Here is a 43328-nt window from a genome sequence, read left to right on the forward strand (position 1 = left end):
GCCCATGTGAGAGTAGGTCATCGTCAGCTCTCTATTCCTAGATAACCCCCAACGTTAATTCGTTGGGGGTTTTCTTTCGTGTGACGTTTTATGTCGTCGTTTATTTTTATTATTATTTTCTCTACCTGAATGGAAATATCTATTAAAGTGGTTTTGTGCATTATATCTATATTGTTGATTGGTACTAACAGTGTTAGATTTACAGGATATTTAACGATTATATCTGATAGGAAATGTATTACTATCCGTCATGGAAGTTTGCACTGCGTCAGGCAATTAAGGTAAGGAAGGAAAACAAGTGAAAGCTAAATTTGCAGGTATTCAATATTTAGGCGAAAGCAGTATTACGCAAACATGTAAAAAGGCAGTAATACAGCTCATATATTCTGGTGAAAATATACAAGACGTAAAAATACTTACCTTTGAAGATACGTATTCAAAAGCTCATGCATTGTTGTTAACCATTGAATATGATATTCAAATAATAATTAAAGGTGGTTTTGCCTCTGGTTATAACGGAGAGGGACCAAAAGGATATGCATGTGTCTTAAATTTGTTGAGGCAGTATACAGATAATATAAACGAATATATCATTCCTAAATCAATTTTTGAACGTATATCTAGCTCAAGTCTAACAGTGAAAGATTTAGAATATATCGATAATATTGAACGAGTTCGTCCTGCTAGGTGGTATGATTCTGCTTACCTTTACAAGGAATGCGAGCACAATGTTTTTAGTGAGTTTCCTCTCACTATTCCTATGGCTTTGCTGGATACACGCCTTATTGAACTGGCGTTGAATTTTAATACAAGTCCAGACAATGCGATCATGAGTGCATACCGAAAGATTGAAACTATAGTCAGAGAGCGAACTGGCTTAGAACACGAAAGTAGCACGAAGCTGTTTGCAAAAGCCTTTCAAGGTGATGATTCAGTTTTGTACTGGGAGAACTTAGATTCAGGTGAATCTAAAGGGAGAGCTTCTTTGTTTGCTAGTGTATTCATGGCTTATCGTAACAATCGAGCACATCAAGAACCTCGCCATAATTTGAGCGATGATATTCGAGAATTCATGCTAATAAATCAGTTATTCATTTTAGAAAGTGAATCAGTAGTTAGGCAAGATTAAAAGAATGAAGTCGTAATATACTGTATTTGAGTAGAGTTCTTATCGCTTAATAGCTCTGCCACCTAGTAAAATATTGTATGGAATTATTAGAGAGTCTACCTATGAATTGGATTGCAGAAAATAAAGAGTGGCTTTTTAGCGGAGTAGCGATTGCTCTACCTTTGGGTTTAATTGGGTTGTTTGTTGCAGTTTTAGGACTATTCGTCTCGAGTAAAAAAAATAAGCAAGTACAAAAAAGTGGCGATAACTCAAATAATATACAGGTTGGAGGAAACATAAATATAGGAGATAAGAAAAATGATGGATAAGCAAAGCCAAAAAGCAGGTAATAATTCTAGTAACTTCCAAGCTGAAAATATGACACTTGTGATGGGTATAGATGAAAAACGTGCTCGTGAGGTTTTTCAAGAAATGAATTTACGGTTGAAAGAGAACTACTCTGAAGAGGCAATGAAAATCGCTCAAATTAGAATTGATGAGTTTGAGAGTAGACTAATGCCTAAGATGGAAAGTTTAGAAGGTGCTTTAGAAGCATTTGCAGATCCAAGCTTTCAATTATTACTTGTTGAGGCTCAAAAAACCGCGGCTGCTACTGAAAGACCCGTTGACTATGAACTTCTTTCCGAATTGTTAGTACATAGATTCCAAAAAAGAGAAAATAGAGTAGCACGTGCAGGAATCAATCGTGCTGTAAAAATCGTAGATGAAATAGACGATGATGCCTTACTTGGATTAACGGTGTTCCATACAATAAATAGTTTTTTTCCAGTAACAGGAGATATATTTCAAGGATTAGACGTTTTAAATGAATTATTCGAGAAAATTTTATATGGAAGTTTGCCTTTGGGTAGAGATTGGCTAGATCACTTAGATATATTAGACGCTGTGCGTTTGAGTTCAATTGGTACCCTAAGGAAAATAGAGGAGTATTACCCTGAACAATTATATGGATATGTAGATGTAGGAATAAAGAAAAATTCTGAAAATTTTGATAGAGCAATGAGTATTATTGAAGCAAATGAGTTACCTAAAAGCATTATAACTGAGCATGCTTTGAACTCTGAATTTGTAAGAGTACCTATTTCAAATAGACAGCAGATTGAATCTCTTGTCTTAACAAAACAGCTTTTTCAGCAAGGGTTTCTTGTTCCTAAGTCTGTAGCTTTATCAAATAGTCAGAAAAAAGCAGTCAACATGATATATGATCTTTATTCGCAAGATATAAATATTAAGAATGAAAATATTCGATTATTTATAGAACACTGGGATGACAGAGCTAGTTTAAATACTCTTAAGAAGTGGTGGAATAGTATAAATATAGGTGCTGAAGTTACTTCTGTAGGAAGAGTATTGGCTCATTCCAATGCACAAAGATGCGATAAAAACCTTCCATCGCTTGATTAAAATATATTTTTGAACAGTAATATTCATACTGTTTTATAGTTTATAAAGGGCACGATATGACAACCTCAAAAGTCACCTACCAAGGCGACCTACGCACTACCGCCATCCACCTACAGTCGAATAATCAAATCATTACCGATGCACCAATAGATAATCAGGGTAAGGGTGAAGCCTTTTCACCGACTGATTTATTGGCAACCAGCTTAGCCAGTTGTATGTTGACCATTATTGGTATCAAAGCTCGTGATATGGAGATTGATATCGCAGGTACTACCGCTGAAGTAACGAAAGTAATGGCAGCTGACCCCAGACGTGTCAGCGAAGTACATGTTGCCATTACTTTTAATCAAAATCTAGATGATAAAACGCAAAAAATATTCTATAACACTGCGCTTACTTGCCCAGTTGCGAAAAGTATTCATCCTGATATCATTCAAAAAGTGACTATTAATTCTAAGAGCTATTGATTCCAAGAACTACTGATTCCAAGAACTACTAATTCCAAAAACTAGTAACCTCTATAATGGTGATTAATATGGCTACCAAAACCTTGCTTATCGTTGCTCATGCACCATCGCCTAATACCAAAAAATTAGCACAAGCGGCTTATGATGGTGCCAATCATCCCGATATAGATATCAATGTCATATTGAAGTCGCCACAAGATACCCAGCCTGCAGATGTGTTGGCTGCTGATGCGCTACTCCTAGGTACTACTGAGAACTTGGCTTATATGGCTGGAATGACCAAGGACTTCTTTGATCGCTGTTACTATCCGGTGTTAGAGAAGAAGCAGGGCATGCCGTTCGCGTTATATATTCGAGCAGGGCATGATGGTACGGGCACTAAACTTGCTATGAAGACGATTACCACTGGACTGCGTTGGGAATGGATTCAAGAAGCTCTGATTTTACAAGGTGATTGGCAAGAGGCATTTACTGAGCAAGTCGAAGAGCTTGCTATGACACTAGCAGCTGGGGTAGAAGCGGGTATTTATTAGTTTTTTTAATGCTTTGCTTGTAGTCATTATTCCTATCAAAGCTGTGATAACGAAGGCATATAAGGATATTAGCAGTGTTTAATAATGATTTAGATAATAGCCAATCTATTGCTCCTACCGGAATACCATTTTCTCAAGCATGTGAAAATAATAAACAGCCAATTTTGGATGTTTTACAGCAAGAGTTGAAAGACTCTACCCATGTATTAGAAGTAGGATCAGGGACGGGTCAGCATAGCGTTTATTTTGCGCCAAGATTGACCCATTTAACATGGCAGACCAGTGATGTGTTAGCCCATCATGCGACTATTAATGCTTGGCATGCTGCTTATCCTGCGCCCAATTTATATGCACCACTGGCTTTTGATTTGGCAGTGGATTCATTACCGATGAGTCTTGCTAGCAATCAGCCCTATGATGCGGTATTTACTGCTAACACTCTGCATATCATCTCATGGTTGCTGGTTGAGCAATTATTTAAGTTAGTAGGTGAGGCTTTACCTATAAATGGAAAGTTAATCGTATATGGACCATTTAATGAAAACGGACATTATACCAGCGCGGGTAATCAGCAGTTTGATAGTAGTCTCAGGCAACGCGACGCAAAGAGCGGCATTCGTCATTTAGAAGACATAATAGCTTTGGCAAAAACACATCATCTAAACCTATCTGATAAATATGCGATGCCAGCCAATAACCAGCTATTGGTATTTCAAAAAATTAGATAATGAAGCTTTGGCATAAAAAGACCTCTTAATTACGATTGATTGAGAGGTCTTTTTATTTAGAGCTACTTATGTTGTTTACATACAGTCAAATTACTTATAGGCTTCTGCTAAAAAATCTAAATAACGTTTCCAAGAACGCTCATCAGCACGGGCATCATATCTATCGCTTCCGAACACACTAAATGCATGTGGCGCACCACTATAGGTTAGCATCTCATGTGGCACTTTTGCCGCTTCTAACGTCTTACCCAAAGTGGCAAAGCTTTCAAGGGAAACGGATTCATCCGCAGAGCCATGAAATACCAATATCTCGCCAGTCGTCTTATCATAACTTTGACCTATTGGGGTGTCAAAGGCACCATGGAAAGGGACAAACGCTTTTTGTGGGAATCCTGAGCGTGCTAACTCTAAAGCAACCGTACCGCCAAAACAATAGCCCATCGTTACACCTGTGCGTGCATCATTGCCTTGCGCTTGACCAGCGTTCAATGCGCCTTGAAGTAAGCGGCGCATTTTGCTGCGATCGTCATATAGTGCACCGGTTAGGCGTTTATTATCTTCAATAGTTGTCGGGCGGATACCTTTCCCGAACATATCAGCAGCCAGTACGTTATAGCCCTCACTTGCCAACATATCAGCGCGCTTGCGCTCATAATCGGTGAGCCCATCCCAATCATGAATCAGTAATATAAATGGCGCATTGGGTTTATCGGCTTTGGCGTAATAGCCCTCATAGGGTTGATTATCTACCGTATAAGTGACATTTTTAGTGGTAATCGCTGCCGCTGTTTGGCTAAGTAGTAGTGCTGTTAAGCCTACAGAGGCGCTGTACAATAGTTTTTCGCCGTAGCGCTTAGATGATTTAATAGAAGTGGATGTGAATGTCATGGGTAGCCTCATTATGTTAGTTAAAAAATGTCAGTGAAAAATAGCCTATTTCAAAACCGATCCACCCTTTTAACCCTAATGAGCAGACACCTTTTACAGGATAGCGTAAAGAATAACAACATAACAACGCTATATTGTTAAAAATAATAAGTGTTTCTATCGTTTATAAATTTAACTAATGCCTGATTTTCTTAACCAAATATCAACACGCTTAACCATATAGTTGACATACCTGAGCAAAATTTTTGAGTAAGATAATTGTTGAGCTCAGCATTGCTATCTCAAGAGTGCTTGAATCAGTTTTTATCTTTAACCGTGCTACAACACAGAAAATAAACGGACATTTGAAGTAGCCACTATCGCTACGGATATAAAAACTGTGTTAGTGCTTATTAAATGGTCTAGTTATAGTCCATTTTTACTCATCAGCTAGCTAGGATATTTTATGAATAAGAATATTGATCATACTGACCCCGCTAAAGACATGAATATGGAACGTGGCAATGGTGGTGAAACCCATCAACGTGCAGGTGATGACACCAAAGTATTGACTACCCAACAGGGTGTGCCAATCTCGGACAATCAAAACTCACTCAAAGCCGGACCGCGCGGTCCAACGCTATTGGAGGATTTTGTCTTACGTGAGAAAATACATCACTTTGACCATGAGCGTATTCCTGAGCGTATTGTGCATGCGCGTGGTAGTGCCGCACACGGTTATTTTGAGCTGACCGAGTCATTAGAAGAATATACCACGGCTAAAATTTTGACTGAGATTGGAAAACAAACGCCACTATTTACGCGTTTTTCAACTGTTGCAGGTAGTAAAGGCTCAAAAGATACACCGCGTGATGTACGTGGCTTTTCAGTCAAAGTTTATACCGAAGAAGGCAACTGGGATTTGGTCGGTAATGACATGCCGATTTTCTTTATCCAAGATGCAATGAAATTTCCAGACCTTGTCCATGCAGTCAAACCTGAACCGGATCGTGGTTTTCCGCAAGCGGCGTCCGCTCATGATACGTTTTGGGATTTTGTCTCATTAAGTCCTGAAACCATGCACAACGTCATTTGGTTGATGAGTGATCGCGGGATACCACGTAGCTTACGCATGATTGAAGGTTTTGGTATTCATAGTTATCGCCTAATTAATAAAGAAGGCAAAAGTACCTTTATGCGTTTCCATTGGAAACCAGTGCTCGGCGTGCAATCAACGACATGGGATGAAGCGGTAAAAATCTCTGGTGCCGATCCTGATTATCATCGCCGCGATTTGTTTGAATCGATTAATAACGGTGATTTCCCTGAATGGGAGTTTGGTGTGCAATTATTCACGGAAGAAGAAGCCAATGACTTTCCGTTCGATCATTTAGATGCGACCAAGCTGATTCCAGAAGAAATGGTGCCCGTCAAAATCGTCGGTAAAATGGTACTAAATCGTTATCCTGATAATTTCTTTGCTGAAACAGAGCAAGTAGCTTTCTGTCCATCGCATGTACCGCCGGGTATTGATTTTAGTAATGATCCCTTATTACAAGGTCGTCTGTTCAGCTACTTGGACACTCAGTTATCGCGCTTAGGCTCACCAAATTTTGCACAAATTCCAATCAATGCACCAAAATGTCCATTTGCTAATAATCAGCAAGATGGTCATATGCAGATGCAAGTGCCAAAAACGCGTGTGCTTTATGAGCCACAAAGTCTTGATCCTACCAGACCACGTGAGAGTGTGAAGAAAGGCTTTGGATCTTTTGCTGAGACGCTAGATGATGGTGTTAAAGGTCGCGTGCGCGCTGAGAGCTTCGCGGATCATTATAGTCAGCCACGTATGTTCTATCGCAGCCAAACGACAGTTGAACAAGCACACATTGCCTCAGCCTATGCTTTTGAGCTAGGTAAAGTAGATACAGCGCATGTCCGTAGTCGTACGCTTAGTCATCTACGTAATATCGATGAAGATTTGGCAAGTCGCGTAGCAAAAGCGTTGGGTATGGAGCTGCCGGAAGCTGCTGAATCTGCCGCACCTATTCAAGATATGGAAATCTCTCCAGCCGTAAGAACGATTGGTCTGTCACCTAAGAGCTTAAAGGGTCGCATGATTGGTATTTTGGTAGCGGAAGGCTCAAAGCATAGTGAAATAGAGAAGTATGAGAAGGCAGCGCAAGCGCAAGGTGCCAGTGTCAAAATTATTGCACCGAATAAAGAAGTCAAATTGGACGATGATACCATCATACAAGCTGATGAGCGCGTAGCAGGGGGTCCATCCGTGATGTTTGATGCCGTGGTTAGTATCATCATGCCTGACCAAGCTAAGAAGTTGGCTAAAGACAGTGCTACGTTAGATTGGTTCACAGATGCTTATGTGCACTGTAAAGCGATTTCTTATTGCGGGGCAACGGACGAGTTTATCTTAAGTAAACTACCGATTGAAAAAGATGCCTTTGTCACGCCACTATCTGATGTGGACGTCTTTATTGAAAATGCCAAATCGCGCCTATGGGAACGTGAGCCAAAGGTTCGTGACTTAGCTTAATTTAGCTTAATATATTCGTATTTAAATCTCCAACAATGAACTCAGCCACTGTGCTGGGTTTTTTTATAAGAATTTTTTAGTCTTCAGCCTAAATAATTTTTAGTCACAAGCGTTCACTGAATATCACTTATAAACCGTTATTGAACGTTATAATGACCAATCATATTGCTTAATAACATCAAGAATACGGCAATGAGTAAGCTGGTTAAATATAGCCTTTGCTTTCATATATGGATATTTAAATGGCTAATATAAGCGTTATATTAGATAAAGGGATATTATGAGTTTAGTAGATATCGTTGCGATAGAGGGATATATTCAGACAACGTATATGGCGGTTTATCCTGACAAGTTATTATTATTAGATTCAGGGTGTCGATGTGATGTCGATAAGATTTTAGCGTATATCACCGACACTCTAAAACGTCCAGTTGAGCAACTTAAGACAGTCATGGTCACTCACATGCATCCCGATCATGCGGGCGGCGCTAAGCTGTTGCAGCAAAAAACTGGCTGTCAGATAGTTACCGCAATGTCCGACAAGCCTTGGTATCATGGTGTTTTGGGTAGAATTGCCCATCTGAATGATTTGGGATTGACTTATTATGTCGCCAGTCGCCAAAATAAGTCTATGACCAACGTCTGGTATCACCCCATTTTAAAAGCGGATATCACTGTTAAAGATGGTGACCGTGTGCCAAGTTTTGACGATTGGATCGTCTTGGAGACGCCAGGGCATACCGATCGAGACTTGTCTTTATGGCATCCGCAAAGCAAGCAGGCGTATACCGCCGATCTCATATTAATCATCAAAAATAGATTTGTCTCGCCTTATTTAATTACCTTACCTGACGCTTACCGTACGTCATTGGACAAGGTAAAAGCCCTGCAACCAGATACTTTATTACTGGCACATGATAAAAGAGTTAAGCTTAGCGATAAAGACTTCGAAAAATTGATAGAACGGGCACCGAATGAACCACGCAAAACAACGTTACAAAATGGTTTTAAGCTCATGCTTGCACAAGTTAAATTTGCTCGTAAAAGAGTAGATACCCCTTAATCAAATAATACAAACAAAAAAAAGCCCAATCATTAAATGATTGGGCTTTCCTAAATATGGTGGGCCGACCGCGACTCGAACGCGGGACCAATTGATTAAAAGTCAACTGCTCTACCAACTGAGCTATCGGCCCTGAGCGAGGATAAAACGAAGCACTGCTTCGTCTGAGCGCAAGAGAATTTACATTTTCGTAAATTCTAAAAACTCAGCATCCAAGCTAGGTTTGCATTTACTGCAAGATAAATTTCCTTAAAGAGAAATTTATTAAAACTAGACATCAAAAAGGATGTCTTTAAACTTATTACATCACTACCGGATAGAGTAGCATACATAACAAGCGTAATACTAAAGATGGTGGGCCGACCGCGACTCGAACGCGGGACCAATTGATTAAAAGTCAACTGCTCTACCAACTGAGCTATCGGCCCTGAAGAGTATAAAAAAAGCACTGCTTTTTTGACTCTACAAGTGAAAATTCTTTTAAGGGAATTTTCGGTAAGTTTAAGGTCTTTATTTATCGACTGCTCAATATCAAAAGAGGCATCAAACTCGTTTCACATTTAGATAATTTGTATCTCTAAACGTGAGAGCACATTATATATATAATTAAGACAAATACAACCCCGAATCAGCAAAAAAGTTAAAAATCTTAGATAATAATGAATGTTTTTTAACTTTGACTCTTATTTGGCTATCGAGTCACCTATTATCGCGGATAGTTTGTTATTTTAAAAATGATGTTTGAAAATTTTTGCTTAAAATCTTACTAATCTCTAGAGAGCGCTTCAACAGGATCCAATTTGGCGGCATTACGGGCAGGCAAGAATCCAAATACCACGCCAATAAGTGTCGAACAAACAAAGGCGGCAATAATGGAGGTCGAAGAATAAATGACTTTAAAGCTATCACCACCAACACGGTTAATCAGTTCGCCAATAGCAAACGCCATACCAATGCCTAATAAACCACCTAATATACAGACTAAAATAGCTTCAATCAAAAACTGCTGCATGATATCGCTTTGACGAGCACCGACTGCCATACGTACGCCAATCTCATTGGTGCGCTCGGTCACGGATACCAACATGATATTCATGACGCCAATACCGCCGACAATCAGCGAGATAATGGCGATAGAGGATATCAGCAAGGTCAATGCTGCCGTTGTAGACTCAATGGTTTGACGGATAGAGTCGGAGTTACGTATGCGAAAATCATCGGTACCGTGACGGCTTGTCATCAGATCTGAGATGGCAGACTCAGCGGCAGAAGAGGAGATGTTATTATCAATCAGCGCAATAAAACTCTCGATATAGGCGCTGCCTATGAGCCGTGACATCATGGTGGTATAGGGCATATATAAAGTAGGGGTGTCGACGCTTCTACTAAACCCGCCTTCGTTTGGCTCCAGTACTCCAATCACGCGTCCAGGAACACTTCCTATTAATAGTACCTCACCAATAGGGTTTGCTATAGTAGGAAAGAAAGTTTTATGTGCATTGCTGTCGATAATAATATCTTGGGTGCGGCGTAAGATACTTTGTTCATCAAAGCCTTGACCCATTGCCAATGTTTCACCGCTGACATCGAGATAATCTTTACCTACTCCGCTGATACTGGCGGCTTCTTGGATGTTACGATAGCGGACGCTCATATTGCTATTCAGCTGTGGACTGACACTAAGCACATAAGGCTGATCTGCGACCGCTTGGGCATCCTGAGGGGTCAAGTTATCATCATTATACTGACGTCTAGGATCGCCGTAAGGGTAGCCGTCGGTGACGGTGATGGTATTGGTACCTAGTGAGCTAATATTGGACAAAATCTGCTCTTGTGAGCCTTTACCGAGTCCAACGACCGATACCACAGAGGCGATACCAATGATGATACCTAGCATTGTCAGCAGAGTACGCATTTTGTGCGCACGCATAGCAAGTAAAGACATTTTAAACGATTCAAGCAAGCGGTCGATAAAGCTGCCAAAAGCACTTTTACGGTGTTTGTCTATTATCGACGCAGGTTGTGCTGCTGGACGCTGATAGTCTTCGTTTTTATAATCGGCAATGATATAACCGTCTTTGATTTCAATCACGCGTTCAGCTTGAGCAGCAAGACTGGGGTCATGCGTTACCATAATAATGGTATGACCTTGCGCATTTAAGTCTTTTAAAATTTGTACGACATCTTTGCCTGACTTGCTATCTAGCGCGCCTGTCGGCTCATCCGCTAGGATAATATCACCGCCGTTCATCAATGCCCTTGCGATGGACACACGCTGCTGCTGACCACCCGATAACTGGCTTGGGCGATTATTGACTTTGTCCGCCAGTCCCAAGTCTGATAAGAGCTTTTCGGCACGTTCATTGCGCGCTTGCCCGTCCATCCCTGCATAGACGGCAGGCACAGAGACATTGTCACGGGCACTGATGTCACCCAATAGATGGTAACGCTGAAAAATAAAACCAAAGTGTTCACGGCGCAGTTTTGCCAGTTCATCAGGAGCTAAACGATTCACGTATTGACCAAATACTTGATAATCGCCGGCAGTCGCTTGATCCAAGCAGCCCAAAATATTCATCAAGGTTGATTTGCCTGAGCCTGATTGTCCAATAATAGCCACCATCTCGCCTTGATGGATGGTTAGATTGATATCGTGCAATACACGAATGGTCTGCTCGCCCGCTTTAAACTCTCTAATCAAGCCTTTGACTTGCATCAAAGGCTTATCAGTGTCGGCGTTAGCATAAAGATCTTGGCTGCTCATTTACTATCCTGCTTATCTTAATCAATATCAAAGCTGATTTGTCGCTCGTTTGAATGTCTTTTAAATCTTGTTATGTTTGAGTCTAGAGTTCGGACTAAAATGGTCGGCCGCCTCTGCCACCACCGCCTTTACTGCCACTATCTGGTCCTTCCTCGCTTAAGATAACCTCGTCACCTTTTTTAAGACCGCTCAATATCTCCGCATTGACGCGGTTATTGATACCAACTGTGACAGCTTGTTCAACCACTGTGCCATCAGCTTTAAGAACGCGTACATTTGCCATAGTCGCCGTAGAATCACTGTCAACATTCGTCACAGTATTCTTAGTACTAACATTTTTTGAATTTTTAGATTTTCCAGTTTTACCGGCAGGTTGCAGTGCGGCAGAAGGGATAAGTAGCGCATCTTTGGCTTGGTTAATGACAATATAAACTTGCGCGGTCATATCGATACGAAAGCGGCGCTCGGTATTGGGCACTTCGATATAACCAACGTAATAAATGGCGGCATCGGTCGAGCTGGTATCACTGATTTTTTCAGGAGCCGGTTCAATAGCTTTAAGGATCGAATCATATTTTTGGTCGGGATTACCGATGATATTAAAATAAACAGGTAAGCCTGCTTTGACATTAATGACGTCAGCTTCAGAGATTTGAGCATTGATGCGTACGGTAGATAAATCAGCTAAGGTAACAATGGTCGGTGCACTTTGATTGGCATTGACCGTCGTCCCTTGCTCAGTCGTTACCGATACTACAGTACCTGACATCGGCGCGCGAATGGTGGTGTAGCTTAAATCTTCTTGCGCGGTGCTGACGTTGGTTTGAGATTTACGTAATGCTGCCTGCTGGCTGTTAATATTCGCTGCAGTAGTGGCAATAGCGGCTTTAGCAGTATCGATAGAGGCACGCGCATTGGCGACTGCTGCCTGCGCAGTTTGTACCTTTGTCCCTTGAGTATCATAATCCTGCTGTGATATCGCGTCGATAGCGAGTAAGCCTTGCAAGCGTGAAAAATCTGCTTGCGCTTGTCTTAACTCAGCTTGGCGGCTGGCAAGATCTGCCTGCGCACTTTTTAAACCTGCTTGACGACTTAACGACTCAGCTCGTGCACTTTGTAGCGCCGCTTCACTTTGCTCAAGGCTTGCTTGCTCATTGCTCAGGCTGTTCTTCTGCGTTACTTGGTCAATCTGCGCAATCAAATCGCCTTTTTGCACTTCATCACCGACTTCAACGAATAGTCGCGTCACTTCACCAGATACTTGCGCACCAACATCGACGGTATTTAAAGCCTTAACTTTACCCGATGCCATAACGTTATTTTCGATATCGCCAATCTCAGCAGTCGCCGTTAGATAGTTGGGTGTTACTTCTTTTGGTTTTAAGGTTTTGTAGGCTAAAACCCCTAAAGCGATAATGACGAGGGCAATAATGCCCCATTTAATAGCAGAGTTTTTGCTAATTTTGCGCATGACGACAATCCAATAACAAGAAAATCAAATGTAACTATAATAGAGGCTCGATGGACAAAAGGGAATGGGAGTTAGTTTGCGAAAGGTTAAGAAGAAATATTGAGGCAGGTTTTGCAGAGGAGATTTGGATTTGTGCAGGAAGTTTATCGTTGAAAAAGCAGGTTAAGAAATAATATCGTTATTAGAGGTACTATTGGTTACTGACTGATAAATAACTAAGAATTCATCACTTTGGTTATTTAGTAGGGAACAAACGTTTTCCTGATAATTCTAACGCAGCTTGTAGTAATAGCTCCCATGCTGGCTGGATGATAAGACCTTTGATTGCCTGATCACAGCGATAAAGCAGAGCAGGCCACGCAGCTGTTTGCGCTTTTGCCTGACGACGACAGGCTTGCTGATATAAGCCTTGTTTACTGCGCCAAATACCTAAGGCTTGCGGATCTTGTCCATCCATCAGTTGCATGATTTGCCGCATGTCTTTACTGATTGCCCATAACACCAGTGTCGTTGGCTCATCCGTGGCTTTGAGCTGAAATATGATTTTAGCGACTTGGGCACTATTGCCAGCAAGCATCGCATCGGACAAATCAAACACGCTAAACTGCGCATCGCTGACCAATGCCGCTTGTAAGTCATTAATACCTAGTGCGACCTGTGATAGGTGCGGGCTAGAGTTTGTAGTTTCTTGAATGGCAGCATCATTATTTGCCATGAGTTGTGGGGCAAACAAATAAGATAAGCGCCATAAGGTTTGATAGGCACTGAGCAAATGATGTTCAGTATGTGACATGAGTAGCTGCCACGCTTCTTGCGATAGCTTTAAGCCAAACTGCTGCGCTTGTATCTGCAATAACTGCTGACGCTGCTGCTCATTATACAAATTACAGTCGATGACGTGACCATATTGCGCAAATGGCGTAAACCACTTGCTGCTCTGAGCGCGTTTGTCTTGTTTTGGGGTCAACCATAATAAGCTATGACTGTGGCTACCTGCTTGAGCGTCCTGTGCAAAGCGTTCAAGTTCTATAATGACTGCCTTATCAGGTTTATGGTTGCCTGTGACAATCAAGGCACTAGCATCATCAAATAAAGACTGGCTGCCAAGCTCTGACAATACTTCTTGCCAGCTCTTAACCGATATAAGCTCAATACGCTTAATGGCGTAATTCTGCGCGCGCCAATGTGGACGCAGCGCATCGATGAGCCATTGACTTAATAATGGCTCGTCACCATGTGCTAGCCACAAGCCTGCTACAGCAACTGAGGATCGCTGTAGCTTTGGATAAGCTTGTATAAAAGTATCTTGCATAAAATACTGACGCACACAAAGTTGTGAATAAAAAAGCAAAGCCAAAAAATTGCTAAGCTACATTTGAGCCATATTAAGGTTTGGGTACAAGAATCGCCGTAACGCCTGTACCTTTACCGATTTGCGCAGAAGTAGTGGCGCTGGCAGGTGTTACCTTTGGCAGGGCAATCGCGACATATTGATCGGTGATACGTCTTGCTAAACTGTCATAGAGCCATTCACGAATTTGATCACCTTGCTGATCGTCGGTGCTCACTGACGCTTCGTTATACTGATAGCTACGTTCAACTTGAATCGGATTACTGAGCGTTACAGGCTTACCATTATCTATGCTTTGATAGCTAACATCGGCTGATATCACCAAGCGAATTTCTGTTAATACGCCGACCAATTCATAACGCTTAAAACGTACGTTATTGACGGTAATCGCAGCGATGGTTTCAGCGCCTACGTTTTGATTGTTACTAGCGACATCCGTCAATGTCATGTTAGTAATGACATTAACGCCCAATGCCTCAAGGCGTTTTGTGAGAGGCAGCTTTAGTGGGAATGCGGTGCGATTATCTTCGATAATTACCGCGGTCTTCGCCACATCAAACAGCATGGGCGCATCATAACCGCGTAGTTGAAAGCCGCAGCCACTAAGACTGGCAGTCGCCCCGACGATGGCAAGCATTGGCAAAGATGCAAGTAATGCGGTCGCTAGTTTCTGTCTATTCGACTTATTAGGCATGTGCTTTTTCCCTTACATGTTGTTTGATATGACGGCATAGCATGGTGCTTATCCGTCATAATCGCTATTCTTATTATGATAAGAAAACCTAAAATATCCGCGTTTAATTATCTCTAGCCAGCAACCACGATATTAACCAGTTTATTAGGTACGACGATCTCTTTTTTGATATCACCGGTCAGGAACTTTGCCACACCTTCAATCGCGCGTGCCTGTGCTTTTAGCTGCTCAGGGTCGCTATTAGGTGCCACATCCATTTTGCCGCGCATTTTTCCATTGACCTGAATCACCATGGTAATCATATCTTGTACCAATGCACTTTCATCGACCATAGGGTAATTTAAGGTGACGGTATCAAGCCCTAATTGCTCAAGTAAATGCTCACCAATGTGTGGCGCATATACCGATAGCATAATCAATAAATCAGTCAAGGCTTCGTGCTGTACTTGCAGCTCTTGCTCGCTATTAGCTTTAAAGTTGCTCAGCTCATTAGCAAGTTCCATCAAGCTAGAGACAGGGGTATTTAGTGCTAGGCGTTTACCCAAGTCACTATCAATCTTGCCAATGGTTTCATGCGTCTTACGGCGCAAGGCTTTAGCTTCTTTGCTTAAGCTATCCGTATTTAAGGTATCACTATTGAGCGATTCAAGACTTAAGTTGGCATCAGTTAACGCTTGGATATGCTCAGAAGCAATGCGCCATACTTTTTTAACAAAGTTATAAGGACCTTTGAGCGCGTCATCTGACCATTCAAGCGTTTGATCCGCAGGGGCTGTAAACAAAGTATATAGACGAACGGTATCAGCGCCATATTTATCAATGGTAAGCTGCGGGTCGACACCATTATTTTTTGACTTTGACATTTTTTCGATTTTGCCAATCGTTACCGGCTGTCCATCTGATTTTAGGATGGCTTTAATCGGCTGACCGCGCTCGTTAAAGTCAATATCGATGTCTTCGGTAAAGTAATAAGTGGTACTGCCATCGCTATTCACGCGGTAGAAAGTACCTGCAAGTACCATTCCTTGAGTCATCAAATTGGCAAATGGCTCATCGCCTGATACCAAGTTTTCATCACGCATGAGCTTGTGGAAGAAGCGCGCATAAAGCAGATGCATCACCGCATGCTCGACACCACCGATATATTGGTCAACTGGCAACCATTTATTGGCGGCAGATTTATTGACCATATTGGTTGTATCGTGTGGGCTGGCAAAGCGCGCATAGTACCAGCTTGATTCTACAAAGGTATCAAAGGTATCGGTTTCGCGCTCAGCAGGATTGCCACATTTAGGGCAAGTGGTATTCACAAATTCTGGGATATTTTTTAGTGGATTGCCACGACCGTCAGGGACGACATCAGTCGGTAAGACAACTGGCAAATCTTGTTCTTCAACTGGCACGGTGCCGCAATGCTCGCAGTTGACCATTGGGATAGGGCAGCCCCAATAACGCTGGCGTGAAACACCCCAATCACGGAGACGGTATTGAATTTTTTTCTTGGCAAGCTCCTGAGGCTCAAGCTTAGCAAGCATGGCTTCAAACGCTTGCTCAAAGTCCATGCCATCAAATTCGCCTGAATTGACTAGAGTATTGCGCTCGGTATAAGCACGATTGCTCTCAGTATTATTCGCTTCGGCGTCAGCTTCTACCTTATCAAAATACCCTGCAGGAATGTCAATGACTTGCTTAATCGGTAAGTTATATTTGGTTGCAAACTCATAGTCGCGTTCATCGTGAGCAGGTACTGCCATTACCGCACCTGAGCCATAGCTCATAAGTACATAATTGGCAACCCAAACAGGCACTTCTTCGCCAGTCAATGGATGGGTCACAGTTAGGCCAGTATCCATACCAATTTTTTCGGCTTTAGCAAGGTCTGCCTCAGCGACTGAGCCTTTCTTGCAAAGGGCACAAAACTCTGCAATCGCTTTATTATTCTCGGAGGCATATTGGGCTAGCGGGTGCTCTGCGGCCACTGCCACATAAGTGACACCCATCAAGGTATCAGGACGAGTGGTAAAGACGTCTAAGCTATTGCTTTGACCAGCCAGCTCATAAGGGAAATGGACTTCCATACCGGCACTACGACCAATCCAGTTACGCTGCATGGTTAGCACTTCAGACGGCCAATGACCTTCTAACTGGTCTAAATCATCAAGCAGCTCATCAGCATAATCGGTGATGTTAAAGTAATACATTGGGATATCGCGCTTCTCGACCATTGCACCACTACGCCAGCCTTTACCATCGATGACTTGCTCATTGGCTAATACAGTATTGTCGATTGGATCCCAGTTGACGGTTGCAAGCTTTTTATAGACCAAGCCTTTTTTATATAACTGCAAAAACAACCACTGCTCCCACTGATAATATTCAGGGCTACAAGTGGCAAATTCACGTGACCAGTCAATAGACAAGCCAAGCAATTTTAGCTGGGCGCGCATACTGTCGATATTCTCAAACGTCCACTTGGCAGGCGGCGTCTGATTGGCAATCGCGGCGTTTTCTGCTGGCAAGCCAAAACCATCCCAGCCCATTGGCTGCATGACTTCATAACCTTTAAGGCGATAATAACGGCTTAATACATCAGAAATAGTATAGTTGCGCACGTGACCCATATGCAGCTTACCACTTGGGTACGGAAACATAGACAGCATATAACGGCTTGGCTTATCGCTTGGCTCATTGCTGACTTCAAAACGCTTATCTGTTGCCCATTTGGCTTGCTGCTGCGCTTCGATAAGTTGCGGCTGATATTGGGTCTTGTCGCTAGAAGTATTATTAGTATGGTTAGTATTAGCAGTTTCTGCTGTTACGGCATTGGTCATAGTTGGCTCGGAATCGGTTATTACAGATAAATGGGGTGAAATTTTATAATGCCATAGCATAGCTTAATTTGGCGAAAATTGCGACGATAGGATGTCGCCTTTCATTGATTACCTAGTGGCTTTTCAGCTTATATTCGGCGCTTGCCGATATCTACATTTGCCATGTGCCAGCTTCAAGCATTATTTGAGTATAATAAACAGTAACGTTCATTGACAAGGAGACATTATGACCATCACTATTTACGGTATCAAATCTTGTAGCACCATGAAAAAAGCCTTTACCAAGCTTGATGAGTTGGGCGTTAGCTATAACTTTCATGATTATAAAAAACAAGATATTGATAAAGAAACGATACAGCGCTGGGTGGATAGCCTAGGTATTGATAAAGTATTAAACAAACGCGGAACGACATGGCGTAAGCTAGAAGATGCTCAAAAGCAAGCGGCGGATAGCGATGTGGATAAATCCATTGATTTACTCATTGAAAATACCAGTATGATTAAGCGTCCGATAGTTGAAGGTGAGCTGACTGATAAAAATAAGCCGATATTATTATGTGGCTTTGATGAAGCCGAGTTTGATAAAGTTTTTTCGTAAAAGACTACTGCTACCATCAATAAAGCCCGAGCTAAGAACCTCTTAGCTCGGGCTTTGTAACACCTAAAATAAACCAAATCACACTTGCGAGCCATATAAGCAAGACGTAAAAGCGAATTTGTTCGGCATTCCAATCTAGTGCAAACCACTCAATGAGGAAAAATGACTTCCACCCTTCTATCCATTTTGCGCCACCATAGCCAATAATCCACCAGCAGTACAGGCTTTCTAAGATAAAAAGTAGACACCAAAGCCACAATGCCATGATTTACTCCTGCTATTCTGCCAATGATTAGCCTAGATCTCGACTGATTAATGTACCAACACCTTCGTTGGTAAAAATCTCTAACAGCGTCGCATGCGGTACGCGGCCATCGACGATAACAGCACTTTTTACGCCGCTACGAACGGCATCAAGCGCACATTGAATTTTAGGAATCATGCCGCCTGAAATCGTACCATCTTCAATTAGGCTGTCCACAGTCTTAGGCGTCAAACCAGTGACGACTTCGCCATCACGACCCAATACCCCTTTGATATTGGTTAATAGCATGAGTTTCTCTGCCTGCAAGAATTCGGCGACTTTACCAGCAACCAAATCGGCATTGATATTATAAGTATTGCCTTCTTCATCGACGCCAAGAGGGGCGATAACAGGAATAAAGTCAGAAGCAATCAGCATGTTAATCACGTCTTTATTGACGCTGACCACGTCCCCGACAAAGCCCAAATCTACCGGTACAGCAACACCATCTGTGCCGATTTTTTCCATCATCAATTTTTTAGCCAAGATTAAGTTGGCATCTTTACCCGTCAAGCCGATAGCGCAGCCGCCATGTTTATTGATCAAGCTCACAATCGATTTATTAACATTGCCGCCAAGTACCATCTCGACGATATCCATGGTGTCCTTGTCAGTAACGCGCATCCCATCGATACGGTCTGAGTGCCGCCCAAGCTCTTTTAATAAATTATCCACTTGTGGACCGCCACCATGTACGACCACAGGATGCATACCAACAGTTTTGAGTAGGACGATATCTCGGGCAAATGAGCTTTCAAGCGCAGGATCGGTCATGGCATTGCCGCCGTATTTGACCACAATGATTTTATCGACGAAGCGTTGAATATAGGGCAGGGCGGTGGTCAAGACTTCAGCAGTAATTTTGGCTTCATCTAAATTCAAGGTCATTATAAACTCCTAAAATACGGTGTTAAGCGATTGGTTGTTGTTATAAAAAGTCATAAATAACAAAGTTACATTTGTGATAAAAAATAGTTTTGATAACTGACTACTGAGGGGAAATAGCTACAATCTGCGCAGCTAGATTTTCATCAAAAGGCAAACATAGCGCGGCAAATTTTGCTTGAATATCTTGTAGGTGTGCCATGCTGTCTCCTGCAAAGCGCGCGGTTAAATTGTGACTGGTATTTGATTGACGCAGTACGCCAAAACCATGGGCGAAATCTAGACGCACGCCATCAATACAACTCAGAGTTGTACCTATTGGCAATAAGTCTTTGGCTTGCTCTATGCTGATAGTGAGGCTTTTTATAGAGCAACTACAAAGCGTCCGCTGACAGGTACTGAGTACTTGATATTCAGCCTGAACAGGCAGTGGAGCGGTTACTTTTATGAGTTGTTGTAAATACACGCATAGTCGAGTTAGCTGCTCAATGATTGAGCAATCGGTTGACGTACTTACTGGCAGCGGTAAATAATGATCGGCAGTACTGACAATGTTTGGTAATTGATAGATGATATTAGCAAGATTTGTTGTAGGATTTAGACTATTTGAGTTACCAGCTGCCAGCCAATGCAACAGTCTTAAAGCTGCATACATGGCATCATCATAGACAATAAAGCGACTGTCGTTAAAGATAAAATGCCCCGATAACTCTCCAGAAAATACGATTTGCCCAGCAGAGTCCTGCATCTGTTGGCGCATTAGACTACTGCCAGTTTTGCTGATGATAGGTTCTGCGCCAAGTTTAGTCAGTAGCTTCGGCAAATGATGCGAACATTTAATATCAAAGAGAATTTGCGGTGGAGATTGCAACTGGGTACAAGCGACTGGACGCTCAGTCAATATCACCTTTGCTAATAAGTAGAGCAAGTGATCGGGTGTGACTACCTTGCCTATATTATCGACGATCATTAGTCGGTCGCCATCACCGTCAAAGGCGATACCTATATCTGCCTGATGATTAACGACGCTTTGCTGCAACTGTGTGAGCCGATTTGGCTCGGTAGGATCGGGATTGCCAGCAGGAAAATCTCCGTTTGGGACGTTATTAAGCATGATGACATTTTGGCAATATCGCTCAAATAATTGCTGAGCGATATGACTGGTCGCACCATGCATACAATCGATAACAACCACCAAATCTAGCTTGGTAAGAAATGATTGGTTATCATGCGGATAGAGCGCTTTAAACACTTGCACAATAGCATCGATATAATGCGCTGCTACTTGCTCAGGCGATAAAGACATTTGCTGATTGCTAATAGGGTTATCCACTACATGTCGTGGAGTGCTTGACGCTTTATAGCCTTTTTGATTGTCTTTTTTAACGATTACTTTTTGAAAATCAGTGATTTCAAAACCAGTTTCTTGCAGACCATCTTTAGGCAAACCACTTTTTTCAAGCATGCTGTTATCTAAAGAACGTAGAGCTAGTTGCTGCTGAGTCACTTGCTGGTAAAGCATTTGAATTTCTTCAACGCTAGGGGATTGATGATTGACCAACCACTTAATACCTAAAACATCTCTCGCAGAATGACTGGCAGTTACGATAATGCCATGTCCCTGATATTGCTCTGCCCAAAATACCATCATAGGCGTGGTAATCAGTCCCAATTGGATAACTTGTAGACCGCATTCGCTCAATGTATTAGCAAGTCTGTAAGCAATGACATCGCTATCACGACGTACATCATAGCCAATCACGACGATATTTTTTTTGTTATCACTGTCTTGTTGAACGTGATAAAGATGCGCAAAAGCGTACCCTAAGGCTTGTATAAAGTCATCAGTAAAGTGCTGGCGCGAACCGCGAATATCATAAGCACGAAATAAGGAGTGCTGCGCAGCAAAAAACGGCATCTTTTACTTCCTTATTATCGTGATAAATATGAATGATAAATAAATCGTCTAAGAGTATTAGGCGTATAGCTGATCGTTATTTTAGAATAGCTACTACTGACGACCGGAGTGTCCAAAACCACCAGCACCGCGCGCACTGGTATCACTAAATTCTGTCACGACTTCAAATTCAGGGCGGGCAACAGGGACAACCACATATTGTGCCATGCGTTCTGCAGGACTTAATACAAAGTCTTCCTGACTACGATTCCAAATACTGACCATCAGCTCACCTTGATAATCAGCATCGATAAGTCCAACTAAGTTACCCAAAACAATACCATGCTTATGTCCAAGACCTGAACGCGGTAAAATCATGCCTGCAAAGTTTGGATCTTGTATATAAACCGCCAAACCAGTACCAATCAAATGGGTAGCACCCGCTTTAATCGTTAAAGGCTCATCAATACAAGCGCGCAAATCAATACCTGCGCTGCCGTCAGTGGCACGAGTAGGCAAAGAAAACGCTTTATCTTCAGTGATTTTAGGGTTTAAGACTTTAACTTGTACAGCTTGCATAACGCACTCACTTAACGATTTAATGGTTTTATAAACAGAATGAATTTAGGGCGTGCCCTAATTTTTAAATTTAATTGCTTAACAACAACTATTTTTATAAATAGCTGCTGATTTTTAACTTTTAGTTTCTAAATTTTAATAAGCGATTGATTAAAGAATCAGTATACTTGCCAAGCCCAAAAACGACATAAAGCCAACAATATCCGTTACCGTGGTTAGGATAACAGAGGCAGATAATGCCGGATCAATATTCATGCGCTTTAGCATCAGTGGAATACTAATGCCCGAGACATTGGCAGCGGTCATATTAATCGCAATCGCTAGACCGATGACCGCGCTGATTTTAATGTTATGAAACCACAATTGCGCAATAAACGCCATAATTATCGCCCATATGATACCGTTTATCGCCCCAACCCACAGCTCTTTATTTAATAGCCATACGCGGTTAGAGCCACCAATTTGTCCCATTGCCATACCGCGAATGACGACAGTAAGCGTCTGCGAGCCTGCAATACCGCCCATACTGGCAACTACGGGCATAAGAATCGCTAGAGCCACCACTTTTGCTAATACGGCTTCAAACTGTCCAATTACAGCAGCGGCTAATAGTGCCGTACATAAATTGATACCAAGCCAAATACTACGGCTTTTTGCACTGGTCAAAATAGGCGCAAACAGCTCTTCGTCTTGACTGACACCAGCAAGGTTTTTCATGGTGCTATCGACATCATCTTGGATAATTTCCATGATGTCCTCACCGTTTAGTTGGCCAACCAGTTCGCCATGACTGTTAATCACTGGGGCAAAACGAATGTCTTCTGAGCGAAAAATCGCCGCCGCATCTTGAATGTCCAAGCGATCATTGATGGTAATAGCGCTATCAATCAAATCAGCAACTAAGGTACTTTGGTCATGCTTAATCAAATCAGCCAGACTTAATAAGCCAAGCAGTTGCTGGCTTTGATCGACAACCAATAGCTCTTGGCTTTCATCATCAAGCAGCTCAATATCTTCTCGCAGCCAGTTTTGAACATCAGCCAGCGTCATGTCTTCTTGGACTTGAATAAGCTCAGGATCCATATAGCTGCCAACTTCCCAGTCGGCATAGGTATCGAGTTTATTGACCTGAATGCGTATTTCTTCATCCAAAGTTGCCATCACTGAAGTACGCACGCTTTCGGTAACGGTGTCTAAAATCTCTGAGATGTCTTGTGCATCAAGATCTTGAGTAAACAGCGATATCTCTTTTGACGAGATATTTTCCATCAATGGCTGGCGTGTATCAAACTCTAGCTCAGCTAATACTTCACCTTTGATGTTTTCTGGTACTTGTGCCCAAATCAGTAGTCGGCTCTGAGTCGGGAACGATTCTAGTAAGTTGGCAATCTCATATTCTGACTGCTTCCCTAAAAACTCAGTAATCGCTTCAAAAGCCTTGTCCGCAACCAACTCTTGCAAATAGAGTAGTTTATACTCAGCGTTAGATTCAGCCGGATTATAATCTCCCTGTCGTGTCGATGGTCGTGCAGAATTTGGCGTAGGAGCGGGCATAAAAGTTCCAAGTTTTTCAAAATATATAAATAACAATGACTAAGAGCTAAGCTTAATGAATGAGTTATATTTGTTAGCTTTTTTAATTGTTAAACATTATCGATTGCCCAATAAAGCCCGAATATTAGCCAAGTATTCATCAGCAACTGCTGCGGGGTCTTTGGTGGCTTTTTGTTTTTTTGCTTTGGCAGGCCAATCGATATGATCCTCTGGCAACTCATCTAGAAATCGTGATTCAGACGTGACGCGCATTTGACCACCAGCGCGGCGCTGAGTGGCTAGTGTCAAAGTTAGCTCGCGACGCGCGCGAGTAATGCCCACATACATCAAGCGCCGTTCCTCTTCGACCGTCTCGCTTAGGATAGAGTTGCGATGTGGTAGCATCTCTTCCTCAAGCCCCATGATATAAACAAAATCAAACTCCAAGCCTTTTGCCGCATGTAAGGTCATTAGATTAACTTTATTGGTGTTTTCTTCTTCCTGCTGCTGCTCCAGCATATCAAGCAATACCAGCTTGCGAATGATGGTATCAATGGTACGGTCTTCGTCTTCTTCGGCGCGATTAATCAGCGATTGAATACTGGTGTAAAGCATATCGATATTATCGATACGGTTTTTTTCTTGTTGCGGCGTTTTTGAGTCGCTACGGACAAAGTCAATATAACCGGTCTCATCAATCATTTGACGGACAATTGGCACAGGGTCAGGATGTTGATCAAGCTCGCGAGTATAGTGCTCAATAAAGTTGCCAAACTCCTTTAACGTACTATAAGATTTCGACGGTAAAACGTGGGCAAGACCGGCATGCGTACAAGAAGCCAGTAGCGAGATGCTATGTTCTTGTGAAAATAAGCCAAGCTTTTCAAGCGTCGCTGGTCCCATACCGCGCTTGGGCGTATTAATCACGCGCAAAAATGCACTGTCGTCTTCTGGATTTAAAATCAGACGTAAGTAGCTCATAACGTCTTTAATTTCACTACGAGCAAAGAACGACTGACCACCCGATAATTTATAAGGCACTTGCAGTTGACGCAACTGCGCCTCTAGCATCCGCGCCTGAAAGTTACTGCGATAAAGAACGGCATATTGTTCCCACTCATTGCCAAAGCGCAATTTGTGAGTGACGATTTCTTTGGCGACGCGCTCAGATTCATCGTCATCATTACGACAGTTAATAATACGAATTTTTTCGCCTTGACCTTTATCTGACCAGAGTTTCTTTTCAAATAAATGCTCATTGTTGGTAATAACCGCATTAGCAGAGGTCAAAATACGGGTAGTCGAGCGATAGTTTTGCTCAAGCATGACGATTTTTAATTTTGGGAAATCCTCTTTAAGTAAACCCATATTTTCAGGTTTAGCACCGCGCCATGCATAAATAGATTGGTCATCATCACCAACGACGGTAAAACGCCCTTGTGGTCCGACCAAATATTTGATCATCTCGTACTGCGCCGTATTGGTATCTTGATATTCATCGACCAGCAAATAGCGAATACGATTTTGCCATTTATCACGTAGCTCTCTATTTTCACGCAGTATTTTGGTCGGTAATACAATTAAATCATCAAAATCAACCGCGTTATAAGCCCGTAGATTGCGCTCATATAAAGCATAAAGCGTCGCAAAAATCATATCTTCTGGATCGTCTAAGGTTTCCATCGCCTTATCCGGCTCAATCAAATCATTTTTCCAATCAGAAATCATCTTGATTGCTTTACCAACCAACTCACGACTTTCAGCGCCGCTTAAGTTATCACGCATCATAAGCTCCATTAGCAAACGCTTGCTATCGTCGCTGTCCATAATGGAGAAATTGCCTTTCAATGGCGTATGAAGCAGCTCATATCGCAGAAACTGCAGCCCAAATTGGTGAAAGGTTGAAACCGTTAGACCACGGGTCTTTTCACTCGGTAGTAGCTTACTGACTCGAGCTTTCATTTCACGCGCCGCTTTATTGGTAAAGGTCACCGCCGTGATCCGCTCAGCAGGCATATTGCATTCTTCGATCAGATAAGCAATCTTGCGGGTAATCACTGACGTCTTACCGGAGCCGGCACCTGCTAACACCAGTAGCGGACCAGATACGTAGAGCATGGCTTCTTGTTGTTTGGGATTAAGTTGACTCATAACGTGACCTGTAAGACAAAAGCAAAAAGAGGGTAGCAGTAAATCGTAAAATGCCACTAGCTGCCATCAAGCGAAAAATACGTTCGTTAAAATAGAGGGCATATTGGCATTTTAAATAGAGTAACTCACAGAATAATTTTAAAGTTTTAGGCAATCTGCGAGCAAAATTAGGTGAGTTATTATAAAGCAAAACCAAGGCTTTTGGGCAGGAGTTAGTAGCGTGGAATATATAAGATTATGAGGTATATATAAGGTACGTCTTGAAAAATGACATAGAGAAATATTTTGTTTCAATGAAAACCGTCGAAAATTTGGCCAATACAAGCTCATTTCCCATGAATAAAAATAAGGAGTCAGACTTAAGTATTATCCATTATGGAAGTGAAAGTGAAATAATTACAAGCTGTGACTAACTGCGCGTTTTATATAGATTTTTCATCTTAGTTAGCAGTCAATTAATAATATATTCCTTAAACTTTTAGAAAGTTTTTAGAGCAGGATGATGAATAATCTATAGCATAGTTTGCGGATAAAAAAACCTATTTTTTTTGCCGATAAAGTGACCGCTCAATGCAGTTAAAAACTAGCTTTTGATTGCCGATATGCGTATAGTACGTAAATAATTTATGCCAGTTGTCACGTCATTGTTGACCACGTGTAATGAGCTATTAAATCAATTAAATAAACTATCGAATATGACATTGATTTAATACGTTGATCTTACGTTGTTAGAAGATGCGTTGGGCGACCAGCCTTTATCCGCATATAGAGCGGACACTCTACAGTTGGTCAGATCTGACATCGTCGTCAATAAGCTTGATAATTGGTTGTTACCAGTACAGAACCTAACATGTGACTCAATGACAGTTACTTAAATACAGTGACAGTTGCTTTGTGTTTTCGTCTGCGTTATGCCTGTCGCTTGACGACCTTAATATGTAGGTCGATGCTTGCGCGGCGTGTAACACTCGATTGGGTGAGGAGCACGTATTATCATGTCTGCTTTTAATTGGTCAGCCATTGCTTTTATTTTAGCCGCCATTGGGCTAGTTGTTTTTATGCTGGTCGTCCCGCGTCTACTTGGCGGTCGCTCACATGGCTCACAAAAAGAAGAGATATTTGAAGCGGGTGTTGTCGGATCTGGCAACGCCCGTATTCGTTTGTCTGCCAAATTCTATTTGGTGGCGATTTTCTTTGTTATTTTTGATCTAGAAGCCCTTTACTTATATGCTTATGCAGTCTCAGTTCGTGAAGCTGGCTGGCTTGGTTTTGCTGCGGCCGCCATATTTATCACCATCTTGATCATTGGCTTGGTATACGAGTTGAGCTTGGGTGCGATGAATTGGGCACCGGCTGATAAGCTACGCAAAAAAGCCCGCCTATATGCTGCACCCGCAGGCTTTAGTTTAGCTGACATCACCAAGTTCGATGGTGTTGATGAACTCATGGTCGATCCTACGGGCAAGATACCTGCGCAGTCCTCCGGTCAGATTAATGTCTCAAACAATATTGAGACCAATCGTCGTCACTTACAAAACATTGATCATATTAATACCACGGGTAATGTCACTTCTGTGGACTTTGCGACGTCTGCACAAACAGATAAAATGACGCGTTAATGAATAACAGTGCGTGTTAATTAGTGAATAACAAAATTATTTAATAATGAAGTTAAGGCAGTAGTGAGGGCAAATCATTGCCGCACTTTGTTTAACATAAAGGTTGTATGTTATGAAATACACATTAACAAAAGCCAACCCTGATGCAGATGTCTATCCTGCTCAGACAAGCCAAACTGTCAACGATCCAATGGAAGATGAAGTCAATAAAAACGTCTTTATGGGTCGTCTAGAAGATCTTGTGCATTCAACAGCAAACTGGGGGCGCAAGCACTCACTGTGGCCATTTAACTTTGGTACCTCATGTTGTTATGTCGAATATGCGACTACTTTAACGGCGGTTCACGATTTGTCACGCTTTGGTGCCGAAGTTATTCGCGCCTCGCCACGTCAGGCAGATGTGATGATTGTTGCTGGTACTTGCTTTGTTAAAATGGCACCCGTTATTCAACGTCTATACGAGCAAATGCTTGAGCCAAAATGGGTCATCTCGATGGGGGCTTGTGCCAACTCGGGCGGTATGTATGACATCTATTCAGTCGTGCAAGGCGTGGATAAAATTATCCCCGTCGACGTCTATGTGCCTGGTTGTCCGCCACGTCCAGAAGCATTGATTCAAGGCTTGATGTTATTACAAGAATCTATTACTAAAGAACGTCGTCCGCTGGGTATCCATGTCAATGATCAGGGTGTCTATCAGCCGCAGATGACGCCTGAGCGTGACCGTAAGCAAGCAGATCGTATCGCTGTGAAAAACTTACGTAGCCCAGATAGTATTTAGTTAAGCAGTTTGGCGTAGTTATTAATAATTGTTAGAAGTGCGCGTACGCTCATCATAGTTTGGTTATGATTATCATCTTTTATTATGGTTGTCATGGTTCAGTTATGATTAATGAAGGAAGACATCATTCATGGTCACGGTAGTCGAAAACACAGATCCTAAGATCAAGCCTGTCCCAGCAGTTATCAAAGAGCTGGAAGAAAAATATGCTGGTAAGTTCGTTGTGCAGCACACGGTTGACGACATTCCAACGGTTTGGGTGGCACGCGCTGATTTATTAGACGTTCTCTTATTCTTACGCAAATTGCCAAAACCTTATGTCATGTTATTTGACTTGTCAGCGATAGATGAGCGTCTACGTCAGCATCGTCAAGGTTTACCTGACAGTGATTTTACGGTGTTTTATCACTTGATGTCGCTTGAGCGTAATAGTGATGTGCGTATCAAAGTGGCGCTCAGTGAAGAAGATTTAAACGTCCCAAGTGCGACACAGATTTGGCCCAATGCCAACTGGTATGAGCGCGAAGTGTGGGACATGTTCGGTATTGTCTTTACTGGTCATCCGCATTTAACGCGTATCTTATTGCCAAAATACTGGGAAGGTCATCCACTGCGCAAAGAATATCATGCGCGGGCAACTGAATTTACCCCGTATTTCTTGAATACCGCCAAACAACAATACGAGCAAGAAAACCTGCGCTTTGTCCCAGAAGAATGGGGCATGAAACGCTCGGGTCGTGATGAAGACTTTATGTTCTTGAACATCGGTCCTAACCATCCATCGGCTCATGGTGCTTTCCGTTTGGTACTACAGCTTGATGGGGAAGAAGTTGTCGATTGTATCCCTGATATTGGATATCACCATCGCGGCGCCGAAAAGATGGCTGAGCGTCAAACGTGGCACTCATTTATTCCTTATACCGACCGTATCGACTATCTTGGCGGCGTAATGAATGAGCTACCGTATATCATGTCGGTTGAAAAGCTTGCCGGTATTACTATTCCGCCGCGTGCTGAAACCATCCGCGTGATGATGAGTGAGTTTTTCCGTATTACCAATAACTTGCTGTTTGTCGGTACCTTTATCCAAGATGCCGGCGGTATGACCCCAGTATTCTATATGTTTACCGATCGCCAAAAAGCCTATGACGTTATCGAAGCGGTAACTGGTTACCGTATGCATCCTGCGTGGTTCCGTATCGGCGGTACAGCGCATGATTTACCGCGCGGCTGGCAGCGTTTGGTTCGCGAGTTTTTAGATTGGATGCCAAAACGCTTGGATGAGTATGTCAAAGCAGCATTGCAAAACAGTGTGCTCAAAGGTCGTACCCAAGGTGTTGCCCAATATAATACCAAGCAAGCATTGGCGTGGGGCGTTACTGGCGCAGGTTTGCGTGCAACAGGTTTGGATTTTGATTTGCGTAAAGCGCGTCCGTACATGGGCTATGAGAATTACGACTTTGAAGTACCAGTCGGCTATAACGGCGATGCTTATGATCGCTGCATGGTGAAAGTCGAAGAGATGCGCCAGTCGCTACGTATTATCCGTCAATGTATGGATAATATGCCGCAAGGTCCTTATAAGGCGGATCATCCATTGGCAGTACCGCCGCCAAAAGACCGTACCTTGAATGACATCGAAACCTTGATTAATCACTTTATCTCCGTCTCTTGGGGTCCTGTGATGCCAGCGGGTGAGTGCACAACGATTGTAGAAGCAACTAAAGGTCTAAACAGTTATTACATCACCTCGGATAAAGCGACGATGAGCTATCGTACCCGTATCCGTACTCCGACATTCGCGCATTTGCAGCAGATGCCATCAGTCATTAATGGTTCATTGGTATCCGATGCCATTATGTATCTGGCATCAATTGATATTGTGATGGCCGATTGTGACCGTTAGAAAGTCTGTGGTTATACGTTTATCATTATCGTTTATATATTAAAAGTACGACGCGTTCATTAACATATTATCGCCAAACTGGCACACCAAAACGCTGTCATTGCGCCGTGAGCGCAACCTTAACAGTGGGCTGAGTGAGGAAAGAAAAAGATTATGAAAATTGTTTCCGATAAAATGCCAAAAGTAGATGTGGCAAGTATCTTAACTGCAGAAGAAATTGCGGCTATTCATGAGTTTATGCATCATTATCCTCATCCACGAGCAGCGTCTTTAGATTCGCTAAAAATCGTGCAAAAGCGTAACGGCTGGGTTGATGATGCGCAAGTGAATGCGATTGCTAATATTCTAAATGTACCGATGACGGATATGGATGGGGTAGCAACCTTCTTTAACCGTATCTATCGTCAGCCAGTTGGTCGTCATGTCATCCTTGTTTGTGATTCGGTGGCTTGTTATTTAACAGGCTATGAAGCACTAGCAGCTGAGCTCAAATCTGCGCTGGGCATCAACTATGGTCAAACCACTGCTGATGGTCGTTTTACGCTATTGCCGATTTGCTGTTTAGGTAACTGTGACAAAGGTCCTGCGGTATTGATTGATGAAGATACCTATGGTCCTGTCCAGCCTGAAGAAGTCGCCCAATTGTTGGAGCTATACGCATGAGATTAACTGTTTCAGAGCAGATTGCTCTTCGTAATCAAGGCAAAGCGCCAAGCCAACTTAATGAGCAGCGTATTCCTATCTATGGCGATAGAGCGACTGCTACCAGTGAAACCAAACCACTGACATGGCGCTTAGCGCATCATGATGCTGTGCTTGATTTGGCCACTTATGAATCATTACGTGGTTTTGAAGCGTTAAAGATAGCGTTAAACCAATCGCCAGATGATACGTTAAATACTATCAAAGAAGCGGTGGTAAAAGGTCGCGGCGGTGCAGGTTTTCCAGCAGGTATTAAATGGTCGCTAATGGCACCACCTGATGGCGGTCCACGCTATCTAGTCTGTAATGCTGACGAGATGGAGCCGGGTACGTTTAAAGACCGTTTGCTCATGGAGCGTTTGCCGCTTCAGCTTATTGAAGGCATGCTTATTTCTGCCTATGCGATTGGTGCAACAGCCGGTTATATCTTTATCCGTGGTGAATACATCTTAGCTGCGGAGCGTTTAACGGCAGCGATCGAAGAATTAAAGGCCAATAATCTAGTCGGCGATAATATTTTAGGCTCAGATTTTAGTTTTGATTTACATGTGCATACGGGTGCTGGTCGTTATATTTGCGGTGAAGAAACGGCATTGATTAACTGCTTAGAAGGTCGCCGTGCCAATCCACGTACTAAACCACCATTTCCACAAGTAGCTGGTGCATGGGGTCGACCAACCGTGGTTAATAACGTTGAAACTTTACATAACGTTTCAGCGATTATCCTACATGGTAGCAAGTGGTATCAAGACCTGCCAAAAGCCAAAGGTGTAGTCGAAACCCCCGGTACGAAGCTATTTGGCTGTTCTGGTTTGGTCAATGATCCCGGTCTTTGGGAATTACCTTTTGGTTATACGGCGCGCGAAATCATCGAAGATTTCGCCGGTGGTATGCAGGAAGGTCGCACACTTAAGGCTTGGTTACCAGGCGGCGCATCAACGGATTTTTTAACCGCTGAACACTTAGATACTGTCGTTGATTTTGACACTATCCAAAAAGCGGGTAGCCGTATGGGTACGGGTCTGCTTATGGTCGTTGACGAAGAACAAGATATGGTGCCATTGGTACGTAATCTTGAGATTTTCTTTCAGCGCGAATCGTGCGGTTGGTGTACGCCATGCCGCGATGGTTTGCCGTGGGGCGTCAAAATCCTTACCGCTATCAATGATGGCGAAGGGCAGATTGGCGATGTTGAAAAGCTAGAAGGTTTAACCCGTGACTTATGGATCGGTAAAACCTTTTGCGCACACGCCCCCGGTGCGATGGAACCACTGATGAGTGCAATTAAATATTTCCGTCCTGAGTTTGATCAAAAGATTGCGCAGGCGGTTGGTGAAGATGTCATTAAGGCTGCAGCCAATCAACAGCTAGATGTGAAATAAGGAGAGCGGCATGGCAGTCATACATATTGATGGAACCACTGTCGAAGTAGATAGCGCAGATAACTTGCTACAAGCATGTTTGTCACTCGGCATTGATGTGCCGTATTTTTGTTATCACCCAGCCCTTGGTTCAGTAGGCTCTTGCCGTCAGTGCGCGGTTAAGCAATATATGACCAAAGAAGATATGGAAGCAGGTCGCGGTCGCCTTGTGATGTCCTGCATGGTCGCCCCAGGCGATGATATGTACATCTCAGTGACTGATGATGAAGCGAAGGCGTTCCGTAAGTCGATGGTTGAGCTGTTGATGATTAACCATCCGCATGACTGCCCAACCTGTGAAGAGGGTGGACATTGTCATTTGCAAGATATGACCTATATGTCAGGTCATCATCGTCGTCGCTACCGCTTTACCAAACGCACCCATCACAATCAAGAGCTTGGTCCGTTTATCGCGCATGAGATGAACCGTTGTATTGCTTGCTATCGCTGCGTCCGTTTTTATAAAGACTATGCAGGTGGCGAAGATTTGGGCGTTTATGGCTCAAACGAGCGTGTTTATTTTGGTCGTGATAAAGACGGTCAGTTTGAAAGTGAGTTCTCAGGTAACCTAACGGAAGTCTGTCCAACAGGTGTATTTACCGATAAGACGCATTCGGATCGTTATAACCGTAAATGGGATATGCAGTATGCGCCAAGCATCTGTCATGGCTGCTCAGCGGGTTGTAATATCTCTGCCGGTGAGCGCTATGGTGAGTTACGCCGTATCGAAAATCGCTATAATGGCGAGGTAAACCGTTACTTCTTATGTGACCGTGGTCGTTTTGGCTATGGCTATGTCAATCGTGAAGACCGCCCGACTCAAGCGCTTGAACGTATCAATGATAAACACGTCAAAATCAATATTGACTATGCTCTTGATGAAACCATTAAGCGTATTAAAGATAAAAAAGTCATTGGTATTGGTTCGCCACGTGCCAGTTTAGAGACCAACTTTGCGCTGAAAAACCTTGTTGGTTTTGATAATTTTTCAACGGGTCTTAATCATCAGCAGCAAGCATTGGTCAATAAATGCATTGAAGTATTGAGTACTGAGGGTATTTATAACCCAGGTATGGTTGATATTGAAAGCCATGATGCCGTATTGGTATTGGGTGAAGATATCACTCAAACGTCATCACGTGTGGCACTCTCTATCCGTCAAGCGGCGAAAAATGAAGCCATAAAAATGGCGGCTGCTACCAAAACGCAATCGTGGTTGGCTGAGCCAGTCAAACGTATTGCTCAAGGTGCACAAAGCCCAGTATATGTCATCGATGTAACTCAAACCAAACTTGAAGATATCAGTAAAGTTAGTGTCGTAGCGACACCTGAAGACATCACTAAACTTGGTTTTAAAGTTGCGGATGAAATTGCTAAATTTGCTAATAATTTAGTAAAAATAGTCGAGCCGCAAAAAGCTGAAAAAGAAGCTAATGCCAATATCAATGTTGATCCTATGCAAGCGCTGGCACAGCAAATCGCTTATGACTTGATCCAAGCGGACAAGCCATTGGTTGTCTCTGGTAGCAGCTTATCGTCTATTGCCTTGATAGAAGCAGCTGCGCAAATCACGCAAGCATTAAGCCAAAAGCGTGCAGCGATCAAAGCAACTGAGCAGTATGAAGTTGAGACACATAATGCCAAAGTTGCAGCAGCTGAAGCGCAAGCACAAACAACAACGGCGCAGCAAACAGAAGATAAAGATCTGTCTGCCAAGCCAAATAAACCTGAAACGGGCGTTAATACTGAAGCACAAGACGATGTTGAACGTCAGCCAGCAACCAAACTTGAGCTCAAAGAAGTTAATAAAAAATACCACGCTCAAGCGGGTATCTATTTAGCAGTGACAGATGCTAATAGTATCGGTGTTTGTTTACTCGGTGGTCATTCAGTTGAAGAATTGCTGGCGACTGATTTTGATGTGGTGATAGTCGCTGAAAATCAGCTGACTGATGCTATTGATGCGAATAAATTAACACAGCTATTGACTGATAAAACCGTCATTGCGTTAGATCATCAATTGCTGGATTGGCACAAAGACGTCGATATTGTATTGCCAGCAGCCACCTTTGCTGAAGCAGACGGCACGCTTATTTCTGCCGAAGGTCGTGCGCAGCGCTTCTTCCAAGTTTATGATAATGACTATTATCATCCGCTTAGTAGTATCAAAGAAGGCTGGCGCTGGTTGCATGCTGTGCACAGCAGCTTAGAAGGTCGTGATGTCGACTGGACGCAGCTTGACGATGTCATCAATGCTTTGATAGCGACTCATCCTAAGCTTGCCGGTATCAAAGAAGCTGCACCCGATGCTGATTACCGGATGACGGGTCTAAAAATTGCCCGTCAGCCACGTCGTTACTCAGGTCGTACTTCTATGCGTGCGCCTGTCTCTGTCCATGAGCCAATGCAGCCAAAAGATTTGGATACCGGTTTAACCTTCTCAATGGAAGGCTATAGCGGTAAAAAAACCCCAAGCGCGATGATTCCTTTTGCGCAATCTGCCGGTTGGAACTCACCGCAAGCTTGGAACAAATATCAAGATAAAGTGGGTGGTAGTCTTAGAAATGGTGATCCGGGCGTTCGCTTGTTCGATCAGTTAGAGCGTTTAGCTACGCGCCAATATGTTGCGCCAGAAGTTAGCTCAGTAGCTACGACGGATATGCATCAAGGGCAGGCCAAATTGGTGCCTATTTATAACATTTATGCCAGCTCAATGATGGCATCGCGTAGCCCAGTCGTTGCTGAACAATTACCTGTCGCCTCATGGCGTGTAGGGATTGATGACGCAAAAGATTGGAATATCGTGGCTGGTGATTATCTAGCGATTGAGATTGATAAACAGCAAATCACGCTGCCAGTAGAGCTTGTTGGCTATTTAGCCGAAGGTTGTATCGGTTATCCTGTCGGTCAGGTGAGCATTATTCATCCATCGATGCCAGCGTCAGTACGTAAAGTCGATGCACCTATTACGATGATGGGCGGCTTGGCTAATGACGCTAGTGGCAACTCTGAAAATGGCAGTGGTTTAAACAGCTTTGAAGATAACAATAACCGCGCCGCGCCAGTAAGCACAGCGCCGACCACCACACAGGAGGCGTAATATGCAAGTCACTCGTATTATCCCTGATGTGCCAAGTTTTTTGGCAAGTATGATGACCTTTGATACTTGGTCCATACTTTTTATGGTCGTACAATCGCTGGTTATCTTTTTAGTCGTTGTCATTGTCGCGGCAATGATGATTATCTATGAGCGCCGGATGTTAGCACTTTGGCAAGACCGTTATGGTCCAAACCGTGTTGGACCGTTTGGTTCACTACAGCTAGTGGCCGATATGCTCAAAATCTTCTTTAAAGAAGATTGGACGCCAAATTTTACCGATAAGTTTATGTTTACTTTGGCGCCTGCGGTTGCCATGTTTACCGCTCTGGCTTCATTTGCCATTATTCCTATCTCACCAACTCTTGGCGTTGCTGATTGGGATATTGGTATTTTGTTCTTTTTTGCCATGGCTGGTATTGCAGTCTATGCAGTACTGTTCGGTGGTTGGGCATCAGCCAATAAATTCTCATTACTTGGTGGCTTACGTTCAGCCGCGCAAACCATCAGTTATGAAGTGTTCTTAGGCTTATCGTTGATGGGCGTTGTTGCCTTGACTGGCTCATTTAACTTACGTGCGATTGTTGAAGCGCAGGCTGATGGTTGGTATATCATTCCACAGTTCTTTGGCTTTTTAACTTTTGTGGTTGCTGGTGTTGCGGTCACGCATAGACATCCATTTGACCAACCAGAAGCTGAGCAAGAGCTTGCTGAAGGATATCACGTTGAATATTCCGGCATGAAGTTCGGTATGTTCTTTATTGGCGAATACGTCAATGTTGTATTGATTTCTGCTTTGATGACCTGCTTATTCTTTGGTGGTTGGTTGGCACCTTTTAATTTAGATATTCCGTTTATTCCACCAGCTTTTTGGTTCATGATTAAGACGCTGTTCTTTATGACTATGTTTGTTTTGGCTCGAGGCTCACTCATGCGTCCGCGCTATGATCAGGTGATGAACTTTGGCTGGAAAGTCTGCCTGCCCGTAACCTTGATTAATCTATTGGTTACTGCTGCAGTCATTTTGATTTTTTCCCCAACGTTGTAATCATCACTAGCCATTACTGATGAACTAGGGTAAAGCTGAGAAGGATAATAATCCCATGTTTACTACGATAAAAAAGACCGTCATTGGACTATTTACCATTGTCCGCAGCATGTGGATGGTCAATAGTCATGCGCTCAGACCACGCGACACCATTCTTTATCCTGAGGTGCCAGTACCAGTGCCGCCACGTTTTCGTGGACGTATTATCTTGTCGCGTGACCCTGACGGCGATGAGCGCTGCGTTGCTTGTAACTTGTGCGCTGTGGCATGTCCAGTTGGTTGTATCTCCCTGCAAAAAGCGGAACGTGAAGATGGACGCTGGTATCCAGAGTTCTTCCGTATTAACTTTTCACGTTGTATTTTTTGTGGCTTGTGTGAAGAAGCTTGTCCTACAACAGCTATTCAGATGACTCCTGATTTTGAGATGGGCGAATACGTCCGTCAAGACTTGGTCTATGAAAAAGAGCATTTGCTGATTTCAGGACCGGGTAAATATCCCGATTATAACTATTATCGCGTGACGGGTATGGCGGTAGCAGATAAACCAAAAGGCGCAGCGCAAAATGAAGCGGCACCGATTGATCTAAGGAGCTTGCTACCATGATGAATATTTTAAATAATCCTGAATTGGCAGGGTTTTACTCATTAGCAGCGGTAGCAATATTTGCCAGTTTGCGCGTGGTAACCCAAGCCAATCCAGTGCATGCTATTTTATCGATGATTGTGTCATTGCTGGCAATCGCTGGCATATTTTTTGTGATAGGTGCGCCGTTTGCTGGAGCACTTGAAATTGTCGTTTACGCGGGTGCCATTATGGTGCTGTTCGTCTTCGTGATTATGATGCTGAATTTAGGCATGCGTAATGATGAGCGGGAAGAGCGTTGGCTTGATGCCGGCACTTGGGCGATACCGACAGGCTTGACGATTATTATCGCAGTTGTGCTGTATGCAATGATTGGTCTTAATCATAACGAAGCAGCTCTGATTGGCGGTACTACGATTTCAGCCAAAGCAGTGGGTACGGTGTTATTTACCAAATATATTATGTTGATAGAAGTAGCCGCATTGCTACTACTCGCAGCCTTAGTTGCAGCTTATCATTTAGGTAAAGAAGCTATCGATGATGAGATTATCGGTAATGATAGTCTAGTAGCCAATCCAAATATCGGTAGTATTGAGCTCTATGAAAACGATAGCCCGCACACCAATAATGATGCAGTAAAGATGGCAAAACCATACGAATATAAAGATGTCGATCCGCATGACTACGTGGGCATGAAGGTTGGCATGAAAGCAGGTACGCAGAACGGTATGAAGAAAGTCACGCGCAAGGAGTCAGACTGATGGTACTAGCAGCAAGCGTGGCACAAGATATTACCAATGTGCCGTTTGCCCATGAAGTAGCAGGCTTAGTGCAGCCGGTTGCTGAGGCGCAAAATGTACTTGGTCTGATACCCATGAGCCATGGACTAATCTTGGCAGGTATTTTATTTGCGATTGGTCTGTGCGGTGTTATGGGACGGCGTAATTTTCTATTTATGCTAATGAGCCTTGAGATCATGATGAATGCGGCGGCACTAGCATTTGTGGTAGCAGGTAGTCGTTGGGTCGATCCAGATGGACAGATTATGTTTATCTTTATCTTGACCTTAGCAGCAGCAGAGGCCGCTATTGGTTTAGCAATATTATTGCGTTTTTATCATCAGCGTGGGCATCTTGATGTCGACAACGCCAATGAGATGAAAGGATGATGTCATGAGTTTATTACCATTAACCTTTATATTCCCGCTCGTTGGCTTTTTGATTCTAGCCTTTATGCGCGACAAGTTAAGTGAGCAGGTGGCAGCGATTGTCGGTGTCGGTAGTATGCTGCTATCAGCGCTATGTACGCTAATCGTCAGCTATACCTTTTTAACGACGTATCCAGCCGGAACTGTTGTAGAGATTCCACTATGGACTTGGTTCCAAGTCGGGGATTTTGCGCCAAATTTTGGCTTAAGCTTTGATGGATTAGCATTGACGATGACGGGTGTCATTACCGGCATTGGCTTTTTAATCCATCTGTTTGCCGCATGGTATATGAAAGGTGAAACAGGCTTTGCGCGCTTCTTTAGTTACATGAACTTGTTTGTCGCCAGTATGTTATTGCTGGTCTTGGCAGATAACTTGTTCTTGCTATATCTTGGTTGGGAAGGCGTTGGTATCTGTTCTTACTTGCTGATTGGTTTTTACTACCATGACCGTGTGAATGGTCGTGCGGCGATAAAAGCCTTTACCGTGACCCGTGTTGGTGATGTGTTCTTAGCTTTCGGTTTGTTTTTATTATTCCGCGAATTTGGTACGCTTAATATTCAAGAGATTATTACCCGTGCCCCGGAAGTATTTGATATTAATAATCCAACCATGATTCTAACTACCATGATGTTGGTTGGCGGTGCGATGGGTAAATCAGCGCAGCTACCATTACATACATGGCTTGCAGATGCGATGGCAGGTCCAACGCCAGTATCGGCATTGATTCACGCGGCAACCATGGTTACCGCTGGTGTTTATTTAATTGCCCGTTTACATCCATTATTTATATTAACACCTGGCGTACTATTGTACTGGGTTGGGGCAGTGGGCGCATTAACGCTGGTTATCGCAGGATTCTGTGCGTTGGCACAAACGGACATCAAGCGTATCCTTGCTTATTCGACTATGAGCCAAATTGGCTATATGTTCTTAGCACTCGGCGTTGGTGCATGGCAAGGGGCTATCTTCCACTTGATGACTCATGCTTTCTTTAAAGCATTGTTATTCTTATCATCAGGTGCAGTCATCCTTTCGGTACATCATGAGCAAAACATCTTTAAGATGGGCGGCTTACGTAAAAAGATTCCATTGGTTTTTTGGTGCTATATCGTCGGTGGCGGTGCACTTGCTGCGATACCTTGGGTCACCGTTGGTTTTTACTCTAAAGAAGCCATTCTGTGGGAAAGTTATGCAACTGGTCATATGGTCTTATTCTATATGGGCGTATTCGGTGCTTTCTTAACCGCGCTTTATACCTTCCGTATGATTTGGATTATCTTCTTTGGTGAAGAGAAAACGTATGCACATAAATTATCTGGTGTGTCATATTGGCTGCCGCTTAGTGTGTTGCTCGTATTATCTACGGCAGTGGGTGCATTTATTACCCCGCCATTGCAAGGCGTATTGCCAGAAAGTGTTGGGCACTTATTAGAAGTGGCTGGTCAAGCGCATGGTAAGCATACGGCTGAGTATATCGCGATGGGTGCGATGGCAGCAGGCTTGATATTGGCGGCGCTATTATATGTCATTAATAAAGGTCGACTGCTGACCAGCTTTAAGCGCACGCGTATCGGTGGGGCGCTATATCATTGGTGCTATCACGGTATGGGCTTTGACGCGCTATACGATATAGTTTTTGTAAAACCCTTTTTGTTCATCGGCCGCTTATTTAAAGCCGACCCTATCGATAAAACGTGGCTGCTATTACCTAAGCTGGCATCAGCAGGTAATAAGGTATTGTCTGCGACGCAAACAGGGTCACTTCGAGGTTATGCTGCAAGCTTTGGCTTGGGTATGGCTGTATTACTCGTGCTGGTAATGATGACGGTGGTATAAGATGATTGAGTTACAACAAACGTGGATGCTACCAGCATTAATCGCCATTCCTTTTATTGCAGGATTGCTATGTTGGCTGGTTGAACGCTTTAATAAACGCTTGCCGCGCTGGATTGCTTTAATTGGTATGACGTTGACCTTTGTATTATCAATGGTACTGTGGCAATACGGTGATTTTTCTGGCATGAGTCAGCAAGTCATTGCGCCAGATGCAAATGTGCCTTGGGTGGCTGAATTCAGTGTGCCTTGGATACCGAGTTTTGGTATCAGTTTTCACTTAGCGTTAGACGGTTTATCGCTAATGATGGTTGCATTAACTGGTCTGCTCGGTGTTGCCGCAGTTGCCTGTTCGTGGAATGAGATTCAGCGCCGTGTTGGTTTCTTCCATCTAAACTTGCTGTGGAGTTTGGGCGGCGTCATCGGTGTTTTCTTAGCCATTGATATGTTCTTATTCTTCTTCTTTTGGGAGATGATGCTGGTTCCAATCTACTTCTTGATCGCGATTTGGGGTCATGATGTCGTTGGTAAAACCAAAGAATACGCTGCAACTAAGTTCTTTATTTATACCCAAGCATCTGGTCTTATCATGCTGGTCGGTATTTTGATATTGGTCATTATCAGCTACGCCCAAAAAGGCGTGGTCAGCTTTAACTATAATGATTTACTCGGTACGTCACTTGGCGGCTGGGAATATCCGATCATGCTGTGCTTCTTTATTGGTTTTGCCGTTAAGTTACCGATTATTCCATTCCACGGCTGGTTGCCAGATGCCCATGCGCAAGCACCAACAGCCGGTTCGGTGGATTTGGCAGGGGTTTTGATTAAGACGGCTGCTTATGGTTTGATTCGTTTTGTCTTGCCATTGTTTCCAGCAGCATCACAAGATTTTGCGCCTATTGCCATGACGTTAGGTACGATTGGTATCTTCTATGGCGCATGGCTTGCCTTTATGCAAACAGATATGAAGCGTCTGCTTGCTTATACCAGTATCTCGCATATGGGCTTTGTGGTATTGGCAATTTATGCCGGAACATTACTTAGCTTACAAGGTTTGATGATTCAAATGCTTGCACATGGTCTAAGCTCAGCAGCGCTATTCATTATGGCAGGGCAGTTATATGAGCGCTTACATACACGTGATTTGACCCTGATGGGTGGTATGTGGGGTCAGTTCCGTTATTACGCGCCAATACTGATGTTCTTCTGTGCCGCTTTACTGGGCATTCCGGGTACGGGTAACTTTATCGGTGAATTCTTGATCTTGTTTGGTGCCTTTGCTCAGTATCCTGTGTTTGTAGTCTTAGCAACCTTTAGCTTAGTATTGGCAGGTTTATACTCGCTTATTTTGATTCATAAAGCGCTATTTGGTATCAACAATATTAAAGAAGTGGCATTAAAAGAAACCAAATCGCATGGCCTGCCGACGCGTCCGTTAAAAGATTTGGGTAAACGTGAGCTGTCTTTATTATTAATGCTAGCGGCAGGCTTGGTATGGCTGGGACTATATCCACAGCCGTTCCTTGATACCTCAAGTCATGCGATGCAATGGATTAATAACGCTTATATATATAGTCAAGTAACACAAGTAGATGCCTCGCAGCTGCTTGATGCAATGGAGGCACGTTAAGTCATGAACGATTTTACGATGAATGATTTGATGGGGCTATTGCCTTATGCACCAATCATTGCGGTAGTCATTACGGTATTGGCGGTGATGATTGCCATCACGATGAAGCGCTCACATATGGTGACCGGTACAATTTCGGTCATCGGTCTCAATATCGGTCTGTTTATTTTGCTTGGGCAAATGGCAGGTATTGTCGATAGTGGAACGCTCGTACCAGCGGCTGAGCAGTTATTTGTGATTGATAATTTTGCTCAGTTTAATATGGTGATTATTTTTATCTGTGCATTGGCTTGTTGTACGTTGTCTTATGCGTATTTAGCAAACCTCAAGGATAATAAAGAAGAGCTGTATTTGCTCATGTTGTTATCGACGATTGGTGCACTGCTTATGGTTTGTGCCCAGCATTTGGCATCGTTCTTTATGAGCCTTGAGATGCTATCGATACCGCTATATGGCATGTTGTCCTATACCTATATGCGCACCCGCTCGCTTGAGTCGGGGCTGAAATACTTAGTGCTATCAGCGACAGCATCGGCAACGCTGCTGATGGGTATGGCATTTATTTATGCAGAAGTCGGCTCACTGGCATTTAAGCCTATTAGCTTAACATTGACAGATACGTTTGAATCGCCGCTGTTAATCTTAGGTGCAGCGATGATGATGTTTGGTATCGCCTTTAAACTTTCTGCCGCGCCCTTTCATATCTGGACACCTGATGTCTATGAAGGCGCCCCTGCACCTATCGCGACTTATCTGGCCTCGGTATCAAAAGTAGCGATGATGGCATTGGCAGTACGATTTTTAATTGATACCTCATTATTGGCATTGCCATCGGTACAGATGCTGCTTATGGTCATGGCAACTTTATCTATTTTGCTAGGTAACTTACTCGCCGTACGCCAAACCAGTCTCAAACGTTTACTTGGTTATTCATCGATTGCCCATATGGGCTATGTGCTAATCGTAATCGTGAGCATTGGTTCTGCTGCTGATAGTATCTCTAGCATGTATATGGCGATTTATGCCTTTACCTCTATTGGTGCCTTTGGTGTCGTGACCTTGATGTCTAGCCCTTATCGCTTATCTGGTGAAGCCGATCAATTGATTCATTATCAAGGATTGTTCTGGAGACGTCCGGTATTGACTGGTGTCATGACTATCATGATGCTATCTCTAGCGGGTATTCCATTAACCGCAGGTTTTATCACGAAGCTGTTTGCGATTCTTGCTGCAGTACAAGGGGCTAATTGGTTCTTGGCAGCGATGATTATCCTCGGTAGTGCGATTGGCTTGTTCTATTACTTGCGCGTCTTGCTCACGCTATTTAAACGTCCAAAACAATTTATTGAATTTGACGTCTCGAAGCAGTGGGGTTTACGTACTGGTGGTATCATGGTCATTGCAGTCACGGCGATCATCTTGTTCTTTGGCGTATTACCAAATAGTATGATTGAATGGGCAAGCTTGGCTCGTATTTGGTAAGCCTAAAAGTAAAAAGCTGAAATAAGTAGTGCTATATCCATACTACTACTTATTGATTGTTACGGTTCGAAAAACAAGATGCGCCCGCTTTGTGATAAGCTTGGCGCATCTTTTTTTATGTTGTTTAAATTTTATGGTGTAATGGACATTTTTCATGCTGGGATAGGTCCTAAAGCTATATACTGTCTATATTTGCAAGGAATCAACGCCAT

At 43.1% G+C, this 43328-nt stretch carries 34 protein-coding genes and 2 tRNA genes; 22 read left to right on the forward strand and 14 right to left on the reverse strand.

The genetic code is table 11. The features are described 5' to 3' along the window. Positions 1 to 298 precede the first annotated feature (298 nt). The 6 genes from JMX89_RS11560 (at position 299) to JMX89_RS11585 (ending at position 4261) form a co-directional block, all read left to right on the forward strand. A complete protein-coding gene (locus JMX89_RS11560; protein ID WP_201532452.1) occupies positions 299 to 1129 on the forward strand; it encodes a TIGR02391 family protein in 831 nt (276 codons plus the stop codon). A 101-nt stretch (positions 1130 to 1230) separates the two neighbouring features. After that, a complete protein-coding gene (locus JMX89_RS11565) occupies positions 1231 to 1437 on the forward strand; it encodes a hypothetical protein (protein WP_201532453.1) in 207 nt (68 codons plus the stop codon). Next, on the forward strand, positions 1427 to 2533 hold the full coding sequence (locus JMX89_RS11570; RefSeq protein ID WP_201532454.1) for an LPO_1073/Vpar_1526 family protein: 1107 nt from the start codon (positions 1427 to 1429) through the stop codon (positions 2531 to 2533). The genes JMX89_RS11565 and JMX89_RS11570 overlap by 11 nt, the downstream gene beginning before the upstream one ends. Before the next feature lie 56 nt (positions 2534 to 2589). Next, positions 2590 to 3000 carry an OsmC family protein gene (locus tag JMX89_RS11575; protein WP_201532455.1) on the forward strand — a complete coding sequence of 137 codons (411 nt, stop codon included), beginning with the start codon at positions 2590 to 2592 and terminating at the stop codon, positions 2998 to 3000. Between the two features lie 68 nt (positions 3001 to 3068). Further along, on the forward strand, positions 3069 to 3533 hold the full coding sequence (locus JMX89_RS11580; protein WP_201532456.1) for a flavodoxin family protein: 465 nt from the start codon (positions 3069 to 3071) through the stop codon (positions 3531 to 3533). Between the two features lie 74 nt (positions 3534 to 3607). Continuing rightward, on the forward strand, positions 3608 to 4261 hold the full coding sequence (locus JMX89_RS11585; protein WP_201532457.1) for a DUF938 domain-containing protein: 654 nt from the start codon (positions 3608 to 3610) through the stop codon (positions 4259 to 4261). Between the two features lie 90 nt (positions 4262 to 4351). On the opposite strand, the gene JMX89_RS11590 is transcribed toward JMX89_RS11585, so the two are convergent. Then, a complete protein-coding gene (locus JMX89_RS11590; protein WP_201532458.1) occupies positions 4352 to 5149 on the reverse strand; it encodes a dienelactone hydrolase family protein in 798 nt (265 codons plus the stop codon). 445 nt (positions 5150 to 5594) lie between these two features. Between JMX89_RS11590 and JMX89_RS11595 the strand changes: the two genes are divergently transcribed. Together JMX89_RS11595 and JMX89_RS11600 are read left to right on the forward strand one after the other, a co-directional pair. After that, complete coding sequence (locus tag JMX89_RS11595) at positions 5595 to 7682, forward strand: catalase (RefSeq protein ID WP_201532459.1); 2088 nt, start codon at positions 5595 to 5597, stop codon at positions 7680 to 7682. Positions 7683 to 7962: 280 nt separating this feature from the next. Further along, positions 7963 to 8745, forward strand: coding sequence for an MBL fold metallo-hydrolase (locus JMX89_RS11600; RefSeq protein ID WP_201532460.1), 783 nt, complete (start codon positions 7963 to 7965; stop codon positions 8743 to 8745). Positions 8746 to 8802: 57 nt separating this feature from the next. Here JMX89_RS11600 and JMX89_RS11605 read toward each other — a convergent pair. The 7 genes from JMX89_RS11605 to leuS form a co-directional block, all read right to left on the reverse strand. Beyond that, positions 8803 to 8878: transfer RNA gene (locus tag JMX89_RS11605), tRNA-Lys, on the reverse strand. Positions 8879 to 9097: 219 nt separating this feature from the next. Next, positions 9098 to 9173 (reverse strand) — tRNA-Lys (locus tag JMX89_RS11610). A 338-nt stretch (positions 9174 to 9511) separates the two neighbouring features. Beyond that, the gene (locus tag JMX89_RS11615) at positions 9512 to 11509 is read right to left on the reverse strand and encodes a MacB family efflux pump subunit (protein ID WP_201532461.1); all 1998 of its coding nucleotides are present in this window, start codon (positions 11507 to 11509) and stop codon (positions 9512 to 9514) included. 94 nt (positions 11510 to 11603) lie between these two features. Further along, positions 11604 to 12980, reverse strand: a complete 1377-nt coding sequence (locus JMX89_RS11620) for an efflux RND transporter periplasmic adaptor subunit (RefSeq protein ID WP_201532462.1) — start codon at positions 12978 to 12980, stop codon at positions 11604 to 11606. A gap of 235 nt (positions 12981 to 13215) precedes the next feature. Then, on the reverse strand, positions 13216 to 14292 hold the full coding sequence (gene holA / locus JMX89_RS11625) for a DNA polymerase III subunit delta (protein WP_133105512.1): 1077 nt from the start codon (positions 14290 to 14292) through the stop codon (positions 13216 to 13218). 73 nt (positions 14293 to 14365) lie between these two features. Further along, positions 14366 to 15025 (reverse strand): LPS assembly lipoprotein LptE, encoded by a 660-nt coding sequence (lptE, locus tag JMX89_RS11630; RefSeq protein WP_201532463.1) that lies wholly within the window; start codon positions 15023 to 15025, stop codon positions 14366 to 14368. A gap of 113 nt (positions 15026 to 15138) precedes the next feature. Continuing rightward, positions 15139 to 17856, reverse strand: a complete 2718-nt coding sequence (gene leuS, locus JMX89_RS11635; protein WP_227673088.1) for a leucine--tRNA ligase — start codon at positions 17854 to 17856, stop codon at positions 15139 to 15141. Positions 17857 to 18082: 226 nt separating this feature from the next. Between leuS and JMX89_RS11640 the strand changes: the two genes are divergently transcribed. Further along, a complete protein-coding gene (locus tag JMX89_RS11640; protein WP_020442859.1) occupies positions 18083 to 18454 on the forward strand; it encodes a Spx/MgsR family RNA polymerase-binding regulatory protein in 372 nt (123 codons plus the stop codon). Positions 18455 to 18485: 31 nt separating this feature from the next. On the opposite strand, the gene JMX89_RS11645 is transcribed toward JMX89_RS11640, so the two are convergent. The 6 genes from JMX89_RS11645 to JMX89_RS11670 form a co-directional block, all read right to left on the reverse strand. After that, a complete protein-coding gene (locus JMX89_RS11645; protein ID WP_201532465.1) occupies positions 18486 to 18719 on the reverse strand; it encodes a hypothetical protein in 234 nt (77 codons plus the stop codon). 27 nt (positions 18720 to 18746) lie between these two features. Then, a complete protein-coding gene (argB, locus tag JMX89_RS11650) occupies positions 18747 to 19646 on the reverse strand; it encodes an acetylglutamate kinase (RefSeq protein WP_181210695.1) in 900 nt (299 codons plus the stop codon). Between the two features lie 100 nt (positions 19647 to 19746). Further along, complete coding sequence (locus JMX89_RS11655) at positions 19747 to 21561, reverse strand: phosphomannomutase (RefSeq protein ID WP_201532466.1); 1815 nt, start codon at positions 21559 to 21561, stop codon at positions 19747 to 19749. 93 nt (positions 21562 to 21654) lie between these two features. Next, a complete protein-coding gene (gene dut / locus JMX89_RS11660; protein WP_020442863.1) occupies positions 21655 to 22119 on the reverse strand; it encodes a dUTP diphosphatase in 465 nt (154 codons plus the stop codon). Between the two features lie 150 nt (positions 22120 to 22269). Continuing rightward, complete coding sequence (gene mgtE, locus JMX89_RS11665; RefSeq protein ID WP_201532467.1) at positions 22270 to 23673, reverse strand: magnesium transporter; 1404 nt, start codon at positions 23671 to 23673, stop codon at positions 22270 to 22272. A gap of 96 nt (positions 23674 to 23769) precedes the next feature. Beyond that, positions 23770 to 25803 (reverse strand): UvrD-helicase domain-containing protein, encoded by a 2034-nt coding sequence (locus JMX89_RS11670; protein ID WP_201532468.1) that lies wholly within the window; start codon positions 25801 to 25803, stop codon positions 23770 to 23772. Positions 25804 to 26798: 995 nt separating this feature from the next. Here JMX89_RS11670 and ndhC point away from each other — a divergent pair. The 13 genes from ndhC (at position 26799) to JMX89_RS11735 (ending at position 43116) form a co-directional block, all read left to right on the forward strand. Beyond that, the gene (ndhC, locus tag JMX89_RS11675) at positions 26799 to 27422 is read left to right on the forward strand and encodes an NADH-quinone oxidoreductase subunit A (protein WP_149409784.1); all 624 of its coding nucleotides are present in this window, start codon (positions 26799 to 26801) and stop codon (positions 27420 to 27422) included. A 112-nt stretch (positions 27423 to 27534) separates the two neighbouring features. Then, positions 27535 to 28203, forward strand: a complete 669-nt coding sequence (locus tag JMX89_RS11680; protein ID WP_011512925.1) for a NuoB/complex I 20 kDa subunit family protein — start codon at positions 27535 to 27537, stop codon at positions 28201 to 28203. 130 nt (positions 28204 to 28333) lie between these two features. Then, positions 28334 to 30109: an NADH-quinone oxidoreductase subunit C/D gene (gene nuoC, locus JMX89_RS11685; protein ID WP_011512926.1), complete on the forward strand. Its 1776-nt coding sequence runs from the start codon at positions 28334 to 28336 to the stop codon at positions 30107 to 30109. A 153-nt stretch (positions 30110 to 30262) separates the two neighbouring features. Then, positions 30263 to 30772, forward strand: a complete 510-nt coding sequence (gene nuoE / locus JMX89_RS11690; RefSeq protein WP_201532469.1) for an NADH-quinone oxidoreductase subunit NuoE — start codon at positions 30263 to 30265, stop codon at positions 30770 to 30772. Further along, on the forward strand, positions 30769 to 32193 hold the full coding sequence (gene nuoF / locus JMX89_RS11695; RefSeq protein WP_201532470.1) for an NADH-quinone oxidoreductase subunit NuoF: 1425 nt from the start codon (positions 30769 to 30771) through the stop codon (positions 32191 to 32193). The genes nuoE and nuoF overlap by 4 nt, the downstream gene beginning before the upstream one ends. Before the next feature lie 10 nt (positions 32194 to 32203). Then, entirely contained in the window at positions 32204 to 35332 is a 3129-nt protein-coding gene (nuoG, locus tag JMX89_RS11700; protein WP_201551626.1) for an NADH-quinone oxidoreductase subunit NuoG, read from the forward strand. Between the two features lie 49 nt (positions 35333 to 35381). Beyond that, on the forward strand, positions 35382 to 36377 hold the full coding sequence (nuoH, locus tag JMX89_RS11705) for an NADH-quinone oxidoreductase subunit NuoH (RefSeq protein ID WP_041753375.1): 996 nt from the start codon (positions 35382 to 35384) through the stop codon (positions 36375 to 36377). Positions 36378 to 36432: 55 nt separating this feature from the next. Next, the gene (nuoI, locus tag JMX89_RS11710; RefSeq protein ID WP_011512931.1) at positions 36433 to 36981 is read left to right on the forward strand and encodes an NADH-quinone oxidoreductase subunit NuoI; all 549 of its coding nucleotides are present in this window, start codon (positions 36433 to 36435) and stop codon (positions 36979 to 36981) included. After that, complete coding sequence (gene nuoJ / locus JMX89_RS11715; RefSeq protein WP_201532472.1) at positions 36978 to 37721, forward strand: NADH-quinone oxidoreductase subunit J; 744 nt, start codon at positions 36978 to 36980, stop codon at positions 37719 to 37721. The genes nuoI and nuoJ overlap by 4 nt, the downstream gene beginning before the upstream one ends. A 113-nt stretch (positions 37722 to 37834) precedes the next feature. Beyond that, positions 37835 to 38128: an NADH-quinone oxidoreductase subunit NuoK gene (nuoK, locus tag JMX89_RS11720; RefSeq protein ID WP_201551630.1), complete on the forward strand. Its 294-nt coding sequence runs from the start codon at positions 37835 to 37837 to the stop codon at positions 38126 to 38128. Positions 38129 to 38132: 4 nt separating this feature from the next. Then, positions 38133 to 40007, forward strand: a complete 1875-nt coding sequence (nuoL, locus tag JMX89_RS11725) for an NADH-quinone oxidoreductase subunit L (RefSeq protein WP_201551628.1) — start codon at positions 38133 to 38135, stop codon at positions 40005 to 40007. 1 nt (position 40008) lies between these two features. Continuing rightward, positions 40009 to 41634, forward strand: a complete 1626-nt coding sequence (gene nuoM / locus JMX89_RS11730) for an NADH-quinone oxidoreductase subunit M (protein ID WP_149409791.1) — start codon at positions 40009 to 40011, stop codon at positions 41632 to 41634. A gap of 3 nt (positions 41635 to 41637) precedes the next feature. After that, positions 41638 to 43116, forward strand: coding sequence for an NADH-quinone oxidoreductase subunit N (locus JMX89_RS11735; RefSeq protein ID WP_133105501.1), 1479 nt, complete (start codon positions 41638 to 41640; stop codon positions 43114 to 43116). Positions 43117 to 43328: the final 212 nt, after the last annotated feature.

This window comes from Psychrobacter sp. DD43, assembly GCF_904846555.1.
Classification (GTDB): Bacteria; Pseudomonadota; Gammaproteobacteria; order Pseudomonadales; family Moraxellaceae; genus Psychrobacter; species Psychrobacter cryohalolentis.

Excerpts from the sequence above, each read along its gene's own strand:
- leuS (WP_227673088.1), bottom strand. The coding sequence starts at position 17,856 with ATGACCAATGCCGTAACAGCAGAAACTGCTAATACTAACCATACTAAT.
- nuoK (WP_201551630.1), top strand. The coding sequence starts at position 37,835 with ATGAGCCATGGACTAATCTTGGCAGGTATTTTATTTGCGATTGGTCTG.
- nuoM (WP_149409791.1), top strand. The coding sequence starts at position 40,009 with ATGATTGAGTTACAACAAACGTGGATGCTACCAGCATTAATCGCCATT.
- ndhC (WP_149409784.1), top strand. The coding sequence starts at position 26,799 with ATGTCTGCTTTTAATTGGTCAGCCATTGCTTTTATTTTAGCCGCCATT.
- nuoC (WP_011512926.1), top strand. The coding sequence starts at position 28,334 with ATGGTCACGGTAGTCGAAAACACAGATCCTAAGATCAAGCCTGTCCCA.
- JMX89_RS11640 (WP_020442859.1), top strand. The coding sequence starts at position 18,083 with ATGACCATCACTATTTACGGTATCAAATCTTGTAGCACCATGAAAAAA.
- JMX89_RS11565 (WP_201532453.1), top strand. The coding sequence starts at position 1,231 with ATGAATTGGATTGCAGAAAATAAAGAGTGGCTTTTTAGCGGAGTAGCG.
- JMX89_RS11580 (WP_201532456.1), top strand. The coding sequence starts at position 3,069 with ATGGCTACCAAAACCTTGCTTATCGTTGCTCATGCACCATCGCCTAAT.
- nuoL (WP_201551628.1), top strand. The coding sequence starts at position 38,133 with ATGAGTTTATTACCATTAACCTTTATATTCCCGCTCGTTGGCTTTTTG.
- nuoG (WP_201551626.1), top strand. The coding sequence starts at position 32,204 with ATGGCAGTCATACATATTGATGGAACCACTGTCGAAGTAGATAGCGCA.
- JMX89_RS11735 (WP_133105501.1), top strand. The coding sequence starts at position 41,638 with ATGAACGATTTTACGATGAATGATTTGATGGGGCTATTGCCTTATGCA.
- nuoF (WP_201532470.1), top strand. The coding sequence starts at position 30,769 with ATGAGATTAACTGTTTCAGAGCAGATTGCTCTTCGTAATCAAGGCAAA.
- JMX89_RS11680 (WP_011512925.1), top strand. The coding sequence starts at position 27,535 with ATGAAATACACATTAACAAAAGCCAACCCTGATGCAGATGTCTATCCT.
- JMX89_RS11590 (WP_201532458.1), bottom strand. The coding sequence starts at position 5,149 with ATGACATTCACATCCACTTCTATTAAATCATCTAAGCGCTACGGCGAA.
- lptE (WP_201532463.1), bottom strand. The coding sequence starts at position 15,025 with ATGCCTAATAAGTCGAATAGACAGAAACTAGCGACCGCATTACTTGCA.
- JMX89_RS11595 (WP_201532459.1), top strand. The coding sequence starts at position 5,595 with ATGAATAAGAATATTGATCATACTGACCCCGCTAAAGACATGAATATG.
- nuoJ (WP_201532472.1), top strand. The coding sequence starts at position 36,978 with ATGATGAATATTTTAAATAATCCTGAATTGGCAGGGTTTTACTCATTA.
- JMX89_RS11600 (WP_201532460.1), top strand. The coding sequence starts at position 7,963 with ATGAGTTTAGTAGATATCGTTGCGATAGAGGGATATATTCAGACAACG.
- holA (WP_133105512.1), bottom strand. The coding sequence starts at position 14,292 with ATGCAAGATACTTTTATACAAGCTTATCCAAAGCTACAGCGATCCTCA.
- JMX89_RS11670 (WP_201532468.1), bottom strand. The coding sequence starts at position 25,803 with ATGAGTCAACTTAATCCCAAACAACAAGAAGCCATGCTCTACGTATCT.
- argB (WP_181210695.1), bottom strand. The coding sequence starts at position 19,646 with ATGACCTTGAATTTAGATGAAGCCAAAATTACTGCTGAAGTCTTGACC.
- nuoE (WP_201532469.1), top strand. The coding sequence starts at position 30,263 with ATGAAAATTGTTTCCGATAAAATGCCAAAAGTAGATGTGGCAAGTATC.
- mgtE (WP_201532467.1), bottom strand. The coding sequence starts at position 23,673 with ATGCCCGCTCCTACGCCAAATTCTGCACGACCATCGACACGACAGGGA.
- dut (WP_020442863.1), bottom strand. The coding sequence starts at position 22,119 with ATGCAAGCTGTACAAGTTAAAGTCTTAAACCCTAAAATCACTGAAGAT.
- JMX89_RS11620 (WP_201532462.1), bottom strand. The coding sequence starts at position 12,980 with ATGCGCAAAATTAGCAAAAACTCTGCTATTAAATGGGGCATTATTGCC.
- JMX89_RS11575 (WP_201532455.1), top strand. The coding sequence starts at position 2,590 with ATGACAACCTCAAAAGTCACCTACCAAGGCGACCTACGCACTACCGCC.
- nuoH (WP_041753375.1), top strand. The coding sequence starts at position 35,382 with ATGATGACCTTTGATACTTGGTCCATACTTTTTATGGTCGTACAATCG.
- nuoI (WP_011512931.1), top strand. The coding sequence starts at position 36,433 with ATGTTTACTACGATAAAAAAGACCGTCATTGGACTATTTACCATTGTC.
- JMX89_RS11615 (WP_201532461.1), bottom strand. The coding sequence starts at position 11,509 with ATGAGCAGCCAAGATCTTTATGCTAACGCCGACACTGATAAGCCTTTG.
- JMX89_RS11645 (WP_201532465.1), bottom strand. The coding sequence starts at position 18,719 with ATGGCATTGTGGCTTTGGTGTCTACTTTTTATCTTAGAAAGCCTGTAC.
- JMX89_RS11570 (WP_201532454.1), top strand. The coding sequence starts at position 1,427 with ATGATGGATAAGCAAAGCCAAAAAGCAGGTAATAATTCTAGTAACTTC.
- JMX89_RS11655 (WP_201532466.1), bottom strand. The coding sequence starts at position 21,561 with ATGCCGTTTTTTGCTGCGCAGCACTCCTTATTTCGTGCTTATGATATT.